The organism is Cohnella sp. LGH (assembly GCF_017671885.1).
GTDB classification, from domain to species: domain Bacteria; phylum Bacillota; class Bacilli; order Paenibacillales; family Paenibacillaceae; genus Cohnella; species Cohnella phaseoli.
On sequence record NZ_CP072117.1, the window covers coordinates 2,535,484 to 2,593,154 of the forward strand.

The 57,671-nt window shown below is 51.0% G+C and carries 49 protein-coding genes, 1 pseudogene and 2 riboswitches (1 of these 52 running past the window's edge); of the genes and pseudogenes, 40 read left to right on the forward strand and 10 right to left on the reverse strand.

Features of this window, described 5'->3' with window-relative positions; translation table 11 throughout:
• Positions 1-63 precede the first annotated feature (63 nt).
• Complete coding sequence (gene spo0A / locus J4772_RS10320) at positions 64-879, forward strand: sporulation transcription factor Spo0A (protein ID WP_116058889.1); 816 nt, start codon at positions 64-66, stop codon at positions 877-879.
• 136 nt (positions 880-1,015) lie between these two features.
• Here spo0A and yicI read toward each other — a convergent pair whose 3' ends face one another.
• Complete coding sequence (yicI, locus tag J4772_RS10325; protein ID WP_209075143.1) at positions 1,016-3,343, reverse strand: alpha-xylosidase; 2,328 nt, start codon at positions 3,341-3,343, stop codon at positions 1,016-1,018.
• Positions 3,344-3,555: 212 nt separating this feature from the next.
• Here yicI and J4772_RS10330 point away from each other — a divergent pair, with 212 nt between their 5' ends.
• A complete protein-coding gene (locus tag J4772_RS10330; protein ID WP_209075144.1) occupies positions 3,556-4,341 on the forward strand; it encodes an AraC family transcriptional regulator in 786 nt (261 codons plus the stop codon).
• A 68-nt stretch (positions 4,342-4,409) separates the two neighbouring features.
• On the forward strand, positions 4,410-5,570 hold the full coding sequence (locus J4772_RS10335) for a peptidylprolyl isomerase (RefSeq protein WP_209075145.1): 1,161 nt from the start codon (positions 4,410-4,412) through the stop codon (positions 5,568-5,570).
• 71 nt (positions 5,571-5,641) lie between these two features.
• On the opposite strand, the gene J4772_RS10340 is transcribed toward J4772_RS10335, so the two are convergent.
• Positions 5,642-5,992, reverse strand: a complete 351-nt coding sequence (locus J4772_RS10340; RefSeq protein WP_116058893.1) for a DUF2627 domain-containing protein — start codon at positions 5,990-5,992, stop codon at positions 5,642-5,644.
• A 395-nt stretch (positions 5,993-6,387) separates the two neighbouring features.
• Positions 6,388-7,317: a transposase gene (locus J4772_RS10345; RefSeq protein ID WP_209075146.1), complete on the reverse strand. Its 930-nt coding sequence runs from the start codon at positions 7,315-7,317 to the stop codon at positions 6,388-6,390.
• Between the two features lie 456 nt (positions 7,318-7,773).
• Here J4772_RS10345 and lpdA point away from each other — a divergent pair, with 456 nt between their 5' ends.
• From lpdA to lipB, 5 genes are all read left to right on the forward strand, one after another.
• Positions 7,774-9,207 (forward strand): dihydrolipoyl dehydrogenase, encoded by a 1,434-nt coding sequence (lpdA, locus tag J4772_RS10350; protein ID WP_209075147.1) that lies wholly within the window; start codon positions 7,774-7,776, stop codon positions 9,205-9,207.
• 191 nt (positions 9,208-9,398) lie between these two features.
• Positions 9,399-10,424: a thiamine pyrophosphate-dependent dehydrogenase E1 component subunit alpha gene (locus J4772_RS10355; protein WP_209075148.1), complete on the forward strand. Its 1,026-nt coding sequence runs from the start codon at positions 9,399-9,401 to the stop codon at positions 10,422-10,424.
• A 2-nt stretch (positions 10,425-10,426) separates the two neighbouring features.
• Complete coding sequence (locus tag J4772_RS10360; RefSeq protein ID WP_116058897.1) at positions 10,427-11,413, forward strand: alpha-ketoacid dehydrogenase subunit beta; 987 nt, start codon at positions 10,427-10,429, stop codon at positions 11,411-11,413.
• A 36-nt stretch (positions 11,414-11,449) separates the two neighbouring features.
• On the forward strand, positions 11,450-12,913 hold the full coding sequence (locus J4772_RS10365; protein ID WP_209075149.1) for a dihydrolipoamide acetyltransferase family protein: 1,464 nt from the start codon (positions 11,450-11,452) through the stop codon (positions 12,911-12,913).
• Between the two features lie 163 nt (positions 12,914-13,076).
• Positions 13,077-13,778, forward strand: a complete 702-nt coding sequence (gene lipB, locus J4772_RS10370) for a lipoyl(octanoyl) transferase LipB (protein WP_209075150.1) — start codon at positions 13,077-13,079, stop codon at positions 13,776-13,778.
• On the opposite strand, the gene prli42 is transcribed toward lipB, so the two are convergent.
• Positions 13,741-13,833 carry a stressosome-associated protein Prli42 gene (gene prli42 / locus J4772_RS37505; protein WP_116058900.1) on the reverse strand — a complete coding sequence of 31 codons (93 nt, stop codon included), beginning with the start codon at positions 13,831-13,833 and terminating at the stop codon, positions 13,741-13,743. The genes lipB and prli42 overlap by 38 nt on opposite strands.
• A 77-nt stretch (positions 13,834-13,910) precedes the next feature.
• On the opposite strand from prli42, the gene J4772_RS10380 reads away from it, so the two are divergent.
• Positions 13,911-15,041, forward strand: a complete 1,131-nt coding sequence (locus J4772_RS10380; protein WP_209075151.1) for a M20/M25/M40 family metallo-hydrolase — start codon at positions 13,911-13,913, stop codon at positions 15,039-15,041.
• A 137-nt stretch (positions 15,042-15,178) separates the two neighbouring features.
• Here J4772_RS10380 and mciZ read toward each other — a convergent pair.
• A pseudogene (gene mciZ, locus J4772_RS37510) lies at positions 15,179-15,262 on the reverse strand (Z-ring formation inhibitor MciZ); the annotation flags it as partial.
• A 116-nt stretch (positions 15,263-15,378) separates the two neighbouring features.
• On the opposite strand from mciZ, the gene J4772_RS10390 reads away from it, so the two are divergent.
• From J4772_RS10390 to J4772_RS10405, 4 genes are all read left to right on the forward strand, one after another.
• Positions 15,379-15,948, forward strand: coding sequence for an NUDIX domain-containing protein (locus tag J4772_RS10390; protein ID WP_116058902.1), 570 nt, complete (start codon positions 15,379-15,381; stop codon positions 15,946-15,948).
• A 3-nt stretch (positions 15,949-15,951) separates the two neighbouring features.
• Positions 15,952-17,160, forward strand: a complete 1,209-nt coding sequence (locus tag J4772_RS10395) for an endonuclease Q family protein (protein ID WP_209075152.1) — start codon at positions 15,952-15,954, stop codon at positions 17,158-17,160.
• Positions 17,161-17,229: 69 nt separating this feature from the next.
• Positions 17,230-17,850, forward strand: coding sequence for a stage II sporulation protein M (gene spoIIM, locus J4772_RS10400; protein ID WP_209075153.1), 621 nt, complete (start codon positions 17,230-17,232; stop codon positions 17,848-17,850).
• Positions 17,851-17,923: 73 nt separating this feature from the next.
• Positions 17,924-18,379, forward strand: coding sequence for a ferric iron uptake transcriptional regulator (locus J4772_RS10405; RefSeq protein WP_116058904.1), 456 nt, complete (start codon positions 17,924-17,926; stop codon positions 18,377-18,379).
• 67 nt (positions 18,380-18,446) lie between these two features.
• Here the strand turns inward: J4772_RS10405 and J4772_RS10410 are convergent, their stop codons facing one another.
• From J4772_RS10410 to J4772_RS10420, 3 genes are all read right to left on the reverse strand, one after another.
• Positions 18,447-18,923 (reverse strand): glutathione peroxidase, encoded by a 477-nt coding sequence (locus J4772_RS10410; protein WP_209075154.1) that lies wholly within the window; start codon positions 18,921-18,923, stop codon positions 18,447-18,449.
• Positions 18,924-18,952: 29 nt separating this feature from the next.
• Positions 18,953-20,062, reverse strand: coding sequence for a response regulator (locus J4772_RS10415; protein ID WP_209075155.1), 1,110 nt, complete (start codon positions 20,060-20,062; stop codon positions 18,953-18,955).
• An 80-nt stretch (positions 20,063-20,142) separates the two neighbouring features.
• Positions 20,143-21,261 (reverse strand): S8 family peptidase, encoded by a 1,119-nt coding sequence (locus J4772_RS10420; RefSeq protein ID WP_209075156.1) that lies wholly within the window; start codon positions 21,259-21,261, stop codon positions 20,143-20,145.
• Positions 21,262-21,428: 167 nt separating this feature from the next.
• On the opposite strand from J4772_RS10420, the gene ald reads away from it, so the two are divergent.
• The 5 genes from ald (at position 21,429) to J4772_RS10445 (ending at position 25,926) form a co-directional block, all read left to right on the forward strand.
• A complete protein-coding gene (gene ald / locus J4772_RS10425; protein ID WP_209075157.1) occupies positions 21,429-22,544 on the forward strand; it encodes an alanine dehydrogenase in 1,116 nt (371 codons plus the stop codon).
• A gap of 65 nt (positions 22,545-22,609) precedes the next feature.
• The gene (locus tag J4772_RS10430) at positions 22,610-22,843 is read left to right on the forward strand and encodes a DUF4227 family protein (RefSeq protein ID WP_116058909.1); all 234 of its coding nucleotides are present in this window, start codon (positions 22,610-22,612) and stop codon (positions 22,841-22,843) included.
• 107 nt (positions 22,844-22,950) lie between these two features.
• The gene (locus J4772_RS10435) at positions 22,951-23,859 is read left to right on the forward strand and encodes a tyrosine-type recombinase/integrase (RefSeq protein WP_209075158.1); all 909 of its coding nucleotides are present in this window, start codon (positions 22,951-22,953) and stop codon (positions 23,857-23,859) included.
• Positions 23,860-23,896: 37 nt separating this feature from the next.
• Positions 23,897-25,072 carry a phosphopentomutase gene (locus J4772_RS10440; protein ID WP_209075159.1) on the forward strand — a complete coding sequence of 392 codons (1,176 nt, stop codon included), beginning with the start codon at positions 23,897-23,899 and terminating at the stop codon, positions 25,070-25,072.
• 29 nt (positions 25,073-25,101) lie between these two features.
• Positions 25,102-25,926 (forward strand): purine-nucleoside phosphorylase, encoded by an 825-nt coding sequence (locus J4772_RS10445; protein ID WP_116058911.1) that lies wholly within the window; start codon positions 25,102-25,104, stop codon positions 25,924-25,926.
• Between the two features lie 68 nt (positions 25,927-25,994).
• On the opposite strand, the gene J4772_RS10450 is transcribed toward J4772_RS10445, so the two are convergent.
• Positions 25,995-26,294 carry a hypothetical protein gene (locus tag J4772_RS10450; protein WP_209075160.1) on the reverse strand — a complete coding sequence of 100 codons (300 nt, stop codon included), beginning with the start codon at positions 26,292-26,294 and terminating at the stop codon, positions 25,995-25,997.
• A 224-nt stretch (positions 26,295-26,518) separates the two neighbouring features.
• Here J4772_RS10450 and J4772_RS10455 point away from each other — a divergent pair, with 224 nt between their 5' ends.
• Both J4772_RS10455 and J4772_RS10460 read left to right on the forward strand, forming a co-directional pair.
• On the forward strand, positions 26,519-31,051 hold the full coding sequence (locus J4772_RS10455) for a SpaA isopeptide-forming pilin-related protein (protein WP_209075161.1): 4,533 nt from the start codon (positions 26,519-26,521) through the stop codon (positions 31,049-31,051).
• A 130-nt stretch (positions 31,052-31,181) separates the two neighbouring features.
• A riboswitch (cyclic di-GMP riboswitch) is annotated at positions 31,182-31,269 on the forward strand.
• A 34-nt stretch (positions 31,270-31,303) separates the two neighbouring features.
• Positions 31,304-31,389, forward strand: a riboswitch (cyclic di-GMP riboswitch).
• Between the two features lie 13 nt (positions 31,390-31,402).
• On the forward strand, positions 31,403-32,218 hold the full coding sequence (locus J4772_RS10460; RefSeq protein WP_209075162.1) for a transglutaminase-like domain-containing protein: 816 nt from the start codon (positions 31,403-31,405) through the stop codon (positions 32,216-32,218).
• A 60-nt stretch (positions 32,219-32,278) separates the two neighbouring features.
• On the opposite strand, the gene J4772_RS10465 is transcribed toward J4772_RS10460, so the two are convergent.
• Entirely contained in the window at positions 32,279-32,971 is a 693-nt protein-coding gene (locus J4772_RS10465) for a class D sortase (RefSeq protein WP_116065229.1), read from the reverse strand.
• 239 nt (positions 32,972-33,210) lie between these two features.
• Between J4772_RS10465 and J4772_RS10470 the strand changes: the two genes are divergently transcribed.
• The 20 genes from J4772_RS10470 to lysA all read left to right on the forward strand — a co-directional run.
• On the forward strand, positions 33,211-34,659 hold the full coding sequence (locus tag J4772_RS10470) for a polysaccharide deacetylase family protein (protein WP_209075163.1): 1,449 nt from the start codon (positions 33,211-33,213) through the stop codon (positions 34,657-34,659).
• A gap of 28 nt (positions 34,660-34,687) precedes the next feature.
• Positions 34,688-36,001, forward strand: a complete 1,314-nt coding sequence (locus tag J4772_RS10475) for a nucleotide sugar dehydrogenase (protein WP_116065231.1) — start codon at positions 34,688-34,690, stop codon at positions 35,999-36,001.
• Positions 36,002-36,030: 29 nt separating this feature from the next.
• On the forward strand, positions 36,031-37,902 hold the full coding sequence (locus J4772_RS10480) for a glycosyltransferase (protein WP_209075164.1): 1,872 nt from the start codon (positions 36,031-36,033) through the stop codon (positions 37,900-37,902).
• Positions 37,903-37,940: 38 nt separating this feature from the next.
• Complete coding sequence (locus J4772_RS10485; RefSeq protein ID WP_209075165.1) at positions 37,941-39,674, forward strand: polysaccharide deacetylase family protein; 1,734 nt, start codon at positions 37,941-37,943, stop codon at positions 39,672-39,674.
• 28 nt (positions 39,675-39,702) lie between these two features.
• Positions 39,703-40,809, forward strand: a complete 1,107-nt coding sequence (locus J4772_RS10490; protein WP_209075166.1) for a glycosyl hydrolase family 18 protein — start codon at positions 39,703-39,705, stop codon at positions 40,807-40,809.
• 350 nt (positions 40,810-41,159) lie between these two features.
• Positions 41,160-42,668 (forward strand): glycan biosynthesis hexose transferase WsfD, encoded by a 1,509-nt coding sequence (locus J4772_RS10495; protein ID WP_209075167.1) that lies wholly within the window; start codon positions 41,160-41,162, stop codon positions 42,666-42,668.
• Positions 42,638-43,477, forward strand: coding sequence for a GGDEF domain-containing protein (locus J4772_RS10500; RefSeq protein WP_209075168.1), 840 nt, complete (start codon positions 42,638-42,640; stop codon positions 43,475-43,477). Before J4772_RS10495 ends, J4772_RS10500 begins: the two co-directional genes overlap by 31 nt.
• Positions 43,467-45,053 (forward strand): DUF2334 domain-containing protein, encoded by a 1,587-nt coding sequence (locus tag J4772_RS10505; protein ID WP_209075169.1) that lies wholly within the window; start codon positions 43,467-43,469, stop codon positions 45,051-45,053. The genes J4772_RS10500 and J4772_RS10505 overlap by 11 nt, the downstream gene beginning before the upstream one ends.
• Before the next feature lie 5 nt (positions 45,054-45,058).
• Positions 45,059-46,321, forward strand: coding sequence for a glycosyltransferase family 2 protein (locus J4772_RS10510; RefSeq protein WP_209075170.1), 1,263 nt, complete (start codon positions 45,059-45,061; stop codon positions 46,319-46,321).
• A 10-nt stretch (positions 46,322-46,331) separates the two neighbouring features.
• The gene (locus J4772_RS10515; RefSeq protein ID WP_209075171.1) at positions 46,332-48,476 is read left to right on the forward strand and encodes a cellulose biosynthesis cyclic di-GMP-binding regulatory protein BcsB; all 2,145 of its coding nucleotides are present in this window, start codon (positions 46,332-46,334) and stop codon (positions 48,474-48,476) included.
• Between the two features lie 6 nt (positions 48,477-48,482).
• Positions 48,483-49,568, forward strand: a complete 1,086-nt coding sequence (locus J4772_RS10520; protein ID WP_209075172.1) for a glycoside hydrolase family 113 — start codon at positions 48,483-48,485, stop codon at positions 49,566-49,568.
• A gap of 14 nt (positions 49,569-49,582) precedes the next feature.
• Positions 49,583-50,563 (forward strand): glycosyltransferase family 2 protein, encoded by a 981-nt coding sequence (locus tag J4772_RS10525; RefSeq protein ID WP_247741070.1) that lies wholly within the window; start codon positions 49,583-49,585, stop codon positions 50,561-50,563.
• Between the two features lie 230 nt (positions 50,564-50,793).
• Positions 50,794-51,933, forward strand: coding sequence for a D-alanyl-D-alanine carboxypeptidase family protein (locus J4772_RS10530; RefSeq protein WP_247741185.1), 1,140 nt, complete (start codon positions 50,794-50,796; stop codon positions 51,931-51,933).
• Between the two features lie 160 nt (positions 51,934-52,093).
• Positions 52,094-52,447, forward strand: coding sequence for an anti-sigma F factor antagonist (gene spoIIAA, locus J4772_RS10535; RefSeq protein WP_116065291.1), 354 nt, complete (start codon positions 52,094-52,096; stop codon positions 52,445-52,447).
• A complete protein-coding gene (spoIIAB, locus tag J4772_RS10540; protein WP_116065242.1) occupies positions 52,444-52,890 on the forward strand; it encodes an anti-sigma F factor in 447 nt (148 codons plus the stop codon). The genes spoIIAA and spoIIAB overlap by 4 nt, the downstream gene beginning before the upstream one ends.
• A 25-nt stretch (positions 52,891-52,915) precedes the next feature.
• Entirely contained in the window at positions 52,916-53,674 is a 759-nt protein-coding gene (gene sigF / locus J4772_RS10545) for an RNA polymerase sporulation sigma factor SigF (RefSeq protein WP_209075173.1), read from the forward strand.
• A gap of 136 nt (positions 53,675-53,810) precedes the next feature.
• Complete coding sequence (locus J4772_RS10550) at positions 53,811-54,467, forward strand: stage V sporulation protein AA (RefSeq protein WP_209075174.1); 657 nt, start codon at positions 53,811-53,813, stop codon at positions 54,465-54,467.
• Positions 54,460-54,885 carry a stage V sporulation protein AB gene (locus tag J4772_RS10555; RefSeq protein WP_209075175.1) on the forward strand — a complete coding sequence of 142 codons (426 nt, stop codon included), beginning with the start codon at positions 54,460-54,462 and terminating at the stop codon, positions 54,883-54,885. The genes J4772_RS10550 and J4772_RS10555 overlap by 8 nt, the downstream gene beginning before the upstream one ends.
• A gap of 14 nt (positions 54,886-54,899) precedes the next feature.
• Complete coding sequence (locus J4772_RS10560) at positions 54,900-56,540, forward strand: spore germination protein (protein ID WP_209075176.1); 1,641 nt, start codon at positions 54,900-54,902, stop codon at positions 56,538-56,540.
• 221 nt (positions 56,541-56,761) lie between these two features.
• Positions 56,762-57,671: the 5' portion of a diaminopimelate decarboxylase gene (gene lysA, locus J4772_RS10565; RefSeq protein WP_209075177.1), read on the forward strand. Its footprint extends 422 nt past the window's final position; only the first 910 of its 1,332 coding nucleotides appear in the window; it begins with the start codon at positions 56,762-56,764; its stop codon lies off the right edge, out of view.

A 57,671-nucleotide genomic window follows, 5' to 3' on the forward strand; every position in this document is an offset into this window, starting at 1 on the left:
AGAGAAACGGTGAGCGTTTTTCGACATTCTATATTCTCGCATGGAGAAAGGGAGGACCAGACATTGCCACGTATTGAAGTGTTCTTAGCAGACGACAACCGAGAATTTACGAATTTGTTATCAGAGTACATCCAGGAGCAGGATGATATGACGGTCATCGGTGTGGCGTACAACGGAGAAGAGGTCATCCGTCAGCTGGAAGAAACACGAAGAGTACCGGATGTCATGATCCTTGATATCATTATGCCGCATCTGGACGGACTTGGCGTTCTGGAGAAGCTGCGGGATATGAATTTATCTCCTATGCCCAAGATCATTATGCTCACGGCTTTCGGACAAGAGAACATTACGCAGCGTGCGGTGCAGCTTGGCGCTTCTTACTACATACTTAAACCGTTCGACATGGATGTTCTGGCAAATCGGATTCGCCAACTCGCAGGCAATCCTTCAATTTCATCAATGACGACCTCGTCGCTGCAAAGCAGCGTCATGACGCGCTCCAATGTGGTACAAATGGGCAAGCCGAAGAACCTTGATGCAAACATTACGAGTATCATTCATGAAATCGGCGTTCCCGCGCATATTAAAGGCTATCAATATTTGCGCGAAGCGATCACGATGGTGTACAACAACATTGAAATTCTTGGCGCGATTACGAAAACGCTGTACCCAGCCATCGCCGAGAAGTTCAAAACGACGCCGTCCCGCGTCGAACGCGCCATCCGTCATGCGATCGAAGTCGCTTGGACTCGTGGCAACATCGACAGCATCAGCCATCTGTTTGGTTATACGATTAATATCGCGAAATCCAAACCAACGAACTCCGAATTTATCGCGATGGTGGCGGACAAGTTGCGGATTGAGCATAAGGTGAGCTAATAAAGCTGCTGCTAAAAAACACCGCCTCATAAACGGTTTTTCTAACCGTCAAATGAGAGCGGTGTTTCTTTTGTGATTAATGCAGCAGCATCTCTACGAGCTTGTCCATCTGATCACATTCAGCAGGTTTGGAATTTTACGAAAGCACAATTCGAAGGAACGATGCGGAATCGCTTGGCACGATTCGAAGGCCTTGCTCTGTTGACTCCGAAAGTCCGCCTTCAACGGAGTCGACTGCGGAAATTCCTCGTAAGACGAGACTCCAGTTTTTTGCCGTCCCCTTCGTTGTGATCTCAATTTGATTTTTTTGGCGGCTGGCCATGACAGAGAAGCAGGTCTCCCCAAGCAAATTGTGTATGACGGCAGAGGCTGTCTCTCCGTCTTGAAGCGCAAACAAATGTAACGTTACGCTATCCGTATAATCATAGTCCGGATGTGTATCTTCATTTCCAAGCGGAATTAGACTATTTTCGCGCGCATATAGAGGGAGACTAAAAAAGTCGTAGATTTCGTTCCTCCAGCTGCCGCCCTGAACCTGTTCCCCACTCAGAAAATGAGTCCACGTTCCTCTCGGGAGATAGTAAACGGCTTCTCCTTCCGGGTTCAAGATCGGTGCGATAAGTAAATTGTTCCCCAACATGTACTGGCGGTCAAGGTAATCGCAGGCCGGATCATCTCCGAAATCGAGCACCATCGCCCTCATAAGAGGAACGCCGCTGGAGGAGGTCGATACCGACTGACCGAACAGGTATGGCATCAGCCGGAGCTTCAGCTTCGTAAAGAAACGAAGTACGTTAACGGCTTCTTCGTCATAAATCCACGGTACGCGATACGAGGTGCTTCCGTGCAGTCGGCTGTGGCTGGACAAAAGCCCGAACTGTACCCAGCGTTTGTACAAATCCGGAGGCGAGCTGTGTTCGAAACCGCCAATGTCGTGGCTCCAGTAGCCGAAACCGGACAGCCCAAGCGACAAGCCACCGCGCAGGCTTTCGGCCATCGATTCGTAAGTTGCTTCGCAATCTCCGCCCCAATGCACGGGAAAGCGTTGCCCACCCGCCGTCGCCGACCGAGCAAACAGGACTACTTCTCCTTTACCGCGTTTTTCTTCGAGCAATTCAAAAACGGTTTGATTATAGATCTGAGTGTAGTAGTTGTGCATTTGGTGCGGATCGGAGCCATCGTAGTAGACGACATCAGTGGGTATACGCTCGCCGAAATCCGTTTTAAAGCTATCAACGCCCATATCGAGCAGTGCCCGGAGCTTCGCTTTGTACCAGTGGGATGCCGCTGGATTCGTAAAGTCAACAATACCCATGCCGTATTGCCATAGATCCCACTGCCATACGCTTCCGTCGGGACGTTTCAACAAGTAGCCGTTGGCCATGCCTTCGTCAAACAATGGGGAGCGCTGCGCGATGTAAGGATTGATCCAGACGCAAATGCGCAGTCCGCGGGCCTTAAGCCGTTGCAGCATTCCGGCCGGATCGGGAAAAACACGCTCGTCCCATTCGAAATTGCACCACTCATATTCCTTCATCCAGAAGCAGTCGAAATGGAAGACGGCAAGCGGCAGATCTCGACTTTCCATGCCTTTGACAAAACTAGTCACTGTGGCTTCATCATAGTTGGTCGTGAACGAAGTCGAAAGCCATAAACCATACGACCAGGCAGGCGGGAGCGCAGGTTTGCCTGTCAGCGAAGTATAGTTGCCAAGTACATCTTTAAGCGTATCCCCGCCGATCAGATAATACTCAAGCTGTTCTCCCGGCACGCTGAATTGGGCTTTAGATACGGTCTCCGAGCCGATCTCGAACGAGACGAGCTCGGGATGATTGACGAATACTCCGTAGCCACGATTCGTTACGTATAAAGGAATATTTTTATAGGCTTGCTCGGATGAGGTTCCTCCGTCTTCGTTCCAGATGTCAACTGTCTGGCCGTTTTTTACGAATGGCGTAAATCTTTCACCCAACCCGTACACCGTTTCGCCAACGCCCAAGGAAAGCTGCTCGCGGAAGTAATGAATCCCATCGTCGGCTTTGACATAAGCGGTGGAACGTGCCCCGCTTCCCGTTAGCCTTCTGTTTCGGAAAGTGTACGTGATTTGGACGGGATGAAGCTTAGTTACGGTCACAGTCGTATCCCCGCTCGTCAGTCTGATGAAGCTTTCGTTATTTTCAATGTTTACCGTCGCATTGCCTGTGTACTGAAGATCGAAGGTAGAGGGGCTTTGACGGACTTTTCCTTTATGATGGTAAAACTTTACGCGGATGACGTTAGGTATCGGCGAAGAGAACTCCATCGTCATTAGCGGTTCGTTTAACGTATTGCCGCGATGCTCGAGCGGTCTGTGAGTGGCGTAAGCGGTAATCGAGTCTTTTCCGATTTTTACGTCGTGAATTTCATAAGGGCTGAACAGGCGATAGCCTTGCTTAGTCATCCAATAGCCATCCGTAAACTTCATTATTTCATCTCCTTGAACGATTAATGAATTCTCTTGATAACATTTTAATGATATGATGAGCAAAATTCTTGCATTTATATGCTATAAAATAACAATATTATGATATTTGGAGGTTAGGTATGGATTTGAGGCTGCTCAAAGAGGATCGGAGGCATGGGACCCCTCAATTTCCGTTCGCCGTTTATGCTATGGATTGCCAAGGAGGTGTAGTTTTGGACAATCATTGGCACGATGAGGTCGAGTTTCTGTGCGTGGTTGAGGGGGAAGCGACATTCCAGATTGGCATGGCAGATTATGAGCTTAAAGCGGGTGAGGCTATATTCGTACCGGGCGGAGAGGTTCATGGCGGCTTCTCAAGCGATGGCTCGGCATGCTCGTATAAAGCTATGGTATTTCATCTTGATTGGCTTGGGGATGGTCGGGATAACATCTCCTCCCTGTTTATAGAACCTTTAAAAAACGGAGAAGCGGAAATTCCGCTTTACTATGACGGATCGACAATGTGGGGAAGACGGGTTTTGGTCCGGCTGGCCCGAATGCTTCATATATACGAGTCGGAAGCTTTGGCGAGAGAACTGCGAATTAAAGCCGAACTTTATTCCTTAATAGGCGATTTGATCGAAACCGGACAGTGGCGGCATGCGGTTTCCAATAGCTCGATGAGTTCGTACACGATAGCTCGCTTGAAGGCTGCTGTTACTTACATGGAAAAGAATTTTTCCCAGCCCTTGACCGTGCCTGATCTAGCTGAAGTTGCGGGCATGAGTATCGGTCATTTTAGCCGAGTATTTAAGACGGTTATGCGAAAGTCGCCCATGGATTACTTAAATCGCTATCGGATAAAGCAAGCCGCTCAATTGCTGCAAAATACGGATTGGTCCATTGCGGATGTGGCGATGGAGACAGGTTTGACGAATTTCAGCTATTTCAGCAAAAAATTTAGCGGAATTCATGCGTGCACCCCTTCGCAATTTCGCAAAAAATTTAGGAGCCTTTAAGGTTTATTTATGAAAATCTGGTATAGTGAATGAATGGCTGTCCATAACAAAGAGGGGGAAATGTTGAAATGAGCGACAACAACGAGAAAAACTTACAAGATAATGAACAACAACCGACTAACGAAGCGATCGAGAAAGAACTAGAGGAAACGGTCGAGCCCAAATCTTCGCTTGATCTCGGCAAAGCGGACCCGGGAATCGTAACAAGTGCAGTGCCTGCGGCGGCAGGCGCTGCAGCACCTGCTCGCAGCTCCTCTGCTGTGATTGTACCTTGGGTAATTGCTGTCATTGCCATAGCTGCGCTTGTATTTGTACTGATTCGGAATACATCGGGAGGAACAAGCAACGAAGCAATCGGTCAACTTGACGGCTATACGATTAATAAGACGGACTTTTACGATGAGATGAAAGACAGAGTGGGAGAAGATCAGATTTCGGCTTTAGTCGACGAAATCGCACAGACCAAAATCATTGAGCTGGAATCCGAGAAAGCCGGAATTAAGATTAATGATGAAGATATGAAGAACGAGATTGAGAACTTTAAGAAGGCATATGGCTTTGAGACCGACGAGGATATGTCCGCTGCATTGACGCAGGCCGGGTTCACGTTGGAGGATTTCAAGGAAAAGCAAATTATGCCGACTCTGAAAATTAAGCTGTTGTTCGAGAACAAGCACCCGGTAACCGAAGAAGAGCTTAAGACTTATTTCGAAGATAAAAAGGATTCCACGTTTGCGACAACGCCAAAAGAAATTAAGGCATCGCACATTTTGGTGAACACAAAGGAAGAGGCAGAAGCTGTGCTGGCCGAACTGAAGGGCGGCAAAGATTTTGCCAATTTGGCGAAGGAAAAGTCGCAAGATCCAGGTTCCAAGGCAGAGGGAGGAGATCTCGGATTTTTCGGTCGCGGCGTTATGAATCAACGCTTCGAGACCGCTGCATTTGCTCTTGCTAAAGGTGAGACGAGTGAAGTCGTGGAGGCGGACAACGGGTTCCACATCATCAAGATCACCGATATTAAAGAGGCTGTCGTTCCCGAGTATGATACAGTGAAAGCTGATGTCAAAAAAGCTTATTACGAAGAGAAAATGGGCACGGAAGCAACCACTTGGCTAGAAACGTTGAAGAAAGATCGGAATTATAAAAACTTAATCGCGAAGGAACCAGAAGCCGCTTCGCCGACCGCTTCGGCAACGGCAAGTCCTGAAGCTTCTCCGTCGGCCCAGTAAGCGAAGATGCTGAAAATAATTAAGGCTCTGTCACCTTGATAGGAGACAGAGCCTTATTTGAACGTCATTAGCTATGACTGATCGGAAATATGGTTTTCCTTAGCGCTGTTGTCCTCGGTTTGCGGCGGCTTTGGTTGACGGGGCGGGCGAGGCGTTTTCGGACGGAAACGCGATGACAAGTAATTATGTTTGCGGTCCCGAAAGAAAATCCAACCTCCAATAAAGCCTATGCCCAGCAGAAAAAGAATGGCTCCGCCGATGAACATCCCCCAAGCGAAGTCCGGAGAGGTAACGTTTATATCGCCGATTTTCACGAAGTAGTCGTATATCGCATCTTTCATGAGCAAAAAGCCGTAAGCGGCCGCAATACCGGGAATAACAAGCAGTAGTATAGCTATGAGCCGCTGAATAAGCAGTTTCATAGGATGATGAAGTCCTCCTTCCCATCTCCTAATCATACCTACTTTTCAGGCAAATGTCTATGAATGCGCCTCCATTTCTCGATATCCCGTTCATTCAGTATTAGTATCCCTATTGAATGTGTCGGATTTTCTCTTCTTTTCTCGGTATCCCCTTCGGTCAGATGTGAAGCCGCCCTCATGAAATGCATTAGATTTTCACATCTTTTGTCGGTATCCCGGTGGCTCAGGAAAGGGATCCTCCGATATTTACTGAAGAGGGTCCCCTTAAGTCAGTAGTTAGTTCTCCCGTACATATGAAGGCACTTGGTTATCCCCTTCGATCAGTAAAGATTGCTCTGTCTGGGACTCCCTTCTGTAATAATTAAGGGGATGACTGGAATAGAAACATGCCTATGCTATGCAAGTTTGATGGAATGTTGTCGAGGAGTACGAGTTAATCGGTTAGAACGGGAGCGGCTGTCTGATTTGGTGAGCTCGTTGTAGGTTATTCTGGAAGAGTTAATACAATCTGCGAGAAGCTGAACATAGAGGGTGGAGCGGCTGCGGTTGTAGTAGTAACAAAATTGATCAAGATACGCTTGTAAATGCTTAGGACCAATGCCGAGAAACGTTCTGCCGATCCACCACGTCACATTGTATCCCATCCAAGCCAACTCTTTGTTCATATTACGGCCGTACCTTCGGGTCACAATTGTATTTTCTGCAACATCAGGGTGGATATGCTCGCGAATAAACGGAGCCGTATCAGGACAATCGTACTTATCCTTTAACGGTGCTTTTGATTGAAGCTTAATCACAATCGGGCCAAGAGTGCTGTTACCGTCATCTGAAGCACCGACAAGCAATGGCTGTTCTTGCTTATGCCAATCGAAAGAGGGAGTTAGGCGCTTGCTGTATATAGAATCCGAAACGCGAACAATCCCTGACAATAATCGGGTTGATTCTCTTGAAGTCATCGCATGACGGATTTTGTGGCAAATGAGCCAGGCCGTTTTGTAAGTGACATGGATAGCCTCGGAGAGTTGCCTAGCGTTAATGCAGCGGGGTTGGGCATGCAGAAAAATCGCCTGAAACCAACGATGAATAGGCGTGCGGCTTCCCTCCATAATGGTACCGGCAATCAAGGAAGATTGCGCATGGCAGGAACGGCATTCGTAGAGTGGAATACGCCTAGTGGAAATGAGATAAAAATGAGAATGGCTGCAACGAGGGCAGCGAAAGCCGTCGGGCCACTTGAGCTCGAACAGGATGGGGAAACAATCTGCTTCGTTCTTAAAAACGGAACAAAACTTTTGAAACTTATCTGCCGCCGCTTTAAGACTCATACAAAACTTCCTCCCTCAATGGATGGAACGCACGTTCCCTTTACTTCATTATACCAAACATACGTTCTTATTTGAAGCTTTTTTCCTGTGTTTCAACTAAATTTTCAGAGCTACGTTGATCGACTAACTGACTCAAAGGGATACCGACAAAAGGAGATGAAGGGTTCGATTTCTGAAATGAGCGGAGAAGATCGGGAGGTTATCAGTTTACGGCCAATTTACGGTCAAAAATTTAAAGACTGAGAAACTGACAGAAAGGGATACCGGAAAATGAGCAGAAAATGAGAGAGAGGCGAGACGAGAGAGGAGCGGAGCGGGGAGCAGAGCAGAGGAACTGACGGAAGGGGATACCGGAAAAAGAACAAGGACGATGGAGGACGAAGAAGGATCCGACTTTGTTCAGCTCGCAAAAAAAAGGTACAATGGGAAAGTGAGTTTACATACGGAGGGGAAACTATGCCAATCGAAGTCGATGTCGCTGTATTGGGCGGAGGGCCGGGAGGCTATACGGCAGCGGTGAAGGCGGCGCAAGCCGGGCTTAGCGTCGTTGTAATTGAGAAGGACAAACTGGGCGGGACTTGTCTGCACAGGGGATGCATCCCAAGCAAAGCTTTGCTTAGAAGTGCGGAAGTATACGCAACGATCGGGGATTCAGCTTCATACGGTATTCGATTGCCGGAAGGAGCTGCTTCGGTAGATTGGGGAGCGGTGTTAAAACGGAAGGACAGTATCGTAGAGCAGCTCTACAAAGGGCTTCAGGCACTCATGAAGCAGCATAAAATCGAGGTTATTCAAGGCGGCGGTCGCATTATTGGCCCTTCGATTTTTTCGCCTAGAAGCGGGGCGATTGCGGTAGAACTAGCGGACGGGGAAGCGGAGACAATTGTGCCCAAGAACGTCATAATTGCGACGGGATCGCGTCCGCGCAAGCTGGAAGGCCTGAGCTATGACGGCGAGCACATCGCGACTAGTGACGAGGCGTTAGGATGGACGAGCCGCCCAACTTCCGTTCTGATCGTCGGAGGCGGGGTGATTGGCGTCGAATGGGCGTCGATGCTCAGCGATTTCGGCACGCAGGTGACGATCGTCGAAGCCGCGGAACGAATACTGCCCTCGGAGGACAAAGATATAGGCGCAGAAATAGCAAAGGCACTCAGAAAAAGAGGCGTTGTCATTCATACTGGAGCTTCTCTGCAGAGCGATAGCTGCATCACGTCGGACAAAGGTGTCGAGATACGTGCAATGACTGGAGGCGGCGACACGCTGACGCTGAGTGCGGATCGGATGCTCGTGTCTGTAGGCAGGATTGGCAACGTGGAAGCGTTAGGACTGGAAAATACAGATGTTAAGACAGAGAAGGGTTTTGTTAAAGTAAATCCCGCGACGCTTCAAACGGGGGAATCTCATATTTACGCGATCGGAGATTGTATAGGCGGCGTTCAGTTGGCGCATGCAGCTATGCACGAAGCGACGATGGCGATCGAGCATTTGACCGGGAGCAAGCCGTCGAGGGCCGCGGATCGGGATATTCCGCGCTGCGTCTACTCGCGGCCGGAGGCGGCGGCCATCGGCTGGACGGAAGAGAACGCCAAGGCGGAAGGCTACCAGGTGCGCACGGCAAAGCTGCCTTTGCGCATACTGGGCAAAGCGCTTGTGCACGGTGAAAGCGATGGCTTCGCCAAAGTGGTCGCGGATGCGGCAACGGGAGATCTGCTCGGCGTTCACTTGGTAGGAGTGCATGCAACGGAGCTGATTGCCGAAGCTGCGCTAGCGAAGCTGGTGGATGCGATTCCTTGGGAAATCGGTCGGACGATTCACCCCCATCCGACGCTCTCGGAAGTAATGCAGGAGACGATGCTGGCGCTGGAAGGCGCAGCGGGACACGCTTGATCCGATCGGCATCAGCAGGCTCAACCCGGAGGATTGCCATCCTTCCAGCGCCGAGAAGCGGTTCCCTAAAGGAATTTGCTCGGCGCGTCGGGTTGGGCGTTTCTTTTTGCTTGCGAGGGGAGTATAATAGGACTTAACCCCAAGTATTAAGACCAGGTTATAAAACTAAACCAAAGCAGGAGGACGCGCCCATGATGCATACAGGTTCCGTCCAGCGAGCGCTTCGTCATACCGAGCTTGGCCTTACGGACGAACGCGCAGTCGACATGTACAAGATGATGATGTTGGCCCGCCGCTTCGATGAACGCGGGCAGTTGCTGCAACGCGCCGGCAAAGTCAATTTTCATATTTCGGGAATTACCCAAGAGCCTTCTCAGGTCGCAATGGGATTTGCGATGGATCGGGAGCGTGATTGGTTTCTTCCGTATTACCGAGATTACGGGTTCGTGCTCTCGATCGGCATGACGGTTAAGGAGTTGATGCTGTCGCTGTATGCCAAAGGAGAAGACCCGAATAGCGCGGGGCGGCAGATGCCTGGGCATTTTGGCAGCAAACGACTGCGCATTGTAACGGGATCCAGCCCGGTAACGACGCAGGTGCCTCATGCGGCAGGATTCGCCTTCGCGGCCAAGATGCGGAAAGAGCCTTCCGTAGCTATCGTCACGTTCGGCGACGGCTCTAGCAACCAGGGCGATTTTCACGAGGGTTGCAATTTTGCCGGAGTTCATCAGCTTCCGGTCATTTTCGTATGCGAGAACAATCAGTATGCGATCTCAATGTCGCTTGAAAAGCAAACTCGGGGACGCATATGCGATCGGGCGCTTGGTTACGGATTTCCAGGAGTACGAGTTGACGGCAATGATCCGCTGGAAGTATATCGCGTGTTCAAGGAAGCCCGCGAGCGCGCAGTGTCCGGCGAAGGACCGACTTTAATCGAGATTATGACTTATCGTGTAACGGCGCATTCGACTTCGGACAACGACATGGCCTACCGTACCAAGGAAGAAGTGGACGAGCAAAAGGCCAAGGACGGGATGCCGGTATATAAGCAATATTTAGTGGATGCCGGATTGTGGTCCGAGGAGAAGGAAGCGACTCTGCAAGCAGAAATCCGCGCGACGATCGACGAAGCGAACGAGTATGCGGAGAAGGCTCCGTTCCAACCCGTAGAGGACGCATTCCGCTACGTATACGCCGAGGAGAACGGGGAGGGTTAAATATGCCGGTTATCGAATATATCGAAGCGATCAGACTCGCGATGAAGGAAGAAATGGAACGAGACAACGACGTATTCGTTCTGGGAGAGGACGTTGGCCTTAAAGGCGGGGTGTTCGGAACGACTAAAGGGCTGCAGCAGCAGTTTGGCGAGCTTCGGGCACTGGACGCGCCCCTTGCGGAATCTGCAATCGCCGGCGTCGCGATCGGCGCGGCCATGGCCGGAATGAAACCGATCGCCGAAATGCAGTATTCGGATTTTATGTTCCCCGCGACCAATCAGATTATTAGCGAAGCTGCTAAAATCCGTTACCGCTCCAACAACGATTGGGATTGTCCCGTCGTGATTCGCGCACCGATCGGGGGAGGCGTGTTCGGAGGGCTGTACCATTCGCAGTGCCCAGAGTCGGTCTTCTTCGGAACGCCCGGACTTAAGATCGTCGCTCCGGCCACAGCGTACGATGCGAAAGGGCTGCTGAAGGCGGCGATTCGAGATCCGGACCCGGTTATTTTCTTCGAGAACAAGAAGTGCTATCGATTGATCTCCGACGAAGTGCCGGAGGAAGATTATGTCGTCCCGATCGGTAAATCCAAGGTGATGCGCGAAGGAACCGATCTTACGGTTATTGGCTACAGCATGCCTTTGCACTTTGCGATGCAAGCGGCGGAAGAGCTGTCTAAGGAGCATGGCATCGAAGCTCACATTCTGGATTTGCGTACGATTCAGCCGTTGGACCGTGAAGGCATTCTCGAAGCGGCAGCTAAAACAGGCAAGGTGCTGATTGTTCACGAGGACAATAAAACAGGCGGCGTGGGAGCCGAGGTCGGAACGATAATCGCCGAGGAACTGCTCTACGAGCTTGACGCCCCGATTCGTAGATTGTGTGCCCCGGACGTGCCGGCGATGCCGATCAACCCTCCGGGAGAGAAGCACTATCTGCTGAACAAGGAGAAGCTGAAGAAGGCGATGCTGGAGCTAGCGCGCTACTAGGCCTATCGCCGGATTTGGAGAGGGGAACTGTATCATATGGCTAAAAAGATAGTGGAAATTACGATGCCCCAGCTTGCGGAGTCTCTCGTATCTGCGACGGTGGACCATTGGCTCAAGCAGCCGGGAGATATGCTGGATATGTACGAGCCGATTTGCGAACTTATTACCGATAAAGTCAATGCCGAGCTTCCTTCTACGGTTAGGGGCAAGCTTGTTAAGCATCTGATCGGCGCGGGCGAGACGGTGGAAGTCGGTGCGGCGATCTGCCTCGTGGAAGTGGAAGCCGATGCGGAGGCTGATACCGAGCCGTCTGCGGGAGCACAGGAGCCTGTTTCTCCTGCCGCGCCGGCTGGGGGCTTGGGGACAACTGACACGGCTTCAGGAACCCTCGGGTCTTCTGGGACAAGGGGGGGCGAACCGGCCTCGCGCCCAGCTGCGGCCATTGCACCCGCTTCTGGGATTGACGCCAACGCTCCGATGCGCCATCGCTATTCCCCGGCTGTTCAGCGGCTGGCGGCGGAACATGCCATCGATCTGAATCGAGTTAGCGGAACGGGAGAGGGCGGACGTATTACTCGTAAAGACGTTCAGGTGGCCATCGCTTCGGGGAACGCGTCGATCGGGACAGCCTCGGCGGTTAACCCGGCAACTGCAGCGACCGCTCCAATTGCGTCCTCGGCTCCAAGCGACTCGTCGCTAGCTCCGATGGATCCGAAAATTCCGGTGCGCTCCACAGGAATCCATTTGTCCGAATCTCCGCGCATTCCGTCAATCGAAATCGAAGGTCAAGAAGTACCTGGCCGCGGCGAATATTTTATCGATGTAACGCCCGTCCGCAATACGATCGCGACTAGAATGCGCCAGAGCGTTAGCGAAATTCCGCATGGCTGGATGATGATCGAGGTCGACGTGACCAATCTCGTCTTGCTGCGCAACAAGCTCAAAGACGATTTCCGCAAACGCGAGGGCATCAACTTGACCTATATGCCTTTTATGATCAAGGCGGTCGTCAACGCGATCAAGGATTACCCGATCATGAATTCGGTGTGGGCGGTCGATAAGATTATCGTGAAACGCGATATCAACATCTCTCTGTCTGTCGGAACGGAGGATTCGGTCGTTACGCCGGTCATTCGCCATGCGGATCAGAAAAACATATCCGGTCTCGCCCACGAAATTGACGATCTCGCAAGACGCACGCGGGAGAAAAAGCTCAAACTGGATGACGTTAACGGCGGCACTTTCACGGTGAACAATACGGGCTCTTTCGGCTCGATTCTGACCCAGCCGATCATCAACTATCCTCAAGCCGCGATCATCACGTTCGAATCGATCGTCAAACGCCCCGTCGTTATTAACGACATGATCGGCGTTCGTTCGATGGTAAATCTGTGTCTGTCGCTCGACCATCGGATTTTGGACGGAGTCATCTGCGGACGGTTCCTGCAGCGGGTGAAGGAAAATTTGGAAGGCTATAATTTGGACACGAAGGTGTATTAGGTTCAGCGAACTAAATTCATTGAACCTGGTACAGCGGACTTGCCCGGCTCAGTCGCGTTTCGAGCGCGACGCGCCGGGTTTTCTTGATCGCATAGATAAGCTACAATAGGGAAGTAACTCGCATAGGGATTCAAGCAGAAGTTCGAGCAGGAGGGTTCAAGGCATGAAGGAACTGAACGTCGAATGGTTGTCCAGGCGGAAATACGGCGAAGCTTGGGAGCTGCAGAAGCAGCTCGTGAAGGAGATCGACCGCCAGGAACGGAACGATTCCTTGCTGCTCCTTGAGCATTCGCCGACCTTTACGATCGGCTCGGATCGCCATCCCGAGCATCTGCTGTACGGAAGCGAGGAGTTGGCTCGTCGCGGCATCGAAGTGTACGAGATCGATCGCGGCGGCGATATTACGTATCACGGTCCGGGTCAGCTTGTTGGTTATCCGTTGCTTTATTTGGATGCCGAAGGGCTTGATCTTCATCAGTACTTAAGAAATCTCGAGGAAGCGATTATCAAGCTGCTAGCTGAATTCGGCATTCAAGGCGGCAGGAAGCCGGAATATACCGGGGTATGGGTGGGCGATCGGAAAATCGCCGCAATCGGGGTCAAGTTCAACAAGGCCCGGACAAGGCGAGGCTTCGTGACGAGCCACGGCTTTGCGCTTAACGTAAAGAAAAACGTGGAAGAAGACGGCTTCCAAGGCATCATTCCGTGCGGCATTACGGAATACGGCGTGACGTCTCTGGAAACGTTAACCGGTATCGAGCTGCAGGTGGACGAAATCGGAAGGCGCATCGTTCCATGTTTCGCAGAAGTGTTCGGTTACGCTTCCGTTACTGCAGAAGAGATACTCCCATCAGTAAAGTCGTAGCGACCAACGCAAACAAAGTAACGTAAATGACGATCTTAAACAAACGCTTGTTCATAAGCGGCTCCACATCCTTTCAGGCTTAGGCTTGCTCATATTTACATTGTAACGAATACGACCTCAGGAGGGAAGATCATGGTTCAGAAAGATAGATTAATCGCCGAGTTTATGGAACTGGTGCAGATCGACAGCGAGACAAAACATGAGACTGAGATTAGCAAAGTCCTTAAGGTCAAATTCGAGGAGTTTGGTCTGGAGGTGACGGAGGACGATGTGGCCGATAAAATCGGTCATGGAGCGGGAAATTTATTCGCTTGGCTCGCACCGTCGGCTGGGCATGAGTCCGTTCCGACCATTCTGTTCACTTCGCATATGGATACCGTCTCGCCCGGAAATGGAATTAAGCCGCGGCTGGATGACGACGGATATATTCGCAGCGACGGCACGACGATTCTTGGAGCGGATGACAAGGCGGGGCTTGCGGCAATATTTGAAGCGCTGCGCGTTATTCGCGAGCAACAACTGCCGCATGGGGGCGTTCAATTCGTCATCACGACGGGCGAGGAATCCGGCTTGATCGGTTCCCGCGCAATGGACGGCTCCAGGCTGCGGGCCAAGTTCGGCTATGCGCTCGACTCCAATGGCGAGATCGGAGCGATCGCGGTGTCGGCTCCGACCAATTCCCGCCAGTTTATTACGATTAGAGGGAAAGCTGCTCACGCTGGCGTAAATCCGGAGGACGGCATCAGCGCCATTCAGGTGGCCTCCAAAGCGGTATCCCGCATGAAGCTTGGCCGCATCGATAGCGAGACAACGGCCAATATCGGACGCTTCGAGGGCGGAGGCGAGGTAAATATCGTTGTGGATACGATAAAAATTTACGCGGAAGCCCGCAGCCAAGTTCAGGAGAAGATGGAGGCGCAGGTCGAATCGATGCGCGAAGCGGTCGCCAGCGCTGCGCATGAATGCGGAGCCGAGTTTAATTTCGAAACGCTGACGATCTACCCGGCTTATTATCATGATGACAGCACGGAGGTCGTTCAAGTTGCGAAAGCGGCGATCGCGGCGATCGGACTGACTCCCCGCACGTTCTCATCCGGAGGCGGAAGCGACGCGAATATGTTTAACGGGAACGGCGTGCCGACCGTTAATCTGGCTGTCGGTTATGAGCACATCCATACGACGAAGGAGCAAATTAAAGCGGACGATCTCGCGAAAGCGGCCGAACTGGTGCTGTCGATCGTAGGCGAGACGCTGAAGCGGTAAGCGCAGCAAGGCAGTGCTTGGACCGTTTAAGGTCGGGGCGCTGCCTTTGGTTATTTCCTCGCGGGGAGATCGGCGTCAGGCCGCATCGTTTGCTGAGCCTCTAGCAGCGAGACAAGCGGCGTGCGCGCTCCGCGAAGCTTCTGCTCCTGACGCAGCGCATGGCGAATTTCCCAAGCTTTGCCGACGAATTGCAGACGTTGCGGCGTTATATATTTTTTCAGCATGGTACAAGCCTCCTCGTATCGAATGCGTTGCTCGTTCCGTCTACCGTAAGGGGACGAGCTTCTATACGTTGAGGGTATGCGCGTAAAAACGAGATTAGACTGGGGGATGCGAAATGAGCGCAAATAAAGACATTGCCTCTCACCCGTTCTATGAACGGACTTTGGAAAGCAAGCCGATTTTTGAAGGTAGAATCATATCTTTGCAGGTCGATACAGTAAGTCTTCCAAACGGCGAAACGGCGACGAGGGAGATTGTGCGTCATCCCGGGGCCGTTGCGGTCGTGGCGCTGCTGGATGGCAAAATGCTCGTCGTAGAACAATTCCGCAAGCCGCTGGAAAAGGTGCAGGTCGAAATTCCGGCGGGCAAGCTGGACGCGGGGGAGGAGCCGGAAGCGGCGGCGCTTCGCGAGCTGGAAGAGGAGACGGGGTATCGCGCGCGCAGTATACGTCATCTGCATTCGTTCTCGACATCTCCCGGCTTTGCCGAGGAGGTCGTGCACCTTTATGTAACGGACGATCTTGAGCCGGGACAAGCGCATCTCGACGATGAGGAGTTTTTGACCTGCGAGGCGATTACGCTGGAGCAGGCGCAAGCGTATATTGCAGAAGGACGCATTTGCGATGCCAAAACGCTGCTGGCCGTCTATGCTTGGCGCATGTACGCGCTGACGGGGGCGTTCTAGCCGATGAGCGCTTCGCAAGCGACTTCGGAGGCTCTGCTGTCCCCTTGCTTCGCCGATCTCCATGTTCATATCGGCCGAACGCAGGACGGGCAGCATGTGAAAATTAGCGGTAGCCGGAATCTGACCTTCCGCCAAATCGCCGAGGAAGCGTCCGACCGCAAAGGCATCGAGCTAGTCGGCATTATCGATTGTCATTCGCCGCCTGTACAGAAGGATATTCTGGAATGCTTGCATTCGGGAGAAATGGAGGAGGTTTCCGGCGGAGGGATCCGATATCGGAATACGACGCTGTTGCTGGGCGCAGAGATGGAGGTTAAGGAAGAAGGCGGGGGCCCGTTCCATCTGCTCGGCTTTTTGCCGAATTTGCAGGCGATGCAGGAGTGGACCGAATGGATGACGCCCCGTGTCGCTAACATTCGGCTGAGCACGCAGCGAATCCGCGTTACGGCAGCAGAGCTGCAGGCGGAGCTGGTCGCTCGGGGCGGGCTGCTCATTCCGGCGCATATTTTCACGCCGCACAGAGGCCTCCTCGGCTGCTCCGCCGATCGGCTGGCGGACCGGCTCGATCCTGACGGCATTGCAGCCGTCGAGCTTGGCCTCAGCGCGGATTCGGATATGGCCGGACGATTGTCCGAGCTCGATCGCTATCCGTTCCTGACCAACTCCGATGCGCATTCTCCCGGCATGATCGGAAGGGAGTGCAACGAGCTGATGCTGCTAACCCCTTCTTTCGCGGAGTTTGCCAAAGCGCTTAAGGGCGAGGAAGGCCGGCGTATTCTGGCCAACTACGGACTGCATCCCGAATTGGGTAAATATCACGAAACCTCATGCACGGCTTGCAGTCGTACGATCCCCGAGACGGGCGAGGACGTTGAGGCTTGCCCTTATTGCGGAAGCAAGCGGCTGACTCGGGGCGTGTCCGGGCGCATTCGCCGATTGGCAGATCGCGAGCAGCCGATCCATCCGGAAGGAAGGCCTCCTTATCGTCCGCAGGTTCCGCTGTCTTTTTTCCCGGGCGTCGGTCCGGCTAAGCGCGAGAGGCTGTTCGCGGAAGTCGGCACGGAAATGGAAGTGCTCCACCGCGTTTCTGCAGATGCGATCGCCGCCGTAACCGGAGAGAGAATCGCCGAGATGATCGTCCGGGCAAGAGAAGGCGGGCTAGCGTTTACATCCGGGAGCGGAGGAAGCTACGGAACGATCCGGCAATCATAATTGGTACTTGTCCATCATACAATGAGGCACGGGATATGCCGCTAAAGATGGACAAGGGGGTTGGCCGCCGTGAACTTCCGCTTATGGAATTTGTCGGCTCGCGACAATTTAAATCTATACGTGTTTTTGGGTGTGCTTGTTCTGGTCGGGACGATCTTCGGGGCGATGCTCGTCTATGCGCTCACCTTGGATCAGCAGCAGGAGCTGGCCGATGCAATCGGCGTGTACTTAGTCAAAATCGACAGCAGCGGCAGCGTTTCGCCCGCATCGACGTTTCGGGAGAGCTTCCTGCTTTACGGAAAATGGATGCTGCTGATTTGGTTTCTCGGGCTGTCTGTCATCGGTCTTCCGCTTGTATTCCTGCTTGATTTCCTGAAAGGCGTCCTGATCGGTTTTGCAGCGGCCGTGCTTGCACAGCAGTTTGCCTGGAATGGCGTGCTGTTTTTCCTGCTCGCGACCGGTCCGCGCAATGCTTTAGTCGTGCCCGCTCTTATGATCGCAAGCCTGTCATCGGCAAGATTCGCGTATTTCGTCGTGCGTGAGCGGCTGTTCCGCCGCAAAGGGCAATTGCTGCCTCCATTTCTGGCGCATACGGCGGTTGCGGCGGCGATGTTGCTCGTATTGTGCGTCGCATCGCTGTACGAGGCGTTCGTGTCTCCCGATTGGCTAGCCCGTATCGTTCCATTTTGACGCGGAAGTTTGACTAAATGAACAAGCTCATCCTATAATGGAAGGAAGTGCACCAGCGACCGGAGGGGAAACCATGGAAGCCCGCATTGAAAAAATAAAACAACAGTTGCAGTCCCATGGCTACAAACTGACTCCGCAACGGGAAGCGACGGTTCGCGTCCTTCTCGAGAACGAAGAAGATCATCTTAGCGCGGAGGACGTCTTTATGCTCGTCAAGGACAAAGCTCCTGAAATCGGTCTTGCGACCGTCTACAGGACGCTCGAACTTCTGAGCGAGATGCACGTCGTGGAGAAAATGAACTTCGGCGACGGGGTAGCCCGATACGATCTTCGTACAGACAGCAACAAGCACCACCACCACCATCTCATTTGCGTGAAATGCGGGTCCATGTCGGAAATTATGGAAGATTGGCTGGGGCCGCTCGAGGAACGACTGGAGAAGGAATACCGTTTTACCGTGCTGGATCACCGTTTGGATTTTCAAGGCGTCTGCGCCAAGTGCCAAGCGAGCGAAGGCGGCGGAGAGTAAATACTTACAACAAAAAGAGAGGCCTCCGACTTTTGTCGAGAGCGCCTCTTTTGCATTTTTACAGATGTTACAGAAGCTTGCGAATGTGCGCTTCGATTCGTTCAGGCGTAACGGTTGGCGCAAACCGCTTGACGACTTTGCCGCTGCGGTCGATTAGAAACTTGGTGAAATTCCATTTGATGCGTTTGGATCCGAGGAAGCCCGGCGCAGCTTTGGTGAGGTGACTGTACAGCGGATGTATGGAGGCTCCTTTTACATCGATCTTGGCATACAAAGGAAAGGTCACGCCGTGATTGAGCTGGCAGTGCCGGGTGAGCTCATCCCCATCAAGAGGCTCCTGTTCGGCGAATTGGTTGCTGGGAAAGCCTACGACGGACAAACCTTGTTTGGCATAAGTCTCGTGCAGCTTCTGAAGGCCCGCAAATTGCGGCGCGAAGCCGCACTTGCTTGCCGTATTCACGACCAGTATCACTTTGCCCTTGTGCTCGGTTAGCGTGGTTTCTTCTCCTTTGCCTGTTGTGACGGGGATGTCGTATATAGACATTTGGAAGCCTCCTGACGAATTGAACGTTATTAACGGAAGGTCGCGTCCGCCCATTGGCGAACGGCGAGCGACGGGGAGATGGCATACTCCTCGTGAAGCATCGAGCAGAGCTGATCGTATTTCAGCTTGGACATATCCAAATCTCCGTTATCTGAGTGAAACTGCATGATCAGAAAATAAAGCTCCTCGGAGAAAGGAAATCTCTGCTCCATCAACTCGTAAATTTCGAGCGTTTCTTTGCGGCAATCCGAAGCCCGCCACATCTCGCTGACCGAGAGGGCATGCTTGTACCAAATATCGCGAAGTCTTTTACGCTCGTTCTCGGCCCATACATAGTCGGTTTCGGACAGGTAGTCGCCCTCGTAGCTCCGAAGCCAAGCAATATGCTGCGCGGCCGTCTCGGGATTGAGCTCGGGAAGAGACAACCGCCCGTTCTCCCATTCTTGAACGTCATACCGATTGTTGCCCAAATCCAGATAATAGTCGCTTCCGCTGTTGGTGAGACGTATCGTAAGACCGGCGGCTTCAATGGATTTGCGAATCTGGTATACGGTCGTGTACAGCTGCGTGAACGCCTTCTTATACTCCGTATCCGGCCAGAGCAGGTCCAGCAAAATGTCTTTGCGAACCGGCTGATTGCGCTTGTACACCATGTAGGCAAACAGCTCTTGCGCGCGGACGGTGCGCCAGGAGAACGGCTCGGCTTTGCCGTATTCGATCCTAAGTCTTGTGAAGCAGCTGATTGTGGCGACAGGAGGCTCGGTGCTGGCGGGACGAATGGAAGCCCTTAATTTTAAACGATTAATCGTATGCAGGAGCCTGTCGGCATTAATCGGCTTCAAAACGTAGTCCAAAGCGGCAAGCTCGAACGCCTTGATCGCGTATTCATGGTGAGCGGTTACGAATACGATCTCGATGTCATCATTAATCTTATGAATCTGTTCAGCGGCTTCCAGGCCCGAAATTTCCGGCATGTCAATATCGAGAAAAGCGACATCTGGACGCAGTTCGCCAACTCGCTGCAGGGCCGCCGCCGCGTTCTGGAACTTACCCACGATCTCGATGTCGCCTATTTTCTCCAGCTGTCGTTCCAGATCTTTTAGCGCTAATCCTTCATCGTCTACTAGAATTGCTTTCATAGGGCATGTTTTGTCTCCTTGATTGGAATGCAAAGGCAATACTTCATATATCGGCATTTCCCGGCGCGAAAATAAGACAATTAGCGAGCTGCCGGTTCGATTTGCAAAAGTCCGCTTCCCACCGCGTTTTTGCCTCCCGGAATTCGCAGAGCCGTCGCTTTCAGTCTGCGGGCAATTTCGGTCGCGGTCAACTTAGGACGAACGCCTCTGAGTAGAGCGGCGGCTCCAGTTACGTGAGGTGCCGACATGGAGGTCCCGGATTCCCTGCGGTAGGTGCCGTTCAACCAAGTGGACAAAATGCTGACTCCAGGAGCGGCCAAATCGATTCCTTTACCCCGACTAGAGAAGCTGGCCACGCGATTGGCGCGCGTGGTGGCGGCAACGGCGATCGTTTCCGGATAGCGGGCCGGAGCGTCTATCTGCGGCAGGGCGGTGCCGCTGTTGCCGGCGGAAGCAACGATGACGGCGCCGCGGCGTTTGGCTTGCCGAATCGCGTTTCTGAGCAGAGTACTGTCGCCGGCAAGGCCGAAGCTCATATTCAAAATGCGAATGCCCCTTGCCAAACACCATTCAATTCCTTCAATGATATCGGAAATAAAACCGGAACCGTTCGCGTCAAGTACTTTAACGGCATATAGCTCGACTTTGGGCGCCACTCCGTAGATTTTTCTTCTACCGGTTGCCGCCGCTATTCCAGCGACGTGGGTGCCATGGCCGTTGTCGTCGGCGTAAGATTTACCCGTTATTGTATTCACGCCGCCGGCGATAGCGAGATCGGGATGGCGAGCGATTCCGGTGTCGAGGATCGCGACTTTGATCGAAGCGCCCGAGTGCGATGCAGGCCAAGCCGGCGGAGCCTTGACACGGTTGACGTTCCAGGGGATACGGCTCTTGACGACGGCCGATATGCGCGATAGGTTAGCATTGACCAATCCATGGGCCTTTACTCTGCGATCCCGCTCAATGAGAGAAATGCGGGGGTGCTTTTGCAGCGATGCCCAGTCAGCGCTTTTGCTGCTGTGGCAGCAAATCATCCGCATGGAGTCGACTTGCTTGAGCGGTCGAATGCCTGCCGAGGTAAGCTGCTTAAGGCAGGCATGATAGTCCTGTATCCGGCGAAATACGATATTCCTTCGTTCCGTGCGGGACGTAGGCTTGCGTTTTACCGTCAGACTGAGCTGCTTTACCAATGGGTTCATCGGATGTTCTTTCCTCCTGATCGGATCATAACCGAGCTCATGACCGTATTCTGTAGTAGGGTATGGGAGTTCCGAGCATGAGGTGCAAGGAGGCGCGCACACATATTTTCGCAGGCCGGGGAGAAAGAATAAGGGAAGGACGAGTCTGTATACCGGGAGGAACGAGCATGATCGTTGGATTGCCCAAAGAGATCAAGAAGCAGGAGTATCGCGTTGCGCTTACGCCTGCCGGTTGCGAGATGATCGTAAAGCAGGGACACGGCGTCGTTGTGGAGCGGCAAGCAGGCGAAGGAAGCGGCTTTGCCGACGCCGAATACTTGGACGCCGGCGCCGGCCTGGTCGAAAGCGCGCAGGAGGTATGGTCGACTGCGGATTTAATCGTGAAGGTGAAAGAGCCGCTTTCCGAGGAATTTGCTTTTTTTCGCGAAGGACAAATTTTGTTCACTTATTTGCATTTGGCTGCAGCGCCGGACTTGGCCCAAGCGCTTGTGAATCGAGGGGTGACGGCTATCGCCTACGAGACGATTCAAGCGCCAAACGGAAGCCTTCCGCTGCTTACGCCGATGAGCGAAGTGGCTGGAAGAATGGCGGTTCAGGAAGGCGCAAAATATTTGGAGGCTTTCCAGGGCGGTAGAGGCGTACTGCTCGGCGGCGTTCCGGGCGTGCCCCCTGCGGAAGTCATCATCATTGGAGGAGGCATCGTGGGGACGAATGCGGCCAAGATGGCGCTCGGTCTTGGAGCCGATGTCGTCGTTCTCGAGAAAAGCGCGGATCGGATGCGTTATCTCGACGATGTGTTCCAAGGGCGACTACGCACGCTCACGAGCAATTCCTACAATATCGCCAATGCGGTGCGCAAAGCGGATCTTCTGATCGGAGCCGTGCTAGTCCCGGGAGCAAGAGCGCCCCGACTAGTGACCGAGGAAATGGTAAAAACGATGAAAAAGGGCGCAGTTATCGTCGATGTCGCCGTCGATCAAGGCGGTTCAATCGCTACAATCGACCGCGCCACCACACACGAAAACCCGACCTACGAGAAACACGGAGTTATTCATTATGCAGTCGCGAATATGCCGGGAGCAGTGCCTCGCACTTCGACGCTTGCGCTGACGAACGTGACGATTGATTATATTTTACAGTTGGCTGATAAAGGCTTTGAGGTTTCGGTGCAAAACAATCCGATGCTCGCGCTTGGCGTGAACGCCTGCCGAGGGGCGATTACTCATCCGCAGGTGGCCGAAGCTGTAAGTTTGCCTTATGCGAAACTGGAAAGCTTATGGTGAATGGAATGAATGCAACCCCTCCTTCATACGGTTGAGTATGGGCAAGGACAAGGAGGGGAAGAAGGATGAAGGGTCCGATGGAGAGATGGTGGGAGCGATTGCAGTTTACGCTCCTTTTTCTTGCGCTTGCGGTTGTCGTTCATGGTTTCTTCGGGTGGTTTCACGACTGGCTTGAACCTAAAGATCCTTATAGGACGCCAGAAGGAAAAGCGTTCAAAGTATTTATGACGGGAGAAGGAAACGATCCGGACGCCTCGCCCGGCGACCGTCTGCGATTGTTTTATTGGATGGGGGAGTAGTTTACGGAAGGAAATCGACCGACTCGCGTTGAATGTATCTATGTACAATTTTATTTTTGAAATCGGGATGTAACGGATAAGGTTTGAAGCAGGGAAAGGAAACTGGTATGGAATTGAGAAATTTGCTGAGTGCTTATCTCTTGTATTTGAGGGAGGATCGAGGCGTTTCCGATGGAACGGCGCAAAGCTATTCGAGCGATCTATCCGACTTCCTGGATAGTCTGGACAAGCGCGGCGTCAACCATGCGACCCAACTAAGACCTTTGCACCTTACCGCCTACACAAATGAGATGCGAGCACAAGGGAAATCGGCGGCGACGATTGCCCGGCGAATTTCCGCGCTTCGCTCATTTTGCAAATATCTCGTGCTCCGACGCGTCGTTGATGTGGATCTGACCATTCAGCTTGAAGCGCCAAGGATGAACAAGAAAGCGCCGAAGCCAATTCGTTCCGAGGAGCTGGACAAGCTGCTGGAGCTGCCCGATACGGAGCAGCCGACAGGGATTCGAGACAGAGCGATGCTGGAGCTGATGTATGCGACCGGGCTGAGGGTATCGGAGCTTGCGTCGTTGAATGCAGGTCAGGTTAATCCGGAGATGGGATTTTTGCTATGCATAGGCGCGGACGGCCGGGAAAGAATGGTGCCGATCGGGGCAGGCGGAAGCTACTGGGTGTCGAGGTACGTACAGGAAATGAGTCCGGTTGCGCCGCAAGAGGATAAGTCGGGGGCTGCTTTATTTGTGAATCGGCAGGGGCAGCGGTTAACTCGGCAGGGAATCTGGAAAATATTGAAGAAATACGCTGGGCAATTGGGGATGGACGCGACCCCGCAGGCGCTGCGTCGCTCTTTCGCGTCTCATTTGCTGGCGAACGGAGCCGATCTGAGATCGGTGCAGGAGATGCTGGGAGTTTCCAGCGCCGCTTCGCTGCAAGCTTATTTGCCCGCAGCGAAACCGAGACTCACCGAGGTGTACGAGCGCAATCATCCCCGTGCGGGAATGAAGCCGGAAACCTGAATACGACAATTATGGCTTGCGAAAAGAGGAATCAGGCATGGCTTATAAACGGATTACAGTTATCGTACTGGACAGCGTAGGTATCGGGGAGTTGTCTGATGCCGGACAATACGGAGATTTGGGAGCTCATACGCTAGGCCACATTATCGAAAGATCGCCGGGACTTGAGCTGCCTAATATGCGCAAGCTGGGGCTTGGCAACATTGCGCCGCTGGGAGAGTGGCTGCCGGAGGCTGCGCCTAGCGGATACTATGGCAAGATGGCTGAGGTTTCGGTCGGCAAGGATACGATGACGGGACATTGGGAGCTGGCGGGACTGCGAATTGACAAGCCTTTCCGCACGTTTCCGGACGGCTTTCCCGTCGCTCTGATCCGGCAATTCGAGGACGAGACGGGGAGATCGGTCATCGGCAACAAGCCCGCATCGGGAACGGAAATTCTCGATGAACTGGGCGCGGAGCAAATGAGAAGCGGCTCATGGATCGTCTACACATCCGCGGATAGCGTCTTTCAGCTGGCTGCGCACGAGGACGTCATTCCGCTTGAAGAGCTGTACAACGCTTGTCGGGTGGCGCGCCGCCTAACGATGAAGGATGAGTTCTCGGTCGGCAGAGTCATTGCCAGACCTTACTTAGGAGAGCCGGGAGCGTTCAAGCGAACCTCCAATCGGCATGACTACGCGGTGAAGCCGCCTTATCCGACGGTGCTGAACGCGCTGAAGGCCGGAGGCGTGGAGGTCGTGTCCGTCGGTAAAATCAACGATATTTTCAGCGGCGAAGGCATTGCCCGAACGACGTCTACGAAGAGCAACGCCCACGGAATCGAGGTCACGATTCGGGAACTGCAGCGGGATTTCGGAGGTTTCCTCTTCACCAATCTGGTCGATTTCGATTCGCTGTACGGTCATCGTCGCGACCCGGAAGGCTACGGACGGGCGCTTGAGGAGTTTGACCGTTCGCTTCCAGACATTATGGCCGCAATGAAGGAAGACGATTTGCTGCTGATTACCGCCGACCACGGCAACGATCCGGTCCATGCGGGAACGGATCATACCCGTGAATACGTGCCTCTGCTGGCCTGGAGTCCGAGCTTCGCCGAAGCGGGACGGCTGGAGGATCGCGCCACGTTCGCCGATGTCGCGGCTACGGTGGCGGATAATTTCGGAATCGACTTCAAAACGCACGGCTCCAGCTTTCTCGCGCTGCTGAAATAAACCGATGGAATAGAGGAGAGGTTAATCCTATGCAAGCCATAACACAAACGATGATCGAAGAAGCGGCTGCGTTTATTCGCAGAACGACGGACATTCAACCGGAAATCGGTTTAATTCTAGGCTCAGGCCTTGGAGTGCTTGGAGACGAACTGGAGGATGCGGTTACGATTCCGTATGAGGATATTCCTCATTTTCCAGTTTCGACAGTAGAAGGACATGCGGGAGAGCTGTTGATCGGCAAGCTGCAGGGCTGCAACGTCATGCTGATGCGCGGCCGTTTCCATATGTATGAAGGCTATGAGCCTGAACGTACGGCATTGCCGGTGCGGGTCATGAAGGCTCTAGGAGTCGGAAAGCTGTTGGTGACGAATGCGGCGGGAGGCATTAATCTGGACTTCGCGGCCGGTAACTTGATGCTCATTGCCGATCATATCAATCTGACGGGTAAAAACCCGCTAATCGGCCCGAACGACAATGCGCTTGGCGTGCGGTTCCCCGATATGTCGGAGGCATACAGCAAAAGGTTGCGCAGCATCGCTAAGGAGACCGCGAAGGATCTTGGCTTTGAGCTTAAAGAAGGCGTGTACGTCGGCCTGCTCGGCCCGAACTACGAGACGCCAGCCGAAATCCGCATGCTGCGGACGCTTGGCGCCGATGCGGTGGGCATGTCCACCGTATCCGAAGTAATTGTCGCCCGGCACTCGGGCATCGAGGTGCTCGGCATTTCGTGCATCAGCAATGCCGCCGCAGGGATACTGGATCAGCCGCTCTCGCATGAGGAAGTCATGGAGACGACCGAACGGGTAAAAGAACAGTTTCTGTCTCTCGTGCTGACGGTTCTTCCGAAAATGTAGCAGCGGTAAACACAAAGAAGGAGCTTGCCCTCGGGGGTGGCTCCTTCTTCTGTTATAAAGTTGCAAAATTATTTGAGAATATGCCTCTTCAGAACGTGGATATCATGATCGTGCTGTGTAGACTTGTCCATTAGATAAAGGATAGAGTCGTTGAAATGAGGGTGTCCGGCTTCTACCTTTTCCATGCGTCCGTTTATTTGGATCATTTCTTGCTTAATCCCGCTAATATCCTGCTTCACTTCGCTCATCTCTTGCTTCATCTCAGCCATGTCCCTGCGCATCTCATGCTGTTCGCTCAGAACCTTCCCCACCATGCCAATCAGTTGCCCCATCATATCCTCCAGCCTGGCCAGACGCTCTTCGGACATTTTGTAGACCCCTCTCCACTATTCCTTGTTTACTAATTTTAGCAAACGTGTGTTCGGATGTCAAGATTCGAGGTTTTTCCGAGAACTTTTTCAGAAGTTGTTCAGGCGACGTTGATAATATTCAGCTATGTGCTTTTTTTGCATGCGGAAAACGGAGAATGTTCGATAAACATCGGGGAAGGTCCGCATGTAATTGCAATGCTTACATAGAGAGGATGGATAATGTGAGAGCTAGTAGAGTAAGAGTAAGCAAGAACCGAGCTCGACAAGCCAAGCAGAAGCTGACGGTATTTGTCGCGCTCGCGCTGATGCTGCAGTTGGTGACGCAGTTGTTTGTGGCTCCTTCTTCGCAGGCGGCGAGTGGAACCATTAATTCAACGAAGATGGTCACCGACAGTGTTGCGCTATACGACACGGAGCCTTCATTCGTGCAAGACATCAATGGCGTTCAGATGAACTATGTAGGAAATAGTCTGGAGCTTCCGAACAGACCCGATCTGAACAACTTTGTTGCCGTTATCTACGAGTGGACGCTGAAGGGGGGACATAGCGCCGGAAATGGCGACACCTATATTTTTAGTCTTCCTCCACAGATAGACGCTTCGATGATTAATCAGAAAACGGGAGAAATTAGCGGCGGCTATGGAACCTATGAGATTAATCCCGCTACCGGAGAAGTTACGTTAACCTTTAACGACGAGATTACGTATAATCCGGGTGCGGATACCAAGATTTTCTTCGCGGCTTATACCAAATTTAAAGCAAGCGCATTTGACAATGGTTTGAAGCAGGAAATTGACTTTAGCTCGGTTGGCAAGGCTCCGATCACGGTTCAAGTGGCAAGCAAGGTTACGGACGGCATCAAGAAGACGGGACAAGACAATAAAAACGGACGCAACTCGGATAAAATTGACTGGGTAGTGGAATTTAATCAGGCCGAAAATATGATTGCAAATGCCAAGCTTGAAGATACGCTTCCGCCAGGGGTTACCCTTGATGCGGCAAGTGTACAGGTATGTAAACTGACTCAGAATCCTAGTACCCAAGCCTTCTCTGAAGGGGCATGTAATCCGATCGCGCCTACTGTAACAGCAGGCGGATTTGAACTGAATCTGGGGACGATCACTGATGCAACCAGAATAAAATATACGACTACGGTTGCGCCTGTAACGAGCGGCACGTTTAAAGGAGAATACACGAACAATGTCAAGTTGACCGGCGATTCGTTTGCGTCACAGTCGACACCTAGTAATAAAGTTACTATTCAGTTTAACAAGCCGTTGGAGAAAGAAGCAAAAGATTATACGGATACGACACAGACGATCAAATGGAAAATCAAGTATAACTACAATCAGCAAAGTTTTGTTGCTGGCGCCGGAATACTTGAGGATAAGTTTGATACAAGCAGATATGAGTTGGTTACCGGCTCGCTGAAGGTTTATGAGGTTACTCTTAACTCGTCTTCAGGTTTATTTGAAAGCCGCACGCCATACGCTGGATCTCATACTTCCACGAATACGGCAGAGGGGTTCGAGCTCACGTTTAACGATGCAATCAACAACACCCCTTTCGATATTGAATATGAGATAAAACTGAAAGATGCTCTTCGGACCTATAAGAGTGCGACGGTAACGAACACCGTATACTCCGATGGCCGGAGCGTGCCTGCCACACAAAACGTCTATCAGGTTATTTTCGATAAGAGTGTGGTAAAAGAAGATTTTGACAATAAAAAAATTACGTGGAAGCTTGTCATTAACCAGGATAAGAAAACGATGACGAATATCGTCATCAAGGATGAATATGCCAATCGTAATATGGAAATGGTGGATCCTTTGGTGGACCCTTCAAGTCTGATCGTTGAAGGATTGAGTGAGGGTCAGTATACGATCGTTCCTGACCCTAACTATAAAGAGGGCTTCAAGATTGAGATTCCAGGTCCGATCAATGATAAGGTGACATTCACTTATACGACCACGTTTGATCCTACGAAGGCTTTACATGCGGACGGAAAATATAAAAACGTGGGGACATTGGATTGGACTGAAAGAAATCATGTCGAACAGCCCGCTCCGATGAAGGCAGAGGCGGAAGTTGTTCCTCAAAACTACACGGTGAAGAACGGACATAAGACAGGCGTTTATAATGCCAAAGAAAAAACCATTGCATGGACGATCTATGTGAACTACAACAAACATACGATTGTCGATGCGATTGTGACAGACAACTATTCGGCCAATCAATCGTTTGTTCCCGGATCGCTGGAAGTCAACCATTTGACTTTGCAGGCAGGTAACAATGCGATTGAGGTAGGTGCGCCTGTTACGATTGCAGAGGCGGCCCCGGATTTTGTGCTAAATCCGAATGGATTGGGCTTTGCGTTGAAACTTGGCAATATTAATTCCGCTTATCAGATTAAGTACAAGACAAAACTGGGAGAATCCACCCCGATTGAAGGGGCGTACTCCAATGATGCCAAGCTGTTCGCCAGCGCCACTCCTTCCACGCCATTGTTTGAGAAAAATGATGTCGACGTGACGCCTAAGCACGGTGGGAAATACATCAGTAAAACAGGCAAGCAGGTAGGGAATTCCGACGTTGCCGAATGGACGGTGGTGGTTAATCCGAGCCAATCTTACATTCAGGCCGGTTCAATGCTTACGGATGAGTTGGACAACAATCAAATTCTGCTTTCAGATTCTTTCGAACTATACAAAACAAAAATAGAAGCGAATAATAACGGCGACATCAGCCAAGTAGAGGGAAATAAGCTGGATCTGGAAGATAAGGCCTTGTATGATTTTGTCGTTACAGGCAACACCTATTCCCTGACGTTTAAGGAGTCGCTGACGACGGCCTACACATTGCGTTACAAGTCGTATATTACTGCAGACAACGGCGCAAATATTCTCAACCAAGCCAAATTTGCAGGACAGTCTGCATCCGCGGTTCAGGATAACAACTCTGAGAGTATCCATGTTTCTCTCGGCGGAGCGATTGCCGGAGCTGCCAGTGGAAAAGAAAAGATCAAGATCGTCAAGAAGGACGACGAAGGTAACCCGCTTGCGAATGCCAAATTTGAGCTCTGGAATTCCAATCAGTCCGTTTTTCTGGAGACGTTGACGACGGATGCCAACGGAGTCGCTGAAACGGAGAAAGTGTATCGTTACAATGCTGCAGGATTGCCATATTGGCTTAAAGAGATTGCAGCGCCGGATGGACATGTGCGAGATCCGCAATTTGCAGCCGGCAAAACGATTGAGTTCAAAGGCAATGCCGCTCCAATCGAAATTGTGAACGAGAAAATTCGTCAAGGCTTCCAACTGATCAAGGTCGATTCCGTGGACAACTCGATTAAATTAAAAGACGCCGAGTTTAAGTTGCTGGATTCGAATGGCGTTCAAGTTGGTGAACTGCTGACAACGGATAATAACGGGCAAATCGCTGCCGGAAATCTGGAACCCGGCGATTATACATTAGTTGAAGTTAAAGCGCCGTTGTTCTACGAGCTGATCTCGATACCAATACCACTTAAGATCGTGGCTAATCAGACTGCTATTGTCGAACTTGAGGCGAAAAATACAAAAGGTACAGGCGGTAAGCTTGTCGTTACAAAGGTAGATGCCAAAACATCGAAGGAACTGCAGGGCATTGAATTCCAACTGTATGATGCCGACGGACACTTGGTAACTACAACTGAAACGGACGTCAATGGCGTAATCGAGTTCAACGGCTTAGCGTACGGAAACTATAAGCTCGTCGAGACGAAAGCAGACGGGTTTGTAATCGAACAAGCCGAGAGAGCGATTGTGATTACAGAGCCAACAACAATGATCACGATTGAGAACAAGAAGAACGAACGCTCCGTTCAACTGACGAAGTATAATCAGGGCAAGAGTCAGGTTCTTCCAGGCGCTATTTTTGAATTGAGAGAACAGACAAACATGGTTGATCTGGAAGGCAACCCGATCTTCCAAACGGTCGCTGGAATCGACGTCTCCAAGCTGACGACCGATTCGAACGGTCAACTGCTGCTGACGGATCTTCCTGCAAACAATTATCAACTTATTGAAGTTAAAGCTCCTTCAGGATACAAATTGAATAATACGCCAGTAGAGTTTGAGATTACTCTTGTCCAGACAGAAGCCGTACTCGTAGAAAAAACAAACGAGAGAATTCCAAGCTCGGGAGGAGGAGGCTGGATCCCAGGCCCAACGGAAACGCCTAAGCCGACGGAGGAGCCGAAACCTACAGAGACGCCAGGACCAACGGAGACTCCACAGCCTACAGAAACACCGGAGCCTACTCCGACTCCGGGGCCTACAGAGACTCCGAAGCCGACGAACCCAGGGGACAAAGTAAAAGAGGAAACGACTGTAGACAAGCCTGTTAAAGGCGAAGTCGAGGTCCCTGAGAAGGGCAAGGTCAAAGTCGGAGAAGAACCGAAGCACGGCACGGTGACGATCACGCCGGATGGTAAATGGAAGTATACGCCTGACAAAGGCTACAAAGGCAAAGACTCCTTCACCATCATCGTGACCGATCCGGAAGGTAATGAACAGGAAATTCTCGTCGAGATCGACGTGGATGATATTCCACTCGGCGGGATCGATGCGGGAGGAAAAACTCCGGGGAAACAATTGCCGAAAACCGGTGAAGACAGCTCGCTTCCTTTGCAGCTTGCCGGCATTGCGCTAATCGCTGCAGGCATCCTTTTCCTCAACCGCAATCGCATTTTCCGTACCAAAAACCAATAAAAAGAGAATAGAGAGACTAAAAAGATAATAAAAAACAATAGAGATAGAATATTCCAAACCTACCGAGAAATCGGTAGGTTTTTCCTTGCATAATCTATGAAAATTTGCTATACTTCTACTATAAAAGCAAGCTCGATAACGGCAAACCTGTCGAAAGGCAGCGACGCAAAGCTAGAGGGTCTTCCCTTCCGTTGGAAGGATGACAGCCAGCTACCGAAAGTCTCGGCTTTTTTTGTTTTCTTCGGACGAGCTTCACGATAAAGGCAAACCTGTCGAAAGGCAGCGACGCAAAGCTAGAGGGCCTTCTCTTCTATGAGGAATGGCAGCCAGCTATCGAAAGGAGTCAGGATTATGATTAAATTTACAAGAGTGTTACTGGCCGCTTTCGTTCTTTTCGCTACGATCCCGGCAATCGCTTTCGCTGATACGCAAGCAAATAAAGTTACTTTGGATACGATCCAATTGGAGAGAGGCACGATTGGCATCCGACTGGCTAACAAGACATCAGTCGACATGAAGGCGAAGATTTCGAAGGGAAGCGCGAGCTATACATATACATTGAGCACGACAACGAACGACCAGACGGTGTGGCTGCCGCTGCAGTTGGGCAACGGGCAGTATGAAATTACGGTGCTTGAGCATGTTGTCGACAAAAAGTACCGCGTGAGCCTTACAGATAAGGTCGATGTAACGGTAAAGAATGAGCCTGATGTATTCTTGAATTCGACGCAGACGGTAGCTTGGAAGGAAGCCGACAAGGCGTTGGCCAAAGTCAAGGAGTTGACGAAGAAAGCTGCTACGGATGAACAGAAAGCAAAGGCTATCTACGAATATATCATTCAAAATGTCAGCTACGATAAAGATTTGGCTCGTAAGGTTGCTGCGGATTACATTCCGGACATTGACGGTACTTTGACCTCGGGCAAAGCCATCTGCTATGGTTACGCTACTCTCTACGCGGCTATGCTGCGCAGCGTAGGCATTCCGACCAAACTGGCGATGGGCAAGACGAACTTGGTTGATGAATACCACGCTTGGAACGAGGTTTACTTGAACGGCAAATGGGTTGTTGTAGACACGACTGTTGACGCAGTGCTGAGCAAAGGTGCCAAGAAGATCACATTTAACAAAAAAGCAAGCGACTACGCGGCAGTCAAATATTACTGATTGAACTTAAAAGCGTCCGGAATCGTTATAGATTCCGGACGCTTTTTTCGCATAGAGAGTTTAACTTTGAGCTTCAACCCGTTCTGCGTGAACGATGAGACGATGCGTTGGATTGACTAGCGGATCACACGTGATTAGTGTAAGAGTCGTTTTGTCTTCGTCTTTCTTCAGTACGGACAGATCGTTTGGAAGAACGACTTTAATGTCGGTCACCTTGTAGACGAAGCTGCTGTTTCTTGTCCGGATGTCGATTTGGTCGCCGATTTCCACTTCGTCAAGTCGATTGAACATTCGTCCTTTTGTTCGGGCCCGGTGGGCTGCGACTGCGGCATTGCCGACCTCGCCAAGCGGTGCGGTTTCCGTCATATGGCCCGCACCTACCTTCATATTTTGCGCGGATGCTCCTTCTAAAATCGGTAGCTTAAGATCGATTTTGTCAATCTCGATAATCCCGATTGTTCGCTCATCCATAGGCTCTTGAGATTCCTCAGGGACCTCGGACGAATCAATTTCCGTTCCTGCTTGTTCCAGCCCCGCGTCAAGCACGTTAGAAAGTCGGCTGTACTCTGCTTGAATATTGTAGGAGCGTGCGGGATCGCCGGACGACAAAGATTGCTCCAATTCTTGCAAAATTTGTTTCTGTTCTCTATCTTGGAGGTACTCTCGGGCAAATGGGAAAGCTAGCAATGTTAGGCCTGCGGCAATCAAAGCGTAGGAAGCGATTTTAGTGACGGTTGTTCCAGTTCGTTTCATAGATTTACCATCTGCCTTTATCTATACATGATACGTTCAAACTGAAATAATAAACTATCGGGCTGAACAAAAACTGTACAATAGAAAACGGATTTTTCTATTTGACTTAGAAAAGTTTAGAAATTGTTCAGTAGGGCGTGGTAGAATATAAATGTTTGGTTGATTGGTTCTTTTCTCCTATTAAATAGGTAATTTGATCTATTGATGAAAACCGGATATTAGAAAGAGGCTTGATCTTAATGAATGGATTATTAATTTGTCGAGTTCGTTGGATTGCGAAGGGCTTGTTTATCGTACTGCTAATTTCCATAGTTACGGGATGCGGAATATTCAGCGGCGAGAAGAACGAGCAAGAGCCAACAACGGCAACGCCGGTGATCGAGCGGTACAGCGGACCGATGAGCAAGGTAATGCCCTATGTGTATACGGCGAAGAAAGAGTTCTCTCTTACATTTAACGGAATGAGCGACAATGTTACGATGACCAAGCTGCTAGATGAGCTGGATAAGTACGGGATTAAAGCGACCTTTTTTCTGCCGGGGATGCGCGTCGCGGAAGAGCCAGACATAGCCAAACTGATTTTGGCCAGAGGGCATGAGGTTGAGAACAATACGCTGAATCGCCTTGATATGTCCAATCTTAGTTATGAGCAGATTTATAAAGAAATTCGTCTCAGCAACGAAATTATCGAGAGAGAAACGGGGGTTGCTCCTCGTTACATTCGCACACGTTCTGGCGACTATACCGACGATGTAAGACTGGCATCTGCTCACAACGGTATGGATGCTGTTATTGTCTACAGCCTGTTTTTGCATAATTGGCAGAAGGAGACTGACTTAGAGAAGGAACTGTATATCAGGAAATACATTACCCGAGGCGGAATTATTTCCATTGATGCGGAAGAGAATACCTCGCTCTTGGAAGATGTTGTGCTTGTGGCAAAAGCTGCAGAAGAGGTGGGGTACGACTTCATTCCTTTGGGACAATTGATCAAGCATGGTGGAGAGCGGAAGCCGTTGGAGCAAATCGAAGGTTACGACGCCGTACGGATCAACCCGGATTACGAAAACGCGAAGTACAATTTGATTTATGATGTAATGACGGACGAAAAGAAAATTACGCTAACATTCGATGATTGGGGGACCGATTATACGGTTACCAAGATACTGGATATATTGGCCAAGTATGATGTGAAAGCGACTTTTTTCTTACGAGCCAAAGGAGCAGAAGCTAATCCGAATTTGGCAAGGGCAATGATTGAGGAAGGACATGATGTAGCAAACCATACATATACCCATCCCGTCATTACAACTTTGACTCCGGAGCAATTGCAGGAAGATGTCGTCAAAGCTCATCAAGTCATTACAGAAGCCATTCAACAGAAGCCGACAATGCTGTTCCGACCTCCTACCGGAGAAATTGACGATAAAAGCGCCAAAATCGTTTCTGCGATCGGGCTACCTAATATCGCGCTGTACAACGTAACGACGCTCGATTGGAACTCGGATAACAGCGCAGAGGATATTGTGAATAAAATTATGGAGAAGACGGATAAAGGGAGCGTTATTTTGCTTCACATGCTTGACGATATTCATACGATCGAAGCTCTACCTACAGTGCTCGAAAGTCTGAGGAAGTCGGGTTTCACATTCGTCAAAATGGCGGAATTAGTCGGGGTGCAAGAGTAGACGATTCGGGAGTACGGGAGAGAACAGAATGAATATCTATGATCGGCTGTTGGACAGAATGGAGTCTATCGCGGTAGTAGGATTGGGGTACGTTGGCTTGCCGCTTGCGCTAGCCTTTGCTAAAAAAGTAAATGTGGTGGGATTCGATTTAAACAAGAAGAAAATCGAAGGATACCGGAATGGATTAGATGCGACTGACGATGTCGGCGATGAGGCTGTAAGAAACAGTACAGCATCGTTTACTTCAGACGTTTCGAGGCTTGAGGATGTGCATTTTTATATTGTAGCTGTACCGACGCCGATCGGCAGCGGGAATGTTCCCGATTTGACCTACATTGAGAATGCAAGCCGGCTTGTTGGGAGCAAGCTGAGTAAGGGAGCGATCGTTGTCTTCGAATCTACCGTATATCCTGGTGTGACCGAGGAGATTTGCGTACCGATTCTGGAAGCGGAATCCGGCTTGCGCTGCGGAGAGGATTTCAAGGTCGGCTATTCGCCAGAGCGAATTAATCCGGGAGATAAAGTCCATCGTCTGGAAAATATCATAAAAATCGTATCGGGAATGGACACAGAAACGCTTGAGACGATTGCCAAAGTGTACGAGCTCATAATTGAAGCCGGCGTATACAGGGCCGAGAGCATTAAAGTGGCGGAAGCGGCTAAAGTGATAGAGAATGCGCAACGCGACGTCAATATTGCATTCATGAACGAATTAGCGATGCTATTTAAGCAAATGAACATCCCTACAAGAGCTGTGCTTGAGGCTGCGAAGACAAAGTGGAACTTCCTTCCGTTTGAACCGGGTTTGGTCGGAGGGCACTGTATCGGGATTGATCCGTATTACTTAACTTATAAAGCGGAGGACACGGGATATCGGTCGCGCATTATTCTTGCCGGACGCCACATTAACGATGGTATGGGTAGCTTTGTCGCACAGAGTATCGTCAAAATGCTGGTCAAACTTAAAGTAGACATTTCCAGTGCCAGAATCGGTTTTCTAGGACTTACATATAAGGAAAACTGTTCAGACATTCGAAATACGAAAGTCATTGATGTGATCCATGAGTTGAACGAGTATGGCATAACGCCGCTTGTAACAGATCCGATGGTTGATCCTGAACAGGCGTTTGAGGAATACGGCATAGAGTTAATGAATATGGAGCATCTGCAGCAGCTTGATGCCGTTGTAGTTGCCGTACCTCATAGCAGCTTTGCATCGATGACAGCACGGGACTTTGAGGCTATGTTTGCCAAGAATAAAACCAAGGTTCTAGTCGATGTAAAAGGTGTATTCAACAAATCGGATTTTGAGAAAAACGGCTTCCATTACTGGAGTCTGTAGCGTCGGTCTCACGGATTGGAGGCAGCGAAATGTTAAAGTTGAAGAAGAAGCCGAAGAAAACTGTCGAAGAAATATTAACAGTTCCAAAAGGGGACAGGCGTACGTTAGCTTATGTGCCGGACCCGGATAAGCTTCGAAACTCGGCTGATCGCAGAGGGCTTAAGAGCGAGGAAAGCGGAGCCCAGCAGGAAGGGAATATCCACGATAAACTTCGTATGCTTAGTTTGCGTTATGTTGCGGAGTTTGAGGTGATGATCGATTTAGCTAGGAAGGGTAAGCCGGTCCGAGGTCGATCTGTGGATGTTTCAGCAACGGGCATCTTGATTGCGGTCGATGATCTGTCACAGGATTCCTTCAGAGTCGGAGGCAAAGTCCAGATTCGTTTTCGTATTCCTCCAGGAGCGATGCCCGAAGGGTTCGAATCGAACGTTAAAACACAAGCTACTGTTGTGAGAATTCTTGTCAAAGAGCATGACGAACAAGAGCAGACAATGGTCGCATTCGAGTTCGTCAAACCGCTGACTGAATATTTCCAGAAAAAGCGCTGGGGATATTCCGTTTACATGGCTAGTAGTTTGCTGCTCTTTACGGCTTTGTTTGTCATGCTTATGCGCGCGGAGAGCGTTATTTATTTCAAATACAACTCGCTTTTGTATACGTACAGCATCATCGCCGCGGCATTCTTGCTGTCGAGATATTTGTTTGGATCGTTATATCGGGATGTGCCGATTAATCCTGTTTACACGCCCGGCGTTACAATTATAATCCCTTGCTTTAATGAGGAGCAGTGGATTCACCGTACGATTCTAAGCTGCGTCAATCAGGATTATCCGGTTCACAAGCTCGAAGTGATCGTAGTAGACGATCGTTCCACGGATAATTCCCCACAGCGTATTCAAGAGACTATTGAACTGATTCACAAAGAGGCAGAGCGCTTCGGTACTAGAGATAGAGTGAAGATGCTCCTGCTTGAAGAGAACGGCGGGAAGCGGGTGGCGTTAGTCAAAGGCGTTGAGATGGCGAAACACGATTTGGTTGTGTTCGTTGATTCGGACAGCTTCCTCGAACCAACCGCGATCCGTCATCTTGTTCAGCCTTTTCAAGATCGTAAGGTTGGAGGCGTAGCCGGGAGGACGGACGTTGAAAACAAATTTACGAATTCCATCACCAAGCTTCAAACCGTCCGCTACTATATCGCGTTCCGAATTATGAAAGCGGCCGAATCCTGGTTCGATAGCGTGACTTGTCTTTCCGGGCCGTTGTCCTGCTACCGCAAAGAATTAGTGCTCAAGCATTCCGACGCATGGTTGAATCAGAAGTTTTTAGGGCAGCCGGCCACGTTCGGAGACGACCGAAGCATGACCAACTATATTTTGCGTACACACCGCACAACTTATCAGGATAAGGCGATCTGTTCGACTATCGTACCTTCGGATATGGGCGTGTTTTTGAAGCAGCAAATGCGCTGGAAACGTTCCTGGCTAAGGGAATCCTTGCGCGCATGCAAATTCATTTGGCGCAAGGAACCGTTTATGGCACTTTTCTTCCTTGTGGGATTGATAGTGCCGATTGCCGCTCCCGTAATCGTAGTATACAACCTGATCTACGTCCCTTTGTTTCATCATGTTTTTCCGGGAACATTCCTTATGGGATTATTGCTGATGGCCCTGTGCATGAGCTTGGCGCATCTGTTTTTCCGTAAGAGCAAGCTATGGATATTCGGAATTGTATTCTGTTTGTTTTATGAATTTGTGCTTCTGTGGCAGATGCCTGTAGCCTGGGTTACTTTCTGGAAATCTACATGGGGAACTAGGGAAACCCCTCAAGATATCGAGGCCAGAAACAAGAAAGAAGCGCGCAAACAAAAAAGAGTCAACCGGAAGATCGGGCTGCCGTTTTAATATGGCGGTTACGTTCCGTTCAGTAAGGAGAAGCAGAGATGGGGAACAAGAATCGCGCTCATACCCTAGACACGCGGAAGAAAGACCGACGCAAAGCAATTAAGACGGTGATTCAGCTGACCGTGCTGCTCGTTGTTGGATATATCTTGTTTCACGCGCTTGTCGACGTTAAAAAGTACAAGGAACCAGAGCGGACTGAATGGGCCTCGGACAAAGGGTTTGTCGCCTTGTCATACTTCGGAGTCAGCCGTTCGGGCACACCAAAACTGATCTCGAAGCGAGAGCTGAATAAGCATCTCAAGGCGCTCAAGGATCAGGGCTTTGTCGCAATCTCTCAACAGGATGTGCTTGATTATTATCAGGAGGGAAAGAAGCTTCCAGATAAGGCGCTGTTTCTATCTTTTGAGGACGGTCGAAACGATTCCGCGTTATTCTCTCAGCCGCTGCTAGAGAAATACAATTTCAAGGCAACTTTTCTCTCATATGCGAACAAGATGGGGAACGGAGATCGCAAGTTTCTTCAGCCGAAGGATATGAAGAAAATGACCAAAAACGGTTATTGGGAGCTTGGCAGTAACGGTTATCGACTCACCTATATCAATGTTTTCGATAGCGAAGGCAATTTCATTGGTATGAAGGATGAGAACGAGCTTCGAAATAAAATGAAAATCGATTATTACAATCATTATCTAATGGACTTTTTAAGAGACGGCGATATGATTCCAACCGAGACGCGAAGCGAAATGGAAGCACGCATTTCGGAAGATTACAGGCTGATGGAAGAAATTTATACAGACCAGCTTGGTTTCGTGCCGAACGTGTATATGATCATGCATGCGAACGCTTTGGGAGCTGGGATGAACCGTCTTGTGACGGAGGCCAACAATACAGAAATACAACGGATTTTTAAAATGCATTTTAACAGGGACGGGATTTCTTTTAACGGCAAGGACGAGGATCTTTTTGATTTGACGCGAGTACAGCCTGCACCCTACTGGTATACGAACCATTTGCTTATGAAAATAGCTAAGGATACCGGCCAGGAGATGAAGTTTTTGACCGGGGACGCCAAGCGTGCGAAGAATTGGACGTTAGTGAACGGTGCGGCTGAATTTATCGACAATCGTATTGCACTGACTTCACAGCCGGCCGCTCCCGGTACGCTTCTTCTCAACGGCAGCGAAAACTATCAAGATGTTGAATTTGAGGCGACTTTGGCCGGTAACGTAGTCGGCCGACAGTCGATTTATGTCAGATATGACCGGGAACGGAATTCGTTCGTTCGGATCTCGCTGGATAATAATCAAGTGACGATCGAGCAGAAAAGAGCCGGACAAGAAATTGAGAAGCTGGTACAATTGGATTTGGACGAAATTGACTGGAAGGAAACCGATCTGGCGCTGAACAAGGCTACAGTCTATTCGAAGGTTCAAACTTCTAAAATCGACTTGACGGAAGAAACCCGGTATCCGGTTAATATCGCGCAGAAAAGAAAGGTATTCGTAACTTTGCACGGCAACGATCTTCACGTTGCGGTAGACGACGTCCAAACGCTTGACAGCGCGATTGACGGAGAAATTTCTTCTGGCTCCGTCGCACTTGAGTCGGAATACAACGTACAGAACGAGCGGGACGATATTTACGACGGCGTCTTCGATGACGTTCAGATCAAAGGCTTGTACAGCAATCGGTTTTCCGGCTTAGACAAATGGTTCAAAGAAATCGAACGTTCGATGGACGCTACTCTTGATTGGGTGATTGAAACGTTCTGACTAGCTGGAAAGGGAAGGAGTGCGATAGTTGAGCAGGATTCGTTCAAGCAATCGTCGTAAACGGACTGTTGCCCTCTATGCGTTTGCAGGTTTGTTTGTGCTCTCGGCAGGTTTGCTTTATATTTGCAGACAGGACGTGTTTGGGGCGGCTAGCAAACCTAAAATAACGGAATTTAAAACAGAGCGATCGGTATGGTTGGCGGATTGGCGCTGGGAAGCTGGTGTGGAGCAGTTGGGAAATGTTGCAAAAGGATTAACCAGCTTGCAGCTGTTTGCCGCTTATTTCGATGAATCCGATCGTCTGCTGTTTACGGACGAATTCCGGGAGGCGCTTCCTGTTGTTCAGCAGGAAGTGGATCGAGGCGGCTTGAACCGCTTGTTCCTGACACTGGTTAATGACATCAAGTACCAAGGCGGAGGGAACGTGCAGAAGGACAGCGAGCTAGTAACGAGGCTTGTCAAAGATTTTTCGAGCCGTAGCAGCCATATCAACGAAATAATTGCCGCTGTCGAGTCATACGGTTTATCTGGTGTCGAACTAGATTATGAGAGAATTGATGACAAAGATTGGACGAATTACGCGCAGTTGATCAGAGAACTACATGCGCGGTTGATCGGTAAAGGCAAGGAGCTTCGAGTCGTTTTTGAGCCGCGCGCGCCGATCGAGCGGCTTGATCTTCCGGAAGGGCCGGTCTATATTATGATGGCGTATAATCTGTTCGGCAATCATAGTGGGCCGGGACCAAAGGCGGATGATGTATTTGTTCGCCAGCTTGCTGCACGGATGAAAGGTTTATCTGGTCAGCCCTATATCGCATTGTCATCGGGAGGCTTCGATTGGCACGGTGAAACCGGCAAAGCTGCCGGAATTACCGAACGGCAAGCGGCGGATCTAGCTAGCGGTGCTACCTCGCCCCCTGTAAGAGATAAGGCGAGTGGCGCTCTGCATTTCGAATATATGGATTCGAGCGGTGCTAAGCACAACGTTTGGTATGCCGACGGCAAGACCCTAGGGCAATGGATTCAAGCAGCCAAGTCCAAAGGCATCTACAATATCGCCATATGGCGGCTGGACGAACTTGGTGAGGAGTCGCTTAAGCAGCTCCAAAGCACTGGTTCCGTTCAAATTGAATAAACAAATTAACGCGAAGAAGAGAAGGGTTTGACACTCTCTCCTTCGCGCTTTTCATTTTCCGTCCGGGAATCTGATACGAAGTTAAGAACGTGTTTCTCCTTGTCGAGAAGCACGTTCTTTTTGTCGTTAGCAGTTTTATAAAATGTTCTTTTTGAGACGGTAAATAAAGGATATTTTTATTCAACTTAGAAAAGTTTAGAAATTGTTCAGTAGGTTGTGTTAGAATAGTAAAGTCCAAAAAATGGTATTTTAATAGAAATATGCTCGAAAAGTCGGAAAGCTGTACTGTTCTTGTCGAAGCGAGGAATCGTTTCTAGCACAGTCCTGTGAGTACATGAAGGGGAATTGGCATGAAGAAGTGGCTGTACAGTGTGTTGGCGCGACCGGGAACGATTGTTGTCTGTTTTACGGTTGCTTTGGCTCTAATTGTCTACACGATCCTGTTCGTCAAGCCTTACATAGGCATGGCCGACAACGGAGACTACTATAGGGAAATTCATAATCTTGGACTTTACTATTTAACTGACAACTTCGACGATCGCCACTTCGGCTACTTTAACCGTCTGTTCGGAATCAGGCAGCATCCGTTCGAGCAGACTACGCAGTTCGTATCCTCATTATCCTTGGTCATTCGAACCGCGCTATCGCTTGATTTATGGTTTACCTGGGACAATGTGTTTGATTTGCGCACGATGGGCGCCATTTATTCAGTTACCTATCTCGTTGCTTTTTATTTGCTGCTGAAGCTGTTCGGGACCCAAATGTCGCTTCCTGTTCTGGTTGGAACCGGAGCGCTGGCAGTTTTAATTTTCGGGGATGTCGGATACGTCGCCTATTTTAATTCTTTTTACGGGGAACCGGCCTCCTACATTCTGTTGTTCCTAACCTTGGGATTCGGCTTCAGATTGCTTCGGGAGCGAGTTCCGGCGACATCGGATTTTATTTTATTTTTCTTGTGCTCGGCGCTTTTCGTAGCGGCCAAACAACAGAATGCGCCAATCGGTATTTTGCTGGCAGTCATTAACGCGCGGATTTTCTTTCTTAGGAAGGATATGCGCTGGAAAATCGTTGTTAGCGGCCTGACTTTCCTTCTGCTCGTCATTTCCGTATTCGTGTATGCGGCGATCAAAGACGGAATCAGCCACATCAATCAATACCATACCGTTACGAGGGGGATTTTAGAAAGTTCTACGAATCCGGAACGGGATATGGAGGAGCTTGGGTTGGACAAGAAGTTTTCCGTGCTGGCCGGTACTACCTACTACGATAAGTACAGTATGGAGCACTCCGAATCGGCATTAATGAACGAGCAGTTTTACCCGAATGCAGGGTATGGAGCGGTGCTCAAATATTACTTGCTGCATATGGACCGCGCCGTTCAAAAGCTTGATCTTGCTTCCAAGCACGCCTACTCGATTCGTCCGTTGGTCATTGGAAACTATGAGAAAACGGTAAACAAGGATTACGGCGCAAAGGCGAATTTTTTCTCGGTATGGAGCAGCTTTAAGGAAAAATTTTTCCCGAAGAGTTTCCGTTTTCTAGCGATTTTCTATGCCATCTACTACGGCTTTCTGACAAAGTTCTATGTCGATTACTATCGAAGGAACGAGACGAAGGGCATGATTCGCTTGGAGCTGTTTGCCCTTGTCGGACTTATCGGAGTGCTGCAGCTGTCCGTCTCGTTCCTCGGAGCCGGCGATGCGGATTTGGCCAAGCATTTATTTCTGTTTAACGTTACGTTCGATTGGATGTTTATCACAATGGCTGTTTATGTCATGAACTATGTTTATGTCAAAGCAAAAACAAAGGTAGGGGCAGGTGTGCTGAGTTGGAAGCCAAAAAGATCGATATCTGGGTAATCGCGCTGGCAATTGTCGCTTATGGAATTGTGAACCTCTTTCATTTGATGCCGAAAGAGTTTTATTTCGAGAACATGATTATGCTGAGTCTTCTGTTTGCGGCAGGTTTGCTTTCCTACTTCTCGGGCATGATTTTCGCGCTCGGGATGGCGGCAGTCGTCATCTTTTTCTATGGCAGCTACGTGATGTACGGCAATGTCGTTTTAGGCAACCCGGTGGAATCCCATGTGTACTATTGGATCGTTTTTGTGCCGCTTATAGCTGCGCTCTCGGCTACGCTTGGCGGAAGAATTCGCAAGGTGCAGACCGACAACATGAAGCTGACCCGCGAGTTCGAGGAATTCGTCACCGTTGACCAGCATACGGGCTTGGACAATGTCAAGGCATTTTACGGCGTATTGAATCAGCATATGGGGCTGTCCCGCAGATTTAAGCTGCCACTAAGTCTGATGCTCGTTAATCTGACGTATTATGACGATGTTCGCGGTATTGTCGGTCCAGAGAGAATGCGGGATATTCTGAAGGCGATCGGGGAGCAGATGGTGCAGTTTACTCGTACTGAGGATTGCAGCTATATGCTGGAGGACGGACGGACATTTGCTCTATTGCTATTTACGAACAGGGAAGGAGCGCTTGTCGTCAAGGAGCGAATCAAGGAGGGAATGAAACGGTTTAATCTCGATAATTCGGCCAAGCCGGTCAGCATCAAGACAGAGCTCCGAATCGGGATTACGGAATATGAGGATCACGAGCAGGACGTATTGGGCTTCCGCAAAGCCGCCGAGAAGGACATGGAATATGACTTTTAGCCGTTCGAAGAGCATCACACGGGCGATTGCGGTTGCTCTGATTTTGAATGTCTTTATGCTTGGGGGGCATAGCTTCACTTACGCATCCGCTTCATTTGACGGCAGTGCTACCGCGAACGTAGTAATTGTGTACGGCAATGCAAGCTTGGAGCATTCGCGGGATACTCGCAATGCCGAGCAGCTTATGAAGCTGTACGACAGCCTTAGAATGCATAGCAGAATTGTTTCGTTGATTCGCGTGGACGATTATCGGGCCGGGCAGATTCAGGGCGTCACTCACGTTTTTCTGTACGGATTGGCGGAGGAAAATGTCAATGCAAGCCTGGGCGCCGATCTGCGTCGTTTTTCCGGCGTTATTGGCTGGATCGGAGGGGGGCTCGAGCGTTATTCCGATTACGGTTTGCAGGAGCGAATCGCCGTAACCGGCTATTCGAACCAATTCACCGAACTGATCTTCGGCCCGGGTGAGACGGATGATCGGAATGAAACTCGGACCTTGATCGGAGAAACGCTGCACGTTCCCAAGCTTGCGGCGAGCGACGGGCAAACCGTACAGCGGTTCGGATGGCTGTCGGATGGTCAGAAGCGCTATCCCTATGTCTTACATGCCGACAAATTATGGGCGATCTCGGCAATCGGAGAGAACGCGTCGCTCAATGACGCTTTAAGTCGAATACTAGATCAAATGTTCGATGTACAACGATCGAGTTGGCCCAATGTATTGTTGATGCTAAACAATGTGAGTCCATTTATCGATCTGGAGAGGCTGGAATCGACTGCAGAATGGCTGTACGAACAAGGGGTGCCGTTTATCGTTGAACTCAGGCCCGTGTTCGCGAATACGGAATTCAAACAGATGCAGCGTTATTTCGAGGTCATTCGCGAAGTTCAACAGCTCGGAGGTACGGCGGTTTTAGGCAACCTGCAGGGGTGGTATCCCCCGGATGCCTGGAATACGGACATCGAGCGGTATTCGGAAACAAACGTGACGAGCCCGGAGGACGCGGATGTTCTGATCGCCCTTTCGTTGCAGGCTTACTTAGATGCTAGGATATATCCGCTTGCGTTTACGGGCCCCATGGATCTGCTATTCGATCAGGAATATGTACGGACAATGTCATACTTCTCCACGTTCGTACAGAACGGCGTCTGGAAAGGATACGTCAGCGACCAATTGCCGGAACAGGCGTGGGCGGGGAATTACGTTTCCGACAAAGTGCTGCTGCAGTTCGACAGCTCCAATGATTGGGAGGGGCTGCAGGCGACAGTCGAACGGCGGAAGAAAGACGGGGCGACCTTCGACGATTTTAGAAATCATCCAAATAAAGTCTCATTCGATGAGTCGGACATCGCATCAGTAAGCGGAGAGATACGGGTAGACGGACAACGCGTGCTTTACGAGAAGATGGTAACGGAGGAGCCTCCTGAACAGCCTCCTGCGGAGCTATCGGGCGTGAATCGCGGAATCAAGCAAACAATGTCTTTCATTTTCATTATTGCCGGGCTAATCGTCGGACTGTTCTTACTGGCTTTCGTAGCCGGCAAACGGATTGATCGTAAAAAGCATCTGAGGTGAGTGGGATGTCCAACGGCTTAGGCTTCGTAGATTATCTGTTTCTATACTGTATGATCTCTATCTGGGTAATGCTGTTCGTGAATATCGTACTCATGATCGGCGGTTACCTCTACTATTTGAAAACGTTAAAGATGAATCTCGATGAGCCGTTGCAAGAGTATCCGACCGTTTCGGTGCTTGTTCCCGCCCATAATGAAGAGGTGGTCATCGGGCAGACAGTTAATGCATTGATTGCCCTCGACTATCCTCGCGACAAGCTGGAAATTATCGTGATTAACGATAACTCGTCGGATCGCACGGGTGAAATTCTGGCTGAAATTCAGCACAAAAATCCCGGCGTTAATCTCATTGTGCTGACGACGGATAAAATTACCGGCGGCAAGGGGAAGTCAGGCGCCTTAAACAACGGCTATCTGAGAAGCACGGGAGAGCTGCTCGCCGTATACGACGCCGATAATACGCCGGAGAGAAATGCGCTGAAGTACTTGGTGCATACGCTGTCTCGCGACGATAAGCTTGGAGCCGTAATCGGCAAATTTCGTACGCGCAACAAAACGAAAAACATGCTCACCAAGTTCATCAACATCGAGACGCTGGGCTTTCAATGGATGGTTCAGGCCGGCAGATGGCAGTTGTTTAATCTTTGTACGATTCCGGGAACGAATTTTATCGTCCGCAAAAAGCTGATCGAAGAGATGGGCGGCTGGGACACGAAAGCGATCGCGGAGGATACGGAGATCAGCTTCCGCCTCTATCGGCTCGGTTACAAAATCCAGTACATGCCCTTGTCCGTCACATGGGAGCAGGAGCCGGAAACGGTTAAAGTGTGGATGAAACAGAGAAGCCGCTGGGTTAAAGGAAACGTCTACGTGCTCGTGAAAAACTTCAAGCTGATGTTCTCCAAGGAATTCAGGCACGTGCGGTTCGATTTGCTCTACTTTTCCTCCGTTTACTTTCTGTTCCTAAGCTCTGCAATCATCTCGGACGTGATTTTTATTTTGGGTGCATGCAACCTGATTACTTACAATATCGCAGGCAATACGGTATTGCTATGGATTCTGGCCTACTTGGTGTTTGTCCTGGAGATGGCAATTGCGCTGAGCATGGAAAAAGGAGAAAGCAACGCCAAAAATATCGGTTTGGTCGCGCTGATGTATTTCACGTATTGCCAGATGTGGCTGATTGTGGCCCTTAAAGGCGTTTGGCAGTACATCAAGGACAGCGTGCTCGGTTTGGAAGCGAAATGGTATAAAACTGAAAGGTTCTAGGAGGTAAGTCATGAAGTCAAGGGGATCGGCCTTAGGTATATTTGTGCTGGTACTGCTGTTGTTTCTGACGACGACAACTGGCGCGTTTGCCGCGCTGGAAGAGACCGCTTCAGAGGAGCAGGCGGCGCAGTGGGAAGAGCAGGCCGAAGACGGCCCGCTGTTTAAAAACTATTTGCTGAATCGCGATATTGAATTCAAAGGACCTTTAAGTTCCGACCGCACTTATATTAATGTGGATAAGCACTGGCAGGTGCGCAAAGCATGGATAAGCTTGGCGGTTACGGTCAGCGATCTGTCGAAAAATGCCGCTTTGACGGTGTATGTCAACAATCTTCCGATCAATACCGAATTGCTCGCGCAAAGCGAACAAAGTCAGATTTTACGTTTGCCGTTGCCGTTGACGGCGCTGAAGGAAGGCAGCAATGAGATTCGGCTCGAGGTGTCTACTACAGGATCGGAAAATAATGAGGCCGTGTGCATGGAGGAGACGGAATCCGGCAGGTGGGTGCTTATTCGCGGTACCTCTTATGTTCATCTGAATTTTAGCGAGAATGCGCCGACGTCGAACCTTAACGAATACCCGTACCCTTTCCTGAAAACGAGCGAGAGTCCGCAAGCTCATTCGAGCCTCATTCTGCTGCCAGACCAAGCGAGCGAAGAAGAGATCGCAGCTGCATTGCGTATCGCCGCCGGTCTCGGGGCTTTGGCGCAAGACGAGAGCACAGATTTGAACATGGCTAGCTACTCTCAAGTAACCAAGTCCGAACTGAGCAAATATGACATTATTTACTTGGGTGGTTACGATCAAGCGCCTGCTGAAATTCGCTCGCTGTTGTCAGACAGCGATAAAGCCGGGCTGTCTCAAGGAGCCGTCATTTTCAGAGGAGCGTCTCCCTTTAGTAAAGAGAAAACGTTGATGGGGATTACGACGCAGGGCGACAAGTCCGATCTAGTCGACGCGGCCAGACTGTTCCAAAATGGGGACTTGATCTCGCAGATGGATGCTAACGTCTTTCAACTGCGGCACGGTATGGAAGTCGGTACGCTTGCTGCTGCTGCTGCCGATCAATATGTCCTGAAGGACATGGGGTACGGCAACGGTATTTACTTGGAAGGAAGATATCGGCAGCAGGCAACTGCAGGAATCAGGTTGACCTCCAATCGTCTCGTTGTTCCAGGCGCCAAGGCAGTCGTGCATTTCAGATACGCGCAGAACCTGGATTTCGACAAATCCTTGATAACGATTTATGTGAACGGGGTTCCGGTCGGAAGCAAGAAGCTCACGTCGGAGAATGCCCAGGAAGATAAGCTTGAGGTGCCGATTCCTGAGAATTTGATTTCCGCCGGTTATGTCGAAGTCAGTTTTTCTTTTGATTTGCTCTTGAAAAATATGGGCTGCGATCGGTTGCATGACGAAACGCCATGGGCTTTCGTGGATGGGCAAACGGCGATTTATTTGCCGACCAAGGGAGCGCGCGCGCTTCTGCTCGACAATTATCCGTGGCCGTTCGTCAAGGATGGCAGATTTAACGATACGGCCGTAGTTGTGTCGAGCCAACCGAGCAAACAAGAGTTGGATTTCGTTGCGGAGTTGTTTGGCTTCCTGGGCAAGGAAGTGAAGGACAATGAAGGGACGTTAACCGTCGTGAAAGATTCGGAGCTTAAGGAACTCGACAAACGTTATAATTACATTATGGCCGGAACGCCTAGTCAACTGCAGGCGATTCGGACAAATAACGAATCGTTGTGGTTCAAATATGACGACCAATTCGGCTACTTTCAATCCAATGAAATGAGAAGACTGCTGGAAAGCTTCTCTCGCAATCTTGCATCCGTGCAATTGGCAATTTCGCCTGTGAATCCCGAGAGGGGGCTGCTCATCGCGACGGCTCCCAAACAAGAGAATTTGCTTCACGTTAAGAAATATTTGACGGAGCCGAGGTTTGCTTCCAATCTGCTAGGAAACGCTATGCTCGTCGATCGCGAGGAGAACGCGACGAATCATTACTTCGCGGAAGAGGAAATTTTCTCGGTTGCCGATCGGATTAATATGGGAAGCTCCCAGGTTAAAGTATTTGCTGTCATGTTTGCTACGGTCATGCTTTTGATTTTCATAGGGATTTTCTGGTATTGGAAAAACCGTAGAAGGAGGTAAGAGCTTTTGGCACGACCGATAAACCGGCGAACTCGGGGACTAATCGCTGCAGCTGTCGTTATATCCGCAGCAGGGTTACTGTGGTTGGCAGACAACGTTACATTTCCGAGCGGTCGCTTGGTATCGGAGGAGCAGGACGTTCGCGAGCTCAAAATAAAGTCCGGAAATTTGTCGGTCGATTATACGCTTGAACAAGCGCTTGCCGATGTAGAGCGGTTAGGATTAAACGCGGTGAATGTGCCGGTGATGGTCGAAGTCGACACTTTGACTTCCAGCCGGGTGCGCGTGAACGGCGAGAGTCTAATGAAAGCTCAATCCGTGATACATGAGCTTAACAAGCGCAATGTGCGTGTATTACTGGAGCCTTACCCATGGATCGGCAAGGGCGTCTATTACGAGACCGATTGGAAGCCTGACGACGTTGAGCTTTTTTTCAGCGAATGGGGACAGGCGGTTGATGAAATCGTGGATCGAATCGCCGTTCCCGAATCGATATATGCACTGTATGTGGCATCCAATCTTGTTTACTTGGAGACATACGAGAAACAATGGGCGGATCTGATCGATCGGGTGAAGTCGCGTTATGACGGGTTGGTCACTTATCGGACGAATTGGTGGTATACGGCGGATTGGGACGCCGCCAGTCTGGAAGCCTACGAAAGAAAAATCGACAATAACATTTTCGGTAAAGTCGACTTTGTTTCGATTGCAGCGTATTTCGAATTGTCGGATCGGCCGGTCAATACGGTAAGTCAGCTAGTCGATGCCTTGCATTCGACAACCGTGTATGGAAGGAAACAGGACGTTGTTGACGAAATCGAGCGATTGCAAGAGCGGTGGAAAAAGCCCGTTTTTTTTGGTGAACTAGGCTTTCCAAAACGCGAATACGCAGCCAAACATCCTTGGAACCCTTCTCCGTCGGACAACTACAGCGCAGATGAGCAGGCTAGAGTATTTGAAGCCTATCGCCTAACCTTCACCCAGAACTGGTTCATGGGCTTTTCCGTATTCGCGATCGGCGAATCGGGAGAGGACAAGCATTATTATCCATCGGAGCAGAGTGTGGAAGTGATACGTAACTGGTACTCATGACGAGACTGTCAGGAATGGAGAACATTAAAATGATCAAATACTCAGTTGTCGTTCCGCTGTTTAACGAGGAAGAAGTGTTGGAGGAAACCTATAAGCGCCTGACCGCGGTAATGCGGCAAACGAATGAATCCTATGAGTTGGTTTTCGTGAATGACGGAAGTCGCGATCGGACGGCGGAGATTGCTGCCGAACTGTGCCGGCAAGACGAATGCGTGAGGTTCATCCAGTTTTCGCGAAATTTTGGACATCAGATTGCGATAAGCGCAGGCATGGACTATGCGGCCGGACAAGCGATAATTGTAATCGATGCGGATTTGCAGGATCCTCCCGAAGTCATACTTGAGATGATTCAGGAGTGGAAGAACGGTTATGATGTCGTTTATGGCAAGCGTTTAGTCCGCAAAGGAGAGACATTCTTCAAGAAAGCGACGGCTTCGATGTTCTACCGTCTATTGCGAAAAATGACCAGCGTCGAAATTCCTGTGGATACGGGGGATTTTCGTCTGATCGATCGCAAGGTGTGCGATGTTTTAAAGGGACTTACAGAAAAAAACCGTTTCGTTCGGGGACTGGTTAGTTGGGCGGGTTTCCGCCAGAAAAGCGTCGAATATGTGCGGGAGGAACGTTGGGCCGGAGAGACGAAATATCCATTGAGAAAAATGGTCCGATTTGCGCTCGACGGGATTACGTCTTTCTCCCACAAACCTTTAAAAGTAGCGAGTTACCTTGGCTTATCGCTTTCTTTCTTTAGCTTTATTTATTTGTTGATCGTTCTTTATCAGAAAGTGTTCACGAGTACGACGATTACCGGGTGGTCTTCCATTCTGGCCGTTAATTTGTTCTTCAACGGCATCATTCTTGTGATCCTTGGAGTTATGGGCGAATACATAGGAAGGGTGTACGACGAGGCCAAAGGACGTCCTCTGTACATCGTTTCCGAGACAATAGGAATCAAACGTCAGGAACGCGTTGAAGTTCTAATCGGCACTCGTTAATCAACAAATTGAATAAATGATGCTCCGCAAGAGTGGCTCCACCCCGATGGAATATATTTCTTCCCCTAAGGACAGACTAGAAAAATGAAGTAAACCTCTAAAGGGAAGAAATTATTGGCCGACAATCGGCCTTTCAGGAGGGGGAGCCACTTTTGGCTTGTAAAGAGACACGAATATCGTCCGGACGTCGTCTGTGCGCCTGGCTGCTGGCCGGGTTATTGACAGCGGCTCTGATTGCTCCGTCCGCTGCCGCTGCCAAGGAACCGGTTTCTAAGCAGCCGGCTGCGGATCTCGCGGCGAACGCCAAATCTGCGATTCTGATGGATGCGGACAGCGGTACGGTCGTCTACGAGAAAAATAGTACGCTCTCTCTGCCTCCCGCCAGCATCACCAAAATTATGACGATGCTGCTTGTGATGGAGGCGCTTGACGAAGGTCGGCTGAAGCTGACCGACAAGGTAACGGCAAGCGAGCACGCCGCTTCGATGGGCGGATCGCAAATTTTTCTGGAGCCCGGCGAAGAGATGACCGTGGAGGACATGCTTAAGGGCGTCGCGCTCGCCTCCGGCAATGACGCCTCCGTTGCGCTCGCCGAAAAGCTGGGCGGGAGCGAGCCGCAATTTGTCGCAATGATGAACGAGAAGGCCGCCGAGCTGGGAATGACCAACACGAAGTTCGTCAACTGCAACGGGCTGCCGGCCGAAGGCCACATGTCCTCCGCTCGCGACATCGCCATCATGTCCAGGGAGCTGCTGAAATACGAAAGCATTACGAAATATACCGGACTGTACCAAGATTACTTGCGCAAAGGCAGTCCCAAGCCGTTCTGGCTTGTAAACACGAACAAGCTCGTTCGTTTCTATAGCGGCGCCGACGGATTAAAGACCGGCTTTACGAGCGAAGCGAAGTTCTGCTTGTCGGCGACGGCGCGCAGGGACAATTTGCGGCTGATTGCCGTCGTCATGGGCGAGCCCAATACGAAGACGCGCAATGCGGAAGTGTCGCAGCTGTTTGACTATGCGTTCGCTCAGTACACGAATGTCCCGATCTACAAGAAGGGCGATTCGATCGGCACTCTTCAAGTGGAGAAGGGGAAAGTAGCCAAAGTTCCTCTGACGGCAAGGCGTTCGTACAGCGTTCTGTTGAAGAAAGGCGACGCAGGCAAGGGCATTCGTCACGAGCTTGTGCTTGAACCCAACGTAAAGGCTCCGGTGGAGATCGGGCAGCCGATCGGCAAACTGGTCGTATACCGCGGCGATGACGTGCTGGTCGAGTTTCCGGTGGAATCTCCGGCGGCAGTCGAACGCGCCGGCTGGTGGGCGCTGCTGCGTCGAACGACAGGGCAACTATTTTTCTCAGGGGCGGATTGACTGCGCATAAGGCGGCAAGACGAAGTTTCGTCGCCGCCTCTTTCGCGCGTTTTGTCGATTCTATGGGGCCTGCTTCTAGTTTTGTCGGAGGGCAGGAATGAGGGAGCGCTTCGTAGAATTGGTGACGAGGCAAGCAGGATATGGGGAAGGGGAAATGAGGATGAGCTTGCAGGTTGAGCTGGAGCAGCAACGCAATGTTTTGATCGTACGACTGAGGGGGGAGCTGGACCACCATACCGCGGACATCGTCCGCTTCAAGATGGAGGACGCGATTATGCGCGGGCGGTGCGATCACGTCGTGCTCAGCCTGAAAGAATTGCAGTTTATGGACAGCTCGGGGCTCGGCGTCATTCTCGGACGCTATAAGCTGCTTAAGAGCCGCGGCGGCAAAATGGTCGTATGCGATACGCAGCCCGGCGTTAAAAGGCTGTTTGAGCTGTCGGGGCTGTTCAAGATTCTCTCGTTCTATGATTCGGAGCGCTTGGCAGTTGCCGGTCTGGAGGTTGTATCATGAGTGGACATAATCATATGAAGCTCTCATTTGCGAGCCGTTCCGAGAACGAGTCTTTCGCGAGAGTGACGGTTGCGGCATTTATCACGCAGCTTGATCCGACTTTGGAACAAGTGGACGAGATCAAGACGGTCGTGTCGGAGGCGGTAACCAACGCGATCATTCACGGCTACGAGGGAAGGACGGACGGAATCGTCACCGTCGAAGCGGAGCTGGACGGAGATATGATTTCGCTATCCGTCAGCGACCAGGGCAAAGGAATTGAAGATCTGGAGCTGGCCAGACAGCCGTTATTCACTTCGCGCCCAGAGCTTGAACGCTCGGGCATGGGCTTTACGATCATGGAAAATTTCATGGACGAATTTGACGTCGTCAGCTCGGAAGCGGGCGGTACGTCGCTTAGGATGAAGAAGCGGATCGAGTCGAAAAAGGCGTTGTTTAACTAAAAACCGTGCGGCAGGGGTTGGAGGCATGGAATCAGAATGGAAACGATCGTCTCCGCCGGCTTATTTGGATGACGGAGAAGTGAAGCGCCTTATTGCGCTTAGTCAATCCGGAGATACGACCGCGCGAGACACGCTCGTCAATAGCAACATTCGGCTAGTATGGTCCGTCGTGCAGCGGTTTGCCAATCGCGGCTACGACAGCGACGACCTGTTCCAGATCGGCTGCATCGGCTTGCTGAAGTCGGTGGACAAGTTCGATCTCTCTTACGACGTGAAGTTTTCGACTTACGCTGTGCCGATGATTATCGGAGAGATACAAAGATTTCTCAGAGACGACGGTACGCTGAAAGTGAGCCGCTCCTTGAAAGAGATGGCCAATCGCGTCCGCAAGACGAAGGACGAGCTGTCCAAGCGATACGGGCGTGCGCCGACGATTGGCGAAGTGGCCGAGGAGCTTGGCGTGACGCCGGAGGAAATCGTATTTGCGCAGGAAGCGAACAAGCCGCCGACATCGATTCACGAGACGGTGTTCGAGAACGACGGCGATCCGATCACGCTTATGGATCAAATCGCCGATGAATCTCAGGAGCGCTGGTTCGACAAGCTGGCTTTGACGGAAGCGATCCAAGGGCTGAGCGAGAGGGAGCGGCTGATTATTTTCCTGAGGTATTTCCGCGATCAGACGCAATCCGAAGTTGCCAGCAGACTGGGTATCTCTCAAGTCCAGGTCAGCCGGCTGGAGAAAAAAATATTGCAAAACATTAAAGACCAGATCGCGCAGTAGGTCGCTGCTTGCAGCGCGCGATCGCGGGAGGCGGACGCCGGAAACGGGCGGACGCCTCTTCTTTTTTTCCGAAATACGGTTAGGCTGCCGCTTTCCATTCCATACTAAGCGAAATGCCGCTTGGGGGAGGGGGAGTATGAGTCGCTCGCATGCAGAGGAGGAAAACAGAGTCGTCTACGTCCGGATGCGCAGAAGAGCGGTCGTTCGTCCCGGCGCCGTAATTCGTTTGGGAGACGTCGCCAGACTGGTAACGGAGAAGGAACTGCAAATTCGGCTTGAAAAGCTAGCGCTGCACAAGGTTACCGCTGGCGACGGCAATATGGTGCTGATCGACATGCTGCAAGTCGTTAAAGCGATTCGCGAAGCGGAGCCGGGCATGGTCATCGAGACGTTCGGAGAACCGCATGTGCTGCTGGAGATTTCGCCTGCGGGCGAAGTTAAACCTCGCCGGATTGTGCTTGCGCTTGCTTGGCTGCTGCTGTTTTTCGGCTCCGGAATGGCGATGATGAACTTCCATGCCGACGTCAATATGCCCGCGGTGCAGAAAAGAATTACCGAGCTGATTACCGGCAAAGACGGCGCCCATCCTTGGTTGTTTCAAATTCCGTACTCGATCGGGGTTGGAATGGGGATGCTTCTGTTTTTTAACCGTCTCTTGCGCAAACGGCTGAACGACGAGCCGAATCCGCTGGAGGTGGAGATGTTCATGTACCAGGAAAATGTGAATCATTACGTCATTACCGAGGAATACCGTAAAAAACACGAGGACAGGACGGGGAAAGACGGTGACTGAAGCGCTTCGGGGCCTGCTGCTTAGCATCGTAAGCCTGGCGGGGGGCTTTGCCGTCGGGAGCGCCTTCGTAGCGCTGCTGATCGTGCTCGACTTGATTCCCAGACTGGTGCAGCTGACGAGAGGGCACCGCCGCTCGGCCGTGTTCGAATCCGCGATTCTGATTGGCTCGCTGTATTGGATTTGCGCGGATTTGTTCGACTGGTCCTTCCGGCTGTCGGCGCGATTTCTGCTTATTCCGGCGGTTTTTCAGGGCTTGTTCGTCGGCATGTTCGCCGCCGCTTTGACGGAGGTGCTGAACGTGATCCCTATCGTGTCTAAGAGATTAAAACTTAAGCCTTATTTATTGCCGTTGTTGATGGCCATGGTGTTGGGCAAGGTGACGGGCTCGCTCGTCGACTGGCTGTGGTTACAGCCTTAAGGAGCGTGAATGTGATGGAAACGACCGAGCAGGGCGGCGTGAATGACGGACATGCGGGCCGGCAGATGAAATTTCCGAAGGAGCTGATCCGGAAGGCATCGGTTAGAAAAGAGAGTTCTTCGGGAGACGAGAGAGACGCGCGGCATCGGGAAGAGAAGGAGATAACGCCATCGGCATCGGAGACAGCTCGCAAGACGTCCGAGCGCATCCCCGACGAGCTTGAGCGATGGAAGCGACAGCTGACGGAGACGATTGGGCTGGACAAAAGCTTCGAGGTTCAAGTTCGGGAGATGATTTTCGGCGGCAGGAAGGTGGCGCTGCTATTCCTTAGCGTGTTCGCCAAGGATACGGCGCTGACGGAGATCATCAAGAGATTAACCTATCTGGATCCCGACAGTTCGCTGGATTCCGACGCACTGCAGTCTTTTCTGGAGTGCTATGTGCCTGCGGTACAGGTCCAGAGAACGGATTCCTTCCCGGAAATGGTCGACGGTGTGCTGATGGGCAATACCGCCTTTTACGTAGACGGGCAGTCGGCGGCGCTGATGATAGACGCGAAATCTTTCCCGGGAAGAAATCCGGAGCAGCCTTCGCTGGAGAAGGTCGTCAGGGGCAGCCAGGACGGTTTTACGGAGACGCTGCTAACGAACGTCGCGCTCATTCGGCGCAGGCTGCGCGACCCGAATTTACGCTTTGAGATTATGAAGGTCGGTCGTCGCACCCAGACGGACGTCTGCATCGGATATATCGACGATATCGCGAACACGGAGCTGGTGGAATCGATTCGGGACAAAATTCGCGCGATCGATATCGACGGCCTCCCGCTCGCGGATAAGCAGTTGGAGGAAATGACGGTCAGCAGCAACTGGAATCCGTTCCCTTTGGTGAGGTATACGGAACGGCCCGACGTCGTTGCGGCGCAACTGCTCGACGGAAGCGTTACCGTTATCGTCGATACTTCGCCCAGCGCAATTCTGCTGCCGACGACGTATTTTGATTTGGTGCAGCACGCGGAGGAAAATCGCCAAAACCCGTTCATGGGCTCCTATATGAGATGGGTGCGGTATTTGGGCATTCTCGCATCGCTTGTGCTGATGCCGCTGTGGTTTTTGTTTAACGCCAATCCCTCGATGCGCCCCGAGTGGTTATGGTTTGTAGGAACGGACAAGGCGGGGCAGCTTCCGCTGATACTTCAATTTCTGATTGCGGAGGTCGGCGTCGATCTGCTCCGGCTTGCGGCCGTGCACACGCCCGCGCCTCTCGTCACCGCGATGACGTTGCTGTCGGCGATCCTGATCGGCGATATAGCGGTCAAGACAGGGTTATTCGTCAACGAGGTTATTTTATATATGGCGGTGTCCGCTATCGGCATGTTCGCGACGCCGAGCTACGAGCTGGGCTTGGCGAATCGAATCATACGATTGGGCTTGCTTCTCGCCGTGTTTTTCTTCCAGGAAATCGGCTTTGTGATCCTTGTAACGGCCGCGATGCTGTATTTAGCCTTCAAGCGATCGTTCAACGCGCCTTACCTATGGCCTTTCCTGCCCTTTAACGCAGTCGCGTTCCGCAACATCCTGTTCAGAATGCCGCTGTCGACGAACAAGAAGAGGCTGTCGATCTACCGGACCAAAAAAAATCGCAAGCAGCCGGTATAGCGTAAAGGCGGCTTCGTATGCCGGGTTTTCGGGGTTTCGGACGGACGAAATGCCCCGACTGCCCGGCTTTTTGGCGACTTTTCATAAAGTTAGTGCAAATGTTGTGGCAAATCCTCCATATCCCCTCGGCCGGATTTCCGGTATACTGAGTGTTAAAGTGCAAACTCCGGAGAGGTCGGCTAACGGCCGTTTCCGAATTATTCGCCAAAGGGGAAAAGGATATGTTTTTGCATGGTACGAGCAAAATAAACAGCAAAGGTCATCTGGAAATCGGAGGATGCGACGTTACGGATTTGGCGAAGCAGTTCGGCACTCCGCTATATATTGTCGATGAGGCGCTGGTGCGTCAGCGCGCCCGCGAATTTATGGAAGCTTTCCGCGCGACGGGCATGCGTCATCAGGTGGCTTACGCCTCCAAGGCGTTCTGCGTCATGGCGATGTGCCGCGTGGCCGAAGAAGAAGGGATGAGCCTCGACGTCGTGTCCGACGGCGAGTTGTATACGGCGCTGCAAGCCGGTTTCCCGGCCGAGCGCATTCATTTCCACGGCAACAACAAAACGCCGGAAGAGATTTTGATGGCGCTGGAAGCGAACATCGGCTGTTTTGTCGTGGACAACTTTAACGAGCTGCACCTGCTGAATGCCTTGGCCGGAGAGCAGGGCAAACGCGTAAATGTGCTGCTGCGCATTACGCCGGGAGTCGAGGCGCATACGCACGATTATATTTCCACCGGTCAGCAGGACTCCAAGTTCGGCTTCGACCTGGGCAACGGCACGGCGTTCCAGGCGATCGAGACTGCGATTTCCTTGCCGAACCTTCAGGTGCTTGGCGTTCATTCTCATATCGGCTCGCAGATTTTCGAGGTTGAAGGTTTTCGGATGGCGGTCGAAAAAGTATCGGCCTTCGCGGTCGAGATCCGCGACAAGCTAAGCCATACGTTTACAGTGCTGAATCTCGGCGGAGGCTTCGGCATCCGCTACGTGGAAGGCGACCAGCCGCTGCCGCTCGGCACTTACGTGCAGGCGATCGCGGACGCCGTCCGCACGACGTGCGAGCAAGCGAGCTTCCCGCTTCCGGAAATCTGGATCGAGCCGGGCCGCAGCATCATCGGCGATGCAGGCACGACGCTCT

Bases quoted from the DNA above. Each gene is read 5' to 3' on its own strand.
- yicI (WP_209075143.1), bottom strand. From the start codon at position 3,343: ATGAAGTTTACGGATGGCTATTGGATGACTAAGCAAGGCTATCGCCTG.
- J4772_RS10335 (WP_209075145.1), top strand. From the start codon at position 4,410: ATGAGCGACAACAACGAGAAAAACTTACAAGATAATGAACAACAACCG.
- J4772_RS10340 (WP_116058893.1), bottom strand. From the start codon at position 5,992: ATGAAACTGCTTATTCAGCGGCTCATAGCTATACTACTGCTTGTTATT.
- J4772_RS10345 (WP_209075146.1), bottom strand. From the start codon at position 7,317: ATGAGTCTTAAAGCGGCGGCAGATAAGTTTCAAAAGTTTTGTTCCGTT.
- lpdA (WP_209075147.1), top strand. From the start codon at position 7,774: ATGCCAATCGAAGTCGATGTCGCTGTATTGGGCGGAGGGCCGGGAGGC.
- J4772_RS10355 (WP_209075148.1), top strand. From the start codon at position 9,399: ATGATGCATACAGGTTCCGTCCAGCGAGCGCTTCGTCATACCGAGCTT.
- J4772_RS10360 (WP_116058897.1), top strand. From the start codon at position 10,427: ATGCCGGTTATCGAATATATCGAAGCGATCAGACTCGCGATGAAGGAA.
- J4772_RS10365 (WP_209075149.1), top strand. From the start codon at position 11,450: ATGGCTAAAAAGATAGTGGAAATTACGATGCCCCAGCTTGCGGAGTCT.
- lipB (WP_209075150.1), top strand. From the start codon at position 13,077: ATGAAGGAACTGAACGTCGAATGGTTGTCCAGGCGGAAATACGGCGAA.
- prli42 (WP_116058900.1), bottom strand. From the start codon at position 13,833: ATGAACAAGCGTTTGTTTAAGATCGTCATTTACGTTACTTTGTTTGCG.
- J4772_RS10380 (WP_209075151.1), top strand. From the start codon at position 13,911: ATGGTTCAGAAAGATAGATTAATCGCCGAGTTTATGGAACTGGTGCAG.
- J4772_RS10390 (WP_116058902.1), top strand. From the start codon at position 15,379: ATGAGCGCAAATAAAGACATTGCCTCTCACCCGTTCTATGAACGGACT.
- J4772_RS10395 (WP_209075152.1), top strand. From the start codon at position 15,952: ATGAGCGCTTCGCAAGCGACTTCGGAGGCTCTGCTGTCCCCTTGCTTC.
- J4772_RS10405 (WP_116058904.1), top strand. From the start codon at position 17,924: ATGGAAGCCCGCATTGAAAAAATAAAACAACAGTTGCAGTCCCATGGC.
- J4772_RS10410 (WP_209075154.1), bottom strand. From the start codon at position 18,923: ATGTCTATATACGACATCCCCGTCACAACAGGCAAAGGAGAAGAAACC.
- J4772_RS10415 (WP_209075155.1), bottom strand. From the start codon at position 20,062: ATGAAAGCAATTCTAGTAGACGATGAAGGATTAGCGCTAAAAGATCTG.
- J4772_RS10420 (WP_209075156.1), bottom strand. From the start codon at position 21,261: ATGAACCCATTGGTAAAGCAGCTCAGTCTGACGGTAAAACGCAAGCCT.
- ald (WP_209075157.1), top strand. From the start codon at position 21,429: ATGATCGTTGGATTGCCCAAAGAGATCAAGAAGCAGGAGTATCGCGTT.
- J4772_RS10430 (WP_116058909.1), top strand. From the start codon at position 22,610: ATGAAGGGTCCGATGGAGAGATGGTGGGAGCGATTGCAGTTTACGCTC.
- J4772_RS10435 (WP_209075158.1), top strand. From the start codon at position 22,951: ATGGAATTGAGAAATTTGCTGAGTGCTTATCTCTTGTATTTGAGGGAG.
- J4772_RS10440 (WP_209075159.1), top strand. From the start codon at position 23,897: ATGGCTTATAAACGGATTACAGTTATCGTACTGGACAGCGTAGGTATC.
- J4772_RS10445 (WP_116058911.1), top strand. From the start codon at position 25,102: ATGCAAGCCATAACACAAACGATGATCGAAGAAGCGGCTGCGTTTATT.
- J4772_RS10450 (WP_209075160.1), bottom strand. From the start codon at position 26,294: ATGTCCGAAGAGCGTCTGGCCAGGCTGGAGGATATGATGGGGCAACTG.
- J4772_RS10460 (WP_209075162.1), top strand. From the start codon at position 31,403: ATGATTAAATTTACAAGAGTGTTACTGGCCGCTTTCGTTCTTTTCGCT.
- J4772_RS10465 (WP_116065229.1), bottom strand. From the start codon at position 32,971: ATGAAACGAACTGGAACAACCGTCACTAAAATCGCTTCCTACGCTTTG.
- J4772_RS10470 (WP_209075163.1), top strand. From the start codon at position 33,211: ATGAATGGATTATTAATTTGTCGAGTTCGTTGGATTGCGAAGGGCTTG.
- J4772_RS10475 (WP_116065231.1), top strand. From the start codon at position 34,688: ATGAATATCTATGATCGGCTGTTGGACAGAATGGAGTCTATCGCGGTA.
- J4772_RS10480 (WP_209075164.1), top strand. From the start codon at position 36,031: ATGTTAAAGTTGAAGAAGAAGCCGAAGAAAACTGTCGAAGAAATATTA.
- J4772_RS10485 (WP_209075165.1), top strand. From the start codon at position 37,941: ATGGGGAACAAGAATCGCGCTCATACCCTAGACACGCGGAAGAAAGAC.
- J4772_RS10495 (WP_209075167.1), top strand. From the start codon at position 41,160: ATGAAGAAGTGGCTGTACAGTGTGTTGGCGCGACCGGGAACGATTGTT.
- J4772_RS10505 (WP_209075169.1), top strand. From the start codon at position 43,467: ATGACTTTTAGCCGTTCGAAGAGCATCACACGGGCGATTGCGGTTGCT.
- J4772_RS10510 (WP_209075170.1), top strand. From the start codon at position 45,059: ATGTCCAACGGCTTAGGCTTCGTAGATTATCTGTTTCTATACTGTATG.
- J4772_RS10515 (WP_209075171.1), top strand. From the start codon at position 46,332: ATGAAGTCAAGGGGATCGGCCTTAGGTATATTTGTGCTGGTACTGCTG.
- J4772_RS10525 (WP_247741070.1), top strand. From the start codon at position 49,583: ATGGAGAACATTAAAATGATCAAATACTCAGTTGTCGTTCCGCTGTTT.
- spoIIAA (WP_116065291.1), top strand. From the start codon at position 52,094: ATGAGCTTGCAGGTTGAGCTGGAGCAGCAACGCAATGTTTTGATCGTA.
- spoIIAB (WP_116065242.1), top strand. From the start codon at position 52,444: ATGAGTGGACATAATCATATGAAGCTCTCATTTGCGAGCCGTTCCGAG.
- sigF (WP_209075173.1), top strand. From the start codon at position 52,916: ATGGAATCAGAATGGAAACGATCGTCTCCGCCGGCTTATTTGGATGAC.
- J4772_RS10550 (WP_209075174.1), top strand. From the start codon at position 53,811: ATGAGTCGCTCGCATGCAGAGGAGGAAAACAGAGTCGTCTACGTCCGG.
- J4772_RS10560 (WP_209075176.1), top strand. From the start codon at position 54,900: ATGGAAACGACCGAGCAGGGCGGCGTGAATGACGGACATGCGGGCCGG.